46 protein-coding genes, 1 tRNA gene and 1 pseudogene are annotated in these 56867 nt (G+C 65.7%); 22 read left to right on the top strand and 26 right to left on the bottom strand.

Annotated elements, in window-relative coordinates; genetic code table 11:
• A partial coding sequence (locus RH90_RS10305; RefSeq protein ID WP_010185522.1) for a 50S ribosomal protein L11 methyltransferase occupies window positions 1-1128 on the bottom strand: 1128 nt, incomplete at its 3' end.
• Between the two features lie 49 nt (window positions 1129-1177).
• Here RH90_RS10305 and guaA point away from each other — a divergent pair.
• Window positions 1178-2734: a glutamine-hydrolyzing GMP synthase gene (guaA, locus tag RH90_RS10310; protein ID WP_010185524.1), complete on the top strand. Its 1557-nt coding sequence runs from the start codon at window positions 1178-1180 to the stop codon at window positions 2732-2734.
• Window positions 2735-3052: 318 nt separating this feature from the next.
• Window positions 3053-4309, top strand: coding sequence for a tyrosine-type recombinase/integrase (locus tag RH90_RS10315; protein WP_010185525.1), 1257 nt, complete (start codon window positions 3053-3055; stop codon window positions 4307-4309).
• On the opposite strand, the gene RH90_RS22595 is transcribed toward RH90_RS10315, so the two are convergent.
• Both RH90_RS22595 and RH90_RS10320 read right to left on the bottom strand, forming a co-directional pair.
• Complete coding sequence (locus RH90_RS22595) at window positions 4299-4568, bottom strand: helix-turn-helix transcriptional regulator (RefSeq protein ID WP_010185526.1); 270 nt, start codon at window positions 4566-4568, stop codon at window positions 4299-4301. The two genes, RH90_RS10315 and RH90_RS22595, sit on opposite strands and share 11 nt — an antisense overlap.
• A 239-nt stretch (window positions 4569-4807) precedes the next feature.
• Window positions 4808-5353, bottom strand: coding sequence for a TetR/AcrR family transcriptional regulator (locus tag RH90_RS10320; protein WP_010185527.1), 546 nt, complete (start codon window positions 5351-5353; stop codon window positions 4808-4810).
• A gap of 153 nt (window positions 5354-5506) precedes the next feature.
• Between RH90_RS10320 and RH90_RS10325 the strand changes: the two genes are divergently transcribed.
• The 6 genes from RH90_RS10325 (at window position 5507) to RH90_RS10350 (ending at window position 9418) form a co-directional block, all read left to right on the top strand.
• The gene (locus tag RH90_RS10325; protein ID WP_010185529.1) at window positions 5507-5878 is read left to right on the top strand and encodes a VOC family protein; all 372 of its coding nucleotides are present in this window, start codon (window positions 5507-5509) and stop codon (window positions 5876-5878) included.
• Between the two features lie 53 nt (window positions 5879-5931).
• Window positions 5932-6801 (top strand): haloalkane dehalogenase, encoded by an 870-nt coding sequence (locus RH90_RS10330; protein ID WP_010185530.1) that lies wholly within the window; start codon window positions 5932-5934, stop codon window positions 6799-6801.
• 45 nt (window positions 6802-6846) lie between these two features.
• Entirely contained in the window at window positions 6847-7725 is an 879-nt protein-coding gene (locus tag RH90_RS10335; protein WP_010185531.1) for an SDR family oxidoreductase, read from the top strand.
• A gap of 70 nt (window positions 7726-7795) precedes the next feature.
• Window positions 7796-8104, top strand: a complete 309-nt coding sequence (locus RH90_RS10340; RefSeq protein WP_010185533.1) for a hypothetical protein — start codon at window positions 7796-7798, stop codon at window positions 8102-8104.
• A 94-nt stretch (window positions 8105-8198) separates the two neighbouring features.
• A complete protein-coding gene (locus RH90_RS10345; RefSeq protein WP_010185534.1) occupies window positions 8199-9065 on the top strand; it encodes an NmrA/HSCARG family protein in 867 nt (288 codons plus the stop codon).
• 50 nt (window positions 9066-9115) lie between these two features.
• Window positions 9116-9418, top strand: a complete 303-nt coding sequence (locus RH90_RS10350) for a putative quinol monooxygenase (protein ID WP_010185535.1) — start codon at window positions 9116-9118, stop codon at window positions 9416-9418.
• Window positions 9419-9592: 174 nt separating this feature from the next.
• Here the strand turns inward: RH90_RS10350 and RH90_RS10355 are convergent.
• From RH90_RS10355 to RH90_RS10375, 4 genes and pseudogenes are all read right to left on the bottom strand, one after another.
• Window positions 9593-10951 (bottom strand): annotated as a pseudogene (locus RH90_RS10355) (conjugal transfer protein TrbE); the annotation flags it as partial.
• A 12-nt stretch (window positions 10952-10963) separates the two neighbouring features.
• Window positions 10964-11857 (bottom strand): Hachiman antiphage defense system protein HamA, encoded by an 894-nt coding sequence (locus RH90_RS24255; protein WP_269724298.1) that lies wholly within the window; start codon window positions 11855-11857, stop codon window positions 10964-10966.
• A 149-nt stretch (window positions 11858-12006) separates the two neighbouring features.
• Window positions 12007-13254 carry a type II toxin-antitoxin system HipA family toxin gene (locus RH90_RS10370; protein ID WP_010185538.1) on the bottom strand — a complete coding sequence of 416 codons (1248 nt, stop codon included), beginning with the start codon at window positions 13252-13254 and terminating at the stop codon, window positions 12007-12009.
• Window positions 13247-13582: a helix-turn-helix domain-containing protein gene (locus RH90_RS10375; RefSeq protein WP_010185539.1), complete on the bottom strand. Its 336-nt coding sequence runs from the start codon at window positions 13580-13582 to the stop codon at window positions 13247-13249. The genes RH90_RS10370 and RH90_RS10375 overlap by 8 nt, the downstream gene beginning before the upstream one ends.
• A 473-nt stretch (window positions 13583-14055) precedes the next feature.
• Between RH90_RS10375 and RH90_RS10380 the strand changes: the two genes are divergently transcribed.
• The 5 genes from RH90_RS10380 to RH90_RS10400 all read left to right on the top strand — a co-directional run bounded on the left by RH90_RS10380 (window position 14056) and on the right by RH90_RS10400 (window position 20843).
• Complete coding sequence (locus tag RH90_RS10380) at window positions 14056-14463, top strand: hypothetical protein (protein WP_010185540.1); 408 nt, start codon at window positions 14056-14058, stop codon at window positions 14461-14463.
• Between the two features lie 225 nt (window positions 14464-14688).
• On the top strand, window positions 14689-16986 hold the full coding sequence (locus RH90_RS10385; protein WP_010185541.1) for a TonB-dependent receptor: 2298 nt from the start codon (window positions 14689-14691) through the stop codon (window positions 16984-16986).
• Window positions 16986-18344 (top strand): PepSY-associated TM helix domain-containing protein, encoded by a 1359-nt coding sequence (locus RH90_RS10390; protein WP_010185542.1) that lies wholly within the window; start codon window positions 16986-16988, stop codon window positions 18342-18344. Before RH90_RS10385 ends, RH90_RS10390 begins: the two co-directional genes overlap by 1 nt.
• A gap of 77 nt (window positions 18345-18421) precedes the next feature.
• Complete coding sequence (locus tag RH90_RS10395) at window positions 18422-19834, top strand: amino acid permease (RefSeq protein WP_037492730.1); 1413 nt, start codon at window positions 18422-18424, stop codon at window positions 19832-19834.
• A gap of 58 nt (window positions 19835-19892) precedes the next feature.
• Window positions 19893-20843: a cation diffusion facilitator family transporter gene (locus RH90_RS10400; RefSeq protein WP_010185544.1), complete on the top strand. Its 951-nt coding sequence runs from the start codon at window positions 19893-19895 to the stop codon at window positions 20841-20843.
• Window positions 20844-20846: 3 nt separating this feature from the next.
• Here RH90_RS10400 and RH90_RS10405 read toward each other — a convergent pair whose 3' ends face one another.
• The 3 genes from RH90_RS10405 to RH90_RS10415 form a co-directional block, all read right to left on the bottom strand.
• Window positions 20847-21524 (bottom strand): DUF4893 domain-containing protein, encoded by a 678-nt coding sequence (locus RH90_RS10405; protein ID WP_029625222.1) that lies wholly within the window; start codon window positions 21522-21524, stop codon window positions 20847-20849.
• A 98-nt stretch (window positions 21525-21622) separates the two neighbouring features.
• Window positions 21623-22408, bottom strand: coding sequence for a 3-hydroxybutyrate dehydrogenase (locus RH90_RS10410; RefSeq protein WP_010185546.1), 786 nt, complete (start codon window positions 22406-22408; stop codon window positions 21623-21625).
• Between the two features lie 17 nt (window positions 22409-22425).
• Window positions 22426-23583: a patatin-like phospholipase family protein gene (locus RH90_RS10415; RefSeq protein WP_029625223.1), complete on the bottom strand. Its 1158-nt coding sequence runs from the start codon at window positions 23581-23583 to the stop codon at window positions 22426-22428.
• A 152-nt stretch (window positions 23584-23735) separates the two neighbouring features.
• Between RH90_RS10415 and ypfJ the strand changes: the two genes are divergently transcribed.
• Entirely contained in the window at window positions 23736-24665 is a 930-nt protein-coding gene (gene ypfJ / locus RH90_RS10420) for a KPN_02809 family neutral zinc metallopeptidase (protein WP_010185548.1), read from the top strand.
• Window positions 24666-24790: 125 nt separating this feature from the next.
• Here the strand turns inward: ypfJ and RH90_RS10425 are convergent, their stop codons facing one another.
• The gene (locus RH90_RS10425) at window positions 24791-25882 is read right to left on the bottom strand and encodes an SWFGD domain-containing protein (protein WP_010185549.1); all 1092 of its coding nucleotides are present in this window, start codon (window positions 25880-25882) and stop codon (window positions 24791-24793) included.
• A 233-nt stretch (window positions 25883-26115) separates the two neighbouring features.
• Between RH90_RS10425 and RH90_RS10430 the strand changes: the two genes are divergently transcribed.
• From RH90_RS10430 to RH90_RS10440, 3 genes are all read left to right on the top strand, one after another.
• Window positions 26116-26191, top strand: a tRNA-Ala gene (locus RH90_RS10430).
• Between the two features lie 81 nt (window positions 26192-26272).
• On the top strand, window positions 26273-27121 hold the full coding sequence (locus RH90_RS10435; protein WP_010185550.1) for an oxygenase MpaB family protein: 849 nt from the start codon (window positions 26273-26275) through the stop codon (window positions 27119-27121).
• Window positions 27118-27864 (top strand): NUDIX hydrolase, encoded by a 747-nt coding sequence (locus RH90_RS10440; RefSeq protein WP_010185551.1) that lies wholly within the window; start codon window positions 27118-27120, stop codon window positions 27862-27864. The genes RH90_RS10435 and RH90_RS10440 overlap by 4 nt, the downstream gene beginning before the upstream one ends.
• A gap of 10 nt (window positions 27865-27874) precedes the next feature.
• Here the strand turns inward: RH90_RS10440 and RH90_RS10445 are convergent, their stop codons facing one another.
• From RH90_RS10445 to RH90_RS10460, 4 genes are all read right to left on the bottom strand, one after another.
• Complete coding sequence (locus RH90_RS10445; RefSeq protein WP_010185553.1) at window positions 27875-28414, bottom strand: hypothetical protein; 540 nt, start codon at window positions 28412-28414, stop codon at window positions 27875-27877.
• A 220-nt stretch (window positions 28415-28634) separates the two neighbouring features.
• Window positions 28635-28934 carry a hypothetical protein gene (locus RH90_RS10450; RefSeq protein WP_010185554.1) on the bottom strand — a complete coding sequence of 100 codons (300 nt, stop codon included), beginning with the start codon at window positions 28932-28934 and terminating at the stop codon, window positions 28635-28637.
• A gap of 56 nt (window positions 28935-28990) precedes the next feature.
• Window positions 28991-29770 carry a transglutaminase-like domain-containing protein gene (locus RH90_RS10455; protein ID WP_010185555.1) on the bottom strand — a complete coding sequence of 260 codons (780 nt, stop codon included), beginning with the start codon at window positions 29768-29770 and terminating at the stop codon, window positions 28991-28993.
• Window positions 29771-29845: 75 nt separating this feature from the next.
• A complete protein-coding gene (locus RH90_RS10460) occupies window positions 29846-30580 on the bottom strand; it encodes a Bax inhibitor-1/YccA family protein (RefSeq protein ID WP_010185556.1) in 735 nt (244 codons plus the stop codon).
• Window positions 30581-30836: 256 nt separating this feature from the next.
• Between RH90_RS10460 and RH90_RS10465 the strand changes: the two genes are divergently transcribed.
• The gene (locus RH90_RS10465; RefSeq protein ID WP_010185558.1) at window positions 30837-32396 is read left to right on the top strand and encodes a spinster family MFS transporter; all 1560 of its coding nucleotides are present in this window, start codon (window positions 30837-30839) and stop codon (window positions 32394-32396) included.
• Window positions 32397-32453: 57 nt separating this feature from the next.
• Here the strand turns inward: RH90_RS10465 and RH90_RS10470 are convergent, their stop codons facing one another.
• From RH90_RS10470 to RH90_RS10500, 7 genes are all read right to left on the bottom strand, one after another.
• Window positions 32454-34679: a xanthine dehydrogenase family protein molybdopterin-binding subunit gene (locus tag RH90_RS10470; protein ID WP_010185559.1), complete on the bottom strand. Its 2226-nt coding sequence runs from the start codon at window positions 34677-34679 to the stop codon at window positions 32454-32456.
• On the bottom strand, window positions 34676-35650 hold the full coding sequence (locus RH90_RS10475) for an FAD binding domain-containing protein (protein WP_010185560.1): 975 nt from the start codon (window positions 35648-35650) through the stop codon (window positions 34676-34678). Before RH90_RS10475 ends, RH90_RS10470 begins: the two co-directional genes overlap by 4 nt.
• The gene (locus RH90_RS10480) at window positions 35647-36144 is read right to left on the bottom strand and encodes a 2Fe-2S iron-sulfur cluster-binding protein (protein ID WP_010185561.1); all 498 of its coding nucleotides are present in this window, start codon (window positions 36142-36144) and stop codon (window positions 35647-35649) included. Before RH90_RS10480 ends, RH90_RS10475 begins: the two co-directional genes overlap by 4 nt.
• A gap of 109 nt (window positions 36145-36253) precedes the next feature.
• Window positions 36254-37711 carry an efflux transporter outer membrane subunit gene (locus tag RH90_RS10485; RefSeq protein WP_010185562.1) on the bottom strand — a complete coding sequence of 486 codons (1458 nt, stop codon included), beginning with the start codon at window positions 37709-37711 and terminating at the stop codon, window positions 36254-36256.
• Window positions 37708-41034, bottom strand: coding sequence for an efflux RND transporter permease subunit (locus RH90_RS10490; RefSeq protein WP_010185563.1), 3327 nt, complete (start codon window positions 41032-41034; stop codon window positions 37708-37710). Before RH90_RS10490 ends, RH90_RS10485 begins: the two co-directional genes overlap by 4 nt.
• A 4-nt stretch (window positions 41035-41038) precedes the next feature.
• On the bottom strand, window positions 41039-44161 hold the full coding sequence (locus RH90_RS10495; RefSeq protein ID WP_010185564.1) for an efflux RND transporter permease subunit: 3123 nt from the start codon (window positions 44159-44161) through the stop codon (window positions 41039-41041).
• Window positions 44162-44172: 11 nt separating this feature from the next.
• On the bottom strand, window positions 44173-45492 hold the full coding sequence (locus RH90_RS10500) for an efflux RND transporter periplasmic adaptor subunit (RefSeq protein ID WP_010185567.1): 1320 nt from the start codon (window positions 45490-45492) through the stop codon (window positions 44173-44175).
• 487 nt (window positions 45493-45979) lie between these two features.
• On the opposite strand from RH90_RS10500, the gene RH90_RS10505 reads away from it, so the two are divergent.
• On the top strand, window positions 45980-47551 hold the full coding sequence (locus RH90_RS10505) for an alpha-L-arabinofuranosidase C-terminal domain-containing protein (RefSeq protein WP_037492732.1): 1572 nt from the start codon (window positions 45980-45982) through the stop codon (window positions 47549-47551).
• A gap of 271 nt (window positions 47552-47822) precedes the next feature.
• Here the strand turns inward: RH90_RS10505 and RH90_RS10510 are convergent, their stop codons facing one another.
• Together RH90_RS10510 and trmB are read right to left on the bottom strand one after the other, a co-directional pair.
• Entirely contained in the window at window positions 47823-50525 is a 2703-nt protein-coding gene (locus RH90_RS10510) for a glycoside hydrolase family 3 C-terminal domain-containing protein (protein WP_010185569.1), read from the bottom strand.
• A 433-nt stretch (window positions 50526-50958) separates the two neighbouring features.
• A complete protein-coding gene (gene trmB / locus RH90_RS10515) occupies window positions 50959-51639 on the bottom strand; it encodes a tRNA (guanine(46)-N(7))-methyltransferase TrmB (RefSeq protein WP_010185570.1) in 681 nt (226 codons plus the stop codon).
• Window positions 51640-51721: 82 nt separating this feature from the next.
• Between trmB and RH90_RS10520 the strand changes: the two genes are divergently transcribed.
• From RH90_RS10520 to RH90_RS10530, 3 genes are all read left to right on the top strand, one after another.
• Window positions 51722-52531, top strand: a complete 810-nt coding sequence (locus RH90_RS10520) for a formate/nitrite transporter family protein (RefSeq protein ID WP_010185571.1) — start codon at window positions 51722-51724, stop codon at window positions 52529-52531.
• Between the two features lie 59 nt (window positions 52532-52590).
• A complete protein-coding gene (locus tag RH90_RS10525; protein WP_010185572.1) occupies window positions 52591-53220 on the top strand; it encodes a phosphatase PAP2 family protein in 630 nt (209 codons plus the stop codon).
• Between the two features lie 94 nt (window positions 53221-53314).
• A complete protein-coding gene (locus RH90_RS10530; RefSeq protein WP_010185573.1) occupies window positions 53315-53944 on the top strand; it encodes a hypothetical protein in 630 nt (209 codons plus the stop codon).
• 42 nt (window positions 53945-53986) lie between these two features.
• On the opposite strand, the gene metK is transcribed toward RH90_RS10530, so the two are convergent.
• Window positions 53987-55207: a methionine adenosyltransferase gene (gene metK / locus RH90_RS10535; RefSeq protein ID WP_010185575.1), complete on the bottom strand. Its 1221-nt coding sequence runs from the start codon at window positions 55205-55207 to the stop codon at window positions 53987-53989.
• 73 nt (window positions 55208-55280) lie between these two features.
• Window positions 55281-56807 (bottom strand): apolipoprotein N-acyltransferase, encoded by a 1527-nt coding sequence (gene lnt, locus RH90_RS10540; RefSeq protein ID WP_010185576.1) that lies wholly within the window; start codon window positions 56805-56807, stop codon window positions 55281-55283.
• Window positions 56808-56867 lie beyond the last annotated feature (60 nt).

Genomic DNA, 56867 nt, shown 5'->3' on the forward strand with positions numbered 1-56867 from the left:
CCCCACCCCCAGCCCCTCCCCTGAAGGGGAGGGGAGCTGTGTCGCGTCCGCGTCTTCGCGCCACACCAGCAACTGGTGCCCGTCATGCACCCCTACGACGCGGACCTCGGTCCCCGCCGGCAGCTCGAGCGGTTCATCGAACGGATAATATTGCGCCCCCCAATGCGATTTCGCCTCCAGGCCGGGCCGGTTCTCATACGCCGTCACATCGTCGAGCTGCAGCCGGATCCACTGCACGATCCCGCCGATCGGGCTGCCATCGGCAATCAAAGTCACAACCGAACGATGCGGTTCACGCGCGGCCTTGCCGGTGAAGTCGAACGACAGCAGCGCCGCCGCGTCGCTGTGCAGGGTCAACGTCGCATCACCCACCATCACGTTGCGCGGGACCTGCGCCAGCGCGTTGAACCCGCTCAGGTCGAACCCCGCGATCATCCCCATGCGCGTATCTTCCGCCCCGCCCCACGAGCCGAGCGCGATCATCACGTCGCCGCCGGCGGGGATCATCTGCCCGCCGGGCGCCAGCAGCCGGGTCGCGGCATCGGCGAGCGTCTTGAGCACGCCTTCGGCCAACAGTTCGTTCGAGACGATCTCGGACACGATGACGTCGGCGCGGCCTTCGAGGTCCGCCTCGACGTCGAGGTCGCGCGAATTGCCGGTGACGACGCGGACGCGGTCGGCATAGCCGTTGGCCGCAACGATCCGCTCAGCGACGTCGGCGATCGCCGGATTCTCTTCGCACGCCACCACGCGGCCGGCGCCCGCGCGCGCCGCCATCATCGACAGCAGCCCGCTGCCCGCGCCGATGTCGAGCACGTGCGTCCCCGGCGTCACCGCCCGCCGGATCGCGGCGTCGAACGCGTCGTTGCGCGGCGTGTCGCCCAACATGTTGAAATGCCAGCGCGGGACGCTCTGGCCGATCAGCTGCTGCGTTCGCGCGGCGACCTCGACATCGTCGGGCTCGTGCGCGCGTGCTTCGAGCGCCAGCGGGTAGACGCGATTGCGCAGTCCGATCTTCGACGCCAGCCCGGCGAGCGCGGCGAGTTTGCGCCCGTCACGACCGGCGGCGGTCACCATCGGCTCGAAGCCGGCGCGCGCGATCGCCTTCATCTCATACTTGTCGGTCATTTCGCCCCCAAAGCTCTTCCCCCGCCGCGCGCTTCTGCTATCTGGCGGCATGACCCATCCGACAGACTCGATCCTCATCGTCGATTTCGGCAGCCAGGTAACGCAATTGATCGCGCGACGCGTGCGGGAAGCTGGCGTCTACAGCGAGATTGCTCCCTTCACCACCGCAGAAGCGGCGTTCGCGCGAATGGCGCCGAAGGGCGTGATCCTCTCGGGCAGCCCGGCCTCGGTGCTCGATGCGGGATCCCCGCGCATTCCGCAGGCGATCCTCGACAGCGGCGTGCCGATCATGGGCATCTGCTACGGCCAGCAAGTGCTGATGCAGCAGCTCGGCGGCAACGTCACGCTCGGCGAAAGCGGCGAGTTCGGCCACGCCGTGATCGAGGTGACCGACGACTGCGTGCTGTTCGACGGCGTGTGGCAGACGGGCGAGAAGCACACGGTGTGGATGAGCCATGGCGACAAGGTCAGCGCGCTTGCCCCCGGCTTCCGCCCGGTCGCGGTCAGCCCCGGCTCGCCGATCGCGGTCGTCGCCGACGACGCGCGCAAATATTACGCGACGCAGTTCCACATGGAGGTCGCGCATACCCCCGACGGCGCCAAGCTGATCGCGAATTTCGCGCGCCACGTCTGCGGGCTCAGCGGCGACTGGACGATGGCGGAATTCCGCGCGGCGAAGGTCGCCGAGATCCGCGCGCAGGTCGGCAGCGGCCGCGTCATCTGCGGCCTGTCGGGCGGCGTCGACAGCGCCGTTGCCGCGGTGCTGATCCATGAGGCGATCGGCGAGCAGTTGACCTGCGTGTTCGTCGACCATGGTCTGATGCGCACCGGCGAGGCCGAGCAAGTCGTCAGCCTGTTCCGCGAGCACTACAATATCCCGCTCGTCCATGTGAACGCCGAGGAGACCTTCCTCGCCGGGCTCGCCGGGCAAACCGACCCCGAGAAGAAGCGCAAGTTCATCGGCGGCGCCTTCATCGATCTGTTCGAGGAGGAGGCGCGCAGGGTCGGCGGAGCCGATTTCCTCGCGCAGGGCACGCTCTACCCCGACGTGATCGAAAGCGTCAGCTTCACCGGCGGCCCGTCGGTGACGATCAAGAGCCATCACAATGTCGGCGGCCTGCCCGAGCGGATGAACATGCAGCTCGTCGAGCCGCTGCGCGAACTGTTCAAGGACGAGGTCCGCCTGCTCGGCATCGAGCTCGGCCTGCCGCAGGCGTTCGTCGGCCGGCATCCCTTCCCGGGGCCGGGCCTCGCGATCCGCATCCCAGGTGAAGTGACCAAGGAACGCTGCGACATCCTGCGCAAGGCCGACGCGATCTATCTCGAGGAGATCCGCGCGGCGGGGCTGTACGACACGATCTGGCAGGCGTTCGCCGTGCTCCTCCCGGTGCGCAGCGTCGGCGTGATGGGCGATGGCCGCACCTACGACAACGTCCTCGCGCTGCGCGCCGTCACCTCGACCGACGGGATGACCGCCGAGGCATTCCAGTTCCCCGGCGACTTCCTGCCGCGCGTCGCCACGCGGATCGTCAACGAGGTCAAGGGCATCAACCGCGTGACCTACGATTACACGAGCAAGCCGCCCGGCACGATCGAGTGGGAATAATTTTTGCCCATCCGCCAGTATCCCTTTGTACGCTAGGGTCCGATATAAGACATTGATAGACAAGGATAATCCTAACTAGATCTATCGCCATCTATCGAGGGGTAGTGCTCCGATTTGACGGTATAGCGGACGGTATGGGGAATCTTGTTCGATCAGCGAATTCGCGATACCGTCAGGGCCAAGAGAGCTGCTGACGGTATTTTTTTCAGACATAACGGACTGATTTCAAAAAGGAATCATGCTTCCAGCATCGTCTGTTTTGGCCTGACGGTATAATTGGCGCTTCTCCCCGATTATGGGGCGATTTTGGAGGCCCCCATGCTTACTGACACGGCGATTAAGGCTCTGAAACCACAGCATAAATTGTATAAGGTGAGCGACCGTGACGGTATGTACGTCGTGGTGCAGCCGTCGGGTGCGATCGTGTTTCGGTACGACTACCGCCTCAACAGCCGTCGCGAGACGCTAACGCTCGGTCGGTATGGACCAGAAGGCCTTTCGCTGGCCCGCGCTCGGGAAAAGCTGATCGATGCCAAGCGTGCCATTTCAGAGGGGAGGTCTCCGGCCCAGGAGAAGCAGCACGACAAGCGGCGACTGAAGGAGGCGAAGAGGTTCGGCGAGTTCGGCGAGAAATGGTTCCAGGAGTCGCGCATGGCCGACAGCACGCGCGCCATGCGACGCTCGATCTACGAGCGCGACATCCTGCCAACGTTTCGAAATAAGCTTTTGACGGAGATCGCGCCTGACGATCTCCGCATGATGTGCGGAAAAGTGAAGGATCGCGGTGCTCCAGCTACGGCCGTCCATGTGCGGGATATCGTGAAGCTGATCTTTGCGTTCGCGATCTTGCATGGCGAGAAGGTCGCCAACCCTGCGGATGAAGTTGGGCCCGCGTCTATCGCAACATTTGTACCGAAGGATCGTTCGCTAACGCCGGCGGAGATCCGCGTCATGCTTGGTCAGCTCGACCATGTGCCGACCCTGCCGACTATAAGGCTGGGAATGAAGCTCTTCCTTCTGACGATGGTCAGGAAAAGCGAGCTGCAGGACGCGACATGGGATGAAGTCGATTTCGAGAACGCCGTCTGGTCGATCCCAAAAGAGCGAATGAAGCGATCGAAAGCACACAACGTCTACCTGTCGGAGCAGGCAGTGGACATCTTCATCGCGCTGAAAACTTGCGCGGGTAACTCGCGCTATGTGCTTCCATCGCGATACGACGCTGACGCACCGATGTCGCGGGCGACATTCAATCGGATAACGACAGCGGTCGTCGTCAGAGCGAAAAAAGAGGGTTTGCCGCTCGAACCGTTCACTGTCCATGACCTACGACGCACAGGTTCTACCCTGCTGAACGAGTTGGGCTTCAATAGCGACTGGATCGAGAAGTGCCTGGCGCATGAGGACGGAAGATCCTCGCGTGGCGTCTATAACAAGGCGGAGTATGAGCATCAACGCCGCCATATGATGCAGGAGTGGTCCAATATGTTGGACGCCTGGGTTTTGGGCCAGAAGTATCGTCCGACGCTGCTCCCGGCCACGATGGAGTTGCTTGAGTTGGAGCCTAGTGTTTGACGGGCCGCGAACGGCGCAGCCTCACGTCAGGGCTTGGAGCGCGTTTGATGGCATTTGCACGAGAGGCATGACGCCGAGCATCGAGCCAGGCTTCCACCTCCGCCAAGTCCCAGACGACGCAGCGCGAGGTGAGATAGAAGCGCTGGGGGAATTCTCCTCGCTGCTCCATGTCGTAGATCGTGCTGTCGGCAAGCGGCACGATCTCTCGTAGCTGCTGCCGGCGAATTGTTCTGCGGGCGACATGCGGGGTAGCGCTCATACCGTATCTCCACTCCTTTGCTCTCGTGGAGATAGAAGACGATAGATCCTCCGCTTTGAAGTCCGCGCGTGAACGTGTGCGGTAATATCGGGCTATAGCGCGTAAATCGGACGGGTGGTGCCAATGAGCATGTGTTGTCTGGGCGCGTCGGCCGATCTTTCGGTTCTTGTTGAAGCGCCGCTGCCGACATCCCCCAAGGCTACTCTCGCGGTCAACCACAAACCAAGATTAAGCAAGATCTAGCCATGACCGCTGCTATCCCAGCCAAGGGCCCTTTCTACAACGCCACGAACAAAGGCGTCATCAAGCTCTTGCCGTGAAAACCACCGGCGATAGAACAGTGGCCCGGCGATAGCCGCCGTAAGATCGGATGCATCAAAATTCGGGCCTAATTCACCGCGCGCTTGCGCCCGCGCAGCAATCGCGCCGAACCCCGACATCATGCCAGCATGAGTGCGCGACTGGAACTCGGCGACTTCCTTGTCGCGCTCGGCGGCGTCAATGATCGAGGGCATCGCGGACGACCACCGGCCTGTCTGCAAGCGTTCAGCGAAAGCTAGCGTCAGCGCGGTCAGATCGCCTCGAAAGCTGCCGGTGTTGGGCGTCGGGAGCCGAGGGGCGAATTGCATGACGGCATCGAAGAGAAGACCTGTGCGCGATGGCCAGTGCCGGTAGATCGTGGTCTTAGCGACGCCCGATCGCCGTGACACCTCGTCGACGCTGACGCCGCTCAGCCCAAACTCTGTGAGCAATTCGTAGGCTGCGGCCAGGCTGGCCAGCTTCACGGCTTCCTTGGATCGCCGAAGCGGCCCCGGTTCTTTCGCTGGCTCCGCCTCGCTGCGGGACTTTGTAGACACACCTTGACTCCCCATACCCAGCTACGATACTGTAGCGTAGCTTCAGACATAATGCACACCCTTATCGGAGGTGATCCTACCATGACTCTCAAGCAAACCCGACTGGTTACCAATGATGTAGCGAAGCTGACGCGCTTCTACGAGAGCGTCAGCCAGGCGAAGGCCGAGATACTGAGCAGTGGCTACGTTCAGTTCCATAACGAGCCCTGCGACGGACTGGCCATCGTGGAGCAGGCGTCGACGGAAGCATACGGCGCGGGCGTCGCGGAAGCAGGGGCCAATCGTTCGGTGATCCTCGATTTCGAAGTCACCGACATCGATGCTGAATACGAACGGTTGCAGGGCATCGTGAGCGATTGGGTGATGGCGCCGAAGCTTATGCCCTGGGGCGCCCGCGCTATCGTCTTTCGCGATCCGGACGGAAACCTCGTCAATATCTACGCCCATCCGTGACGCCCGTCCGCTTCCCTTGAAGATCACCGAAACCTTTTGACAGAGGGCAAAACATGACCGCCTCCGATCCACATCCTAGAAAGCGTGTCGCCGTCCTCGACACCGAGATGAGCTATGTCGATGTAGGCGAAGGCGATCCCATCGTCTTCCTGCACGGCAATCCGACGTCCTCGTACCTCTGGCGGAACATCATTCCGCACCTCAGCGACATCGGGCGGTGTCTTGCGCCCGACCTGATCGGCATGGGGCAATCGGGCAAATCGCCCACCTATTCCTACCGCTTCGTCGATCATGCCCGCTATCTCGACGCCTGGTTCGACGCCATGAACCTGAGCAGGGCTATCTTGGTCGTTCACGACTGGGGCTCGGCGCTTGGCTTTCACCGCGCCTACCGTCATCCGGACCAAATCGCGGCGATCGCGTACATGGAAGCTGTTGTCCGACCGTTTAGCTGGGACGATTTTGGCGCATCGGCCGGCGGGTTCCGCGCACTGCGATCGAGCGAAGGCGAGCACCTCGTTCTGGACGAGAATTTCTTCGTCGAAAAAATGCTCCCAGGGGCGATCATCCGGACCCTCAGCGAGGAGGAGATGGCCGTCTATCGCGCTCCTTACGCCCAGCGCGAAGCACGGCTGCCGACGTTGATCTGGCCGCGACAGGCCTCCGTCGATGGCGAGCCTGCGGACGTTACTGCGATCGTCCGGGCCTATTCTGAGTGGCTCAGCCAAAGCGACATGCCGAAGCTGTTCATCACTGGCGACCCCGGGGCGGTTATCTCGGAGGGCAGCGCAAACCAGCAGTTCTGCCGAACCTGGAAAAACCAGCGCGAGGTCACCGTGAAGGGCCGGCACTTCCTGCAGGAGGATTCGCCCGCCGAGATCGGTGCAGCCCTTCGGCAGTTCGTCATCGAAACACGCCGCTAGGCGCACGGCCAAGCCGGCTAATTCATAGCAACATTGGAGAAAATCATGACTGTTCTAGTAACGGGCGCCACAGGCAACGTCGGTTCGGTTGTTGTCGAGCAACTTGTCGCAGCGGGATTCGACGTTCGAGCGTTCACGCGCGATCCGGCAAAAGCGACGTTTGCGCCAGGTGTCACGCCGTTCAAGGGTGAGCTGCTCGATGTGGACGCGCTGCGCGCCGCGATGGACGGCGTCGAAGCCGTTTTCCTCCTCAGTCCGGTCGTGCCGGACGAGCTGAACGTCACGATTTCCGCGCTTAATCTTATTCGCGAGGCGAAGATCAGGGCAGTCGCTTACCTGTCGGTGTTTCGGGTCGATGAAACCGAAGACGTCCCCCATTTCGCATCGAAGTTTGCCGCTGAGCGCATGATCGCCAAACACAATATGCCGGTGACCATTTTGCGCCCGAACGCATACATGCAGAGCCCGGGCGTCAAGGACGCGCTTGGTCACGGCATGTTCCCGTTCCCGATCGGACAGAAGGGCGTCTCTTTCACCGACATCCGCGACATCGCGGAGGTCGCGGTGCTTGAAATCCAGCGCCGGCTCGCGTCCGACGAACCGCTCGGCCCGGAAGTCTACGAGGTCGTCGCTGAAGACGTCCTCACCGGGGAAAGCGGCGCGAAACTCTGGAGCGAGGCGCTTGGCCGCCCGATCAAATACATCGGCGACGATATCGACCAGTGGGTCCAGAGCTTGCGGGCCTTCGCGCCCAACTGGATGGCCTATGACTTCCAATACATGATGAAGCATTTTCAGGAGGACGGCCCGGTCTCGAGCGCCGCTGGACTGGAGCGCCTGCGCGAGCGTCTTGGCCGCAACCCGCGCTCCTACCACGACTTCGCCGTGGAGAGCGCCAAGCTGTGGAGCGAGTCTTCCACCTAATCAGGAAGAGACGCAGGCCGTGCAGATCTGCGTCTCGCTCGCCACCCAAGCTTAAATTGAGGACAGCCAAATGAGAATCACACGCCATCGATACACGGTGAAGCCGGAATACGTCGCGCAGAACAGGCAGAACCTTGATGAGTTCATTGCAGCGCTGACGGCGGCTGCGGTGCCTGGCCTTTCCTATCGCATATTCCTTGAGGAGGATGGGCAGACCTTTCTTCATCTGGTGACCTCTCAAGACGATCCGTCCGCAGTCATCACCGGCCTGACATCGTTCAAGAAGTTCCAATCGGAGTTGTTGGCGAGCGGCCCTGTCGCAAAGCCGGACCAAGTCGGCATGTCGCTCATCGCGACAAGTGGAGAATCGTTCAGGTAGATCGCCGGCCGGTCACGGTCTTCAGCCTTTTAATCCGAGGTTGTCGCAGTGTCCGACGCGCTTTCCCTAGAACAAGCAAGAAAGAATGAAACCTATGTCTAATGAAAAAGTGGTGCTTGTTACTGGCGGGACTGGCAGCCAGGGCGGTGCGACCGTCACGCATTTGTTGGCGGCGAAAAAGGTTCGCGTCAGGGTTCTGACCCGAAACCTTGAATCGCCGAAGGCGAAGAGTTTGGCCGCGCGTGGCGTGGAGCTGGTCAAGGGTGACTTCGACGACGTGGCATCGCTTAGGAAAGCGTTGGCAGGCGTCTCCGCTGCGTTTTCGGTGCAGCAATGGACGGAAAAGGGCGGCACCGAGGCGGAGGAGCTGCACGGTAAGAGGTTTGCCGATGCGGTCAAGGAGTCGGGCAGCCCTCATCTCGTCTACTCATCGGCGGAGGGGGCCGAGCGGAACAGCGGCCTTGCCCACTACGAGAGCAAATGGGCGATCGAGCAACACATTCATGAGTTAGGTCTGCCGGCGACGATCCTGCGTCCGGTCGGTTTCATGGATGCGTTTGGCGCCGCGGCGATTCCGCGCGGCATGTTCCTCGGAATTTTCAGAGCGAACTTTGGCCCATCCCTCCCGATCCAGTTCGTAGCCACCTACGACATCGGTTGGTTCGCTGCGCGCGCTCTCGAAGATCCGGAAAGCTACGCCGGGCGCGTCATCCCGCTCGCCGGGGATCAGTTGAGCATCAACGATATCGTCAGGACCTTCAAGACTGTCACCGGGAAGAAGCCTTGGGTGGCGCCAATTCCCGCCTTCCTGGCCAAGCGGGCGATGCCGAAGGAGTTCTTGGATATGTTCACCTGGATTCGCGAAAAGGGCTTCAAAGCTAACATTGCTGAAGCGCGGAAAGAAAATCCGCAGATGCTGACATTTGCCGGGTGGGTAAAGAAATATAGCGACGAACACTGACCAGAGATCATTTTGAGATCGGCTGCCAAGTAGAATCGAGGAAACATAATATGACTAAATTCGCAATTTTCATTCAACTGAAAGCGAAGGCAGGCAAGGAACAGGAAGCTGCTGCATTCCTTCAAAGCGCACAAGGGTTACTTCAGCACGAACCTTTGACTATCGCCTGGTTTGCGGTTCGTTTCGATCAATCGACATTCGGCATATTCGACGCCTTCGAGGAGGAAGAGGGTCGCCAAGCGCATCTTAACGGTTCGATCGCCGCCGCCCTCATGGCAAAATATGACGAACTATTCGAAGGGCCGCTTGAAATCAGGCAACCCGAGGTTCTGGCGGACCGCCTTTTGGCCTGAAGCAACATTCTCGGAGCGAGCGAAGTGCAGCCCGCTTCGAGAAGTTTTAGCCGGATCGCGCCTTTTGAAGGACTGGGGACTATGGACATCGACACAAGCGCGCTTTTCGCGCCGATCGTTATAAACGGCCACACGGTGAAGAACCGTCTATCCGTCGCGCCGATGACGCGGATTGCCGGCGCCCGTCGGCCCGACGATCAGCGTATGGCCGACGTCGCCGACATGGATAGAAAGCCGGAACGGGGTCGAGCCCTCGGTCTTGCCGAACAGCAGTGGGGGTGCTGCAAAATGCTCGTCCCGTTCCGGTCCCGCCCACACCGCCGAAAGCGGGATCGTGTGGGCGAGATTCAATGTGTTGATCGGGGGTTGGCGGACATTGGCGTAGACATGGCCGGGCAGCGAGCCGAGCCAGGCGTCCACGGCGTTGATCGTCTCGGGCATCGCGGTGAAGTCGCGGCCCTGGATGACTTTCTCGACCATCCGCAACTTCTCGGCGGCGATGCGCGGATCATCGTCCCAGACAGTGATCGTCGCGGTCACATAGGCCTGGCCGGCATAGTCGGCGCCCAGCTCCTGCAACGCCATGTCGGCGTCGGCGGCCTTGTTGGACGCGTCGGTGTCCACGAGGGCGGAGGCCTCGTTCGTCATCACCTCCTTCAAGATGGCGGCGATCGATTTGCGCTTGGCGAACCATTGCCGCCGGATCTTGGTCAGCAGCTTGGTCGCGTCGCTCTTGTCGAGCAGAACGGCGCGTGTCGACCAGCGATAGGGAAAGGCCAGCCGGTTCAGCTCGTCGAGGATGCCGGGCGTGGTCGCGGTCGGGAAGCCGACAATGGTGAGGATGCGGACATGCGCATCGCCCAGGCGCGGCTCCAGCCCGCCGGTCAGCGGCTGATCGGCGAGCAACGCGTCGAGATACATCGGCGTCTCGGGCACGCGGACGCGGTGCCGTTTCGTCGAGACGGTCGAATGCAGATAGGTCAGCGTTTCGCCGTCATCCAGCCATTCGCATTCCGGCATGAAGGCGTCGATGAGCTGGAGAATTCGATCGGTGCGGTCGGCGAAGCCGCGCACGATCTCGTGCGCGTCGACGCCGGCGTGATCGCGGCCCTCGTAGAGCCAGGTTTCGGCCCGCGCCGCGTCCTCGGCCGGCGGCAGATAGAGGAAAGTCAGGAAGTAGCTGGACTCGAAATGCGCGCCGGCTTCCTCGAAATCGGCCTTGCGTTCGGCGTCGACCAAGGCGGAGGCGCTGTCGGCGAACATGCTGGCCGGATAGGTCGCGGCGCCATGGCGCTGCGCCTCGACGAAGATCGCCCAGCCGGAACCCAGGCGACGGAAGGCGTTGTTGAGACGGCCTGCGACCGCGACCAGCTCGGCCGGTACGGCACTGTCAAGGTCGGGGCCGCGGAAGCGCGCGGTGCGCTGCAGGCTACCGTCCTTGTTCAGCACGATACCTTCGCCGACCAGAGCGACCCAGGGCAGGAAGTCCGCGAGCCGGGTGTTGCGATTGCGATATTCGGCAAGGTTCATCATCGGCGTCGCTCCTCAAACCGACAGGTGGCCAGGGATGCGCAGATGCTTGCGCACGACGTCGACGAACTGCGGATCGCGCTTGGCCGCCCAGACGGCCGCGAAATGGCCGATGGCCCAGAGGCCGAGCCCGACCAGCCAGAGGCGGAGGCCGAGACCGAGGGCGGCCGCCAGCGTGCCGTTGAGGATGGCGAGCGAGCGCGGAGCGCCGCCGAGCAGGATGTGCTCGGTTAGCGCCCGATGGACGGGAACGGAGAAACCCGGGAGCTCGTCGGGCTCTAATGATTTTGCGATCGATGTCGCGGCAGCCTTGATAGCCGCACCGACATCACCGTACATTTTCGACTCGCCCCAATAGAGGAAGAGTCGCGCGGTCTCCGGGCAGTAGCGAACGTGGACCCCATCCGCGCCGTGTACAGGCATCTGCGAATTAGTTTTTAAGGTCATCTTGGCGATGAACTGCGGTGCACCTAATATCCACTCGGTCAGCAGATAGAGCAGCAGTTCGCCAGCCTCGCCAGTTCGGTTCGTCGCTTTATGCGCCTTAATGAAAAGCTTGGCTGCCGTATCATTAAGCTGTGTGGTTTTGATTAGAAAATCTTCGAACGGCAGGGTCGACTGAAGCGCCTTTACTGCATCGATTTCCTTTCGCGTCAGCGCAAAAGGCGTCAGGTGAAGCCATGCCAACTCCACCAATTCATGGATGGTGGTCTTGCCTTGTCGAAAGGCGGGGAAATGCAGGCGAAGGGTGGCACCGGCACACTCGCACGTAACCTCGTGCTGTAGCTCCCTTATCCTCGGACCTAGCTTCGAATAATCGCGGTGAAGCGCTGCCAGGACTACGTCCAAGTCAGAGCTTTCGGCCTGATCTACATTCGGCTGACTCAACTCACCCCCGGTCAAATTCATCTCCCACAGGATTAGAGCTGAGAATTGCTAATGTAAGTAGATATCCGTCCTCTGCGACCCGGCTTAAAATAGCCGACCCCAATTTTCTAAAGCTGTATCGATCCCTCTCGGCCAGCTCGCGAAGTGTGTCGGCGATCTTGTTGCTGCCTTCATAGCACCAGCGCCCGCTTGAGATCATCGTGCTCGAAGGCGCTGGCCATCCGTGTAATTTCTGCAGAGCGGGCGCCGGCCGCCTTGGCGGTTTCACGCCACGTCGCGGTCACGGTCGCGACCTCTTTGATGATTGCGCGGGCCTGCTGCAGTGTGAGGCCAAAGAACTCCGAAGCCGCCTCAAGCAGGTCGAGCGAGCAGGTGCCCTCGTCCAGGTCGATGTTCGTCGTCAGCACACGCGCTTTGAGGTCGGTGGGCACAGGGTTGAGGTCGTAGGCGGGAGAGAGGGACCATCCCGCCTTGCCGAGCCAAAGGAAGCCATGGTTGCGCAGGTGGTCATCGACATTGGAAATCAGCACGTTGAAGACGACCCGCCGATAGAGGGCATGAGCGTCGGTCTTCCCCTGCGCGCCATGTTGCGTAAGAGCGTCGACGATCTCTGGGTAGCTGCCGCGCTCACCGTCCTTGGCGCCCATCATCGCCATCGCTGACAGGAAAGGAATGCGGATCGAGCCGGAGCGATCGAAGCGTCGCGACAGCATCACCGCCTTGCCGGCGACCTCGATCAGCTCATGGTGCGGCGTGGTAATACCGGACTGCTCGGCCAGCCGCAGCGCGATCTCCTCCCATGTCTCCATGCTGTAGTCGTCGGTTTCCTTCGGAAACTTGGCGATGGAGAGATGTCCGTGCTGGTCGATGACCGATGCTTTCGGCCGGGCACCGCCGAGGGAAGAGCCGGGGGCGAAGATGAGTTGAAGGTCCTCGTCCGTTTCCTCGTCCCGGAGGATCCGTTCAGTGATCTGGAGCAGCCGCCCGAGTTCGATCAGGGCGGGGACGCCGGCGCGGATAGGCGCCTGGAACGTCTCTTCGCCTGCCCAGCGGAATCTGAGGGCACCCAGACGGGTCTCGTCGGCGACGCCGAGCAGGTAATCGCTTTCCGCAAGGGTGCGAACGGCGCGGCCTTCACGTTCGGAAAGACGGCGCTCGGCCCGTTGCATAAGACGGCGCCCCCATGTGTCGGGCGCTGAATCTCCTATGGAGCCGAAAGTCGTCAGTCCTGCAGGGGGGGCGAAGGCACCGCGGGTCAGGGCAAGGGCAGGCTCAAGCGAGAACCGGTCTGGATCGGCGAGCCACGCGGCATCATATTCGAAAAGGATAGTCTCCGTGCCTCGAACGCGATTGCTCCTCGCCAGGCCGATAGGGCGCGTGCGGCCGTCCAGGTCGATATGTACCTCGAAGTCAGCCATCGCGAGATGATCCGACTGTTCGCTTGAGATGGACGTGCTTGGGCAGTTCCGCGCTGGCCAGGGCTTGTCCAACCGGGTCGTTGCCGATGTCGGCGATCTGGCCCAGACCGTCGAGCAGGCCGAGCGCCTGAAGGACACCGGCATAAATGCCGATGCTGACGTTGGTGTCCCCAGCCTCGACCTTTTGCAGGGTCGAGCGGGACGTGAAGGCGCGCTCTGCGACGACAGCCATCGGCAGCCGCCGACGCCGACGGGCATCGTGGATGTCTGCACCGAGCTTGCGCAGGACGCGCCGCACAGCGGCGGGAGGGTTATGTGGTGTAGGCATTTGGAACCTTCGCACTACAGATTGTCCAGATATGTAGCACGAAGATTACAATTTTTCTAGCCCTCGCGCGATGATCATCCCGTTGAGGGAGGGGATGGCGGACCGGGCCCGTGACGGTATAATTCCGGGAGGTTGAATCGTGGCCGGCGTAGTCTGGCGTAAAGGCGGCGGTGCGGGCTCAGGTGACTTTCGGGGTGATGTCGCCGCCGCGCCTGCCGATAGATGGCGGAACCACAATTTTCGCGATCTGCCAGAAAAAGCCAATGATTTCAAAGGCCGGTACTTTTGACGGTCTATATGACGGTATACGGAAATCGATAAAATATTTTGCGCAATGAATTCAGATGCTTAATATGTCAGTTGATAATCGAGTGGGAATGATTCGCGCCCTGTTGCTGCAAAGCTATCGTATGCCGCACGCGGACAGCGTATCTCCCGAAGACAGCGACCTAAAACTGCTATAGTCGGACAGCGTGGCTAATTGGCGCGCCTTTCTGTTGCGACACGCTCGGCTGGCGCTCGCGCTGGTCGTGATCGCCTTGGTGACGAAAGCGGTGATCCCCGCCGGTTTCATGCTGATGCCGCGCGATGGGGCGATCGCGATCGTGGCCTGTTCGGGACAGGGGCCCGAGATGGTCGGCATGGCAATGGCCAAGCCCGGCGATTTGCAAAAACAGCACCCCGGCGAGGGCAAGGCGCCCGATCACCCCTGCGCCTTTTCCAGCCTTGCGATGGCGGCCGTTACGGGGGCCGATATCGCCTTGCTCGCGCTCGCGCTCGTTTATGTGCTGGCGCTCGGCATCCTGCCCGTCGTTTGCCGCCCGTGGCGCTGGCCAACGCGCTTGCGTCCGCCGCTCCGCGCACCCCCACTGAGCGCCTGACCCGAGTCCCGCCCCCGCTTTGCGATCGGCGCGGACCGACGGCGCCTGCTCCCCACCACAGTTCGATCTAGGCTGATTCGCCAGCGATCGACTGATCGCCATGTGCCGCGCAGCGCAGGCGGCGTGCCGCACGCATGCAGGCAGGGGCGGGAGTCCGATCGGCGTGGCGAATGACGGCGTGACCGCGGGAATGCGCGCGCTGCAGACCAATTCAGGGAGATACAGGTGCGCAACCGTGCCATCATCGTGCCTGTCGCATCGCTGCTGGCGATCGCGGCGAGCGCTGCCGCGCCGGCCGCGGCGCAGGACCATGCCGCCACCGCCGCGCCCGACGATATTCTCGTCACTGCGCAACGCCGCTCGGCGACGATAGAGAATGCCCCGGCATCCAAAGCATCGGTCGACGCTGCGACGATCGCGACGACGATCAACGCGCGCAACGTCGAGGATACGCTCAAATATCTGCCGAGCCTCGTCGTGCGCAAACGCCATATCGGCGACAGCCAGGCGCCGCTCGCGACGCGCACCTCGGGGCTCGGCGCGAGCGCGCGCAGCCTGATCTATGCCGATGGCGCGATCCTGTCGGCGCTGGTCGGCAACAACAACACGTCGGCGAGCCCGCGCTGGAACCTCGTCTCGACCGAGGAGATCGCGCGGATCGACGTGCTTTACGGGCCGTTCTCGGCGGCCTATCCGGGCAATGCGATCGGCGCCGTGGTCAATATCACGACGCGGTTGCCCGACCGGTTCGAGGGGACTTTGGTCGCGGGCACGACGGTCCAGCAGTTCGACCTGTACGGCACGCATCGCACGCTTCCAGCGTATCAGCTCGGCGGCACGCTCGGCGATCGGTTCGGCCCGCTCGCGCTGTTCGCCAGCGCCGATCATGTCGACAGTCGCAGCCAGCCGATCGGTTTCGCCAGCGCGACCGCCACGAGGGGCGCGACCGGCTCGGCGACCAGCGGCGGCTATGACGATCTAAACCGTACCGGCGGCGCGATCCGCGTGGTCGGCGCGACCGCGTTCGAGCATCAGGTACAGGACCGCTTCAGGCTCAAGGCCGCGCTCGATCTCTCCGCGGCGCTGCGCCTGACCTATGTCGGCAGCCTGTTCCGAAACACGACCGACGCTACCGTCGAGAGCTATCTCACCAACAGCGCAACCGGCCTGCCCTTCTATTCGGGCACGACGATCAATGCCGGCCAGACCTACACGCTGGCGGCGAGCGCGTTTGCGGGCAGCGTCTATCACACCGAGCAACGGCAATGGTCGCACAGCCTCTCGCTCAACGGCAGCGGGAGCCGTTTCGACTGGCAGGTGATCGGCACGCTCTACGACGTCGACAAGGACCAGCAGCGCATCGCCAATACCGCGCTGCCCGCCGGGCAGGCGGGCGGGGCGGGCTTCATCACCGATCTCGGCGGGACGGGCTGGAAGACGCTCGACGCCAAGGGCGCGTGGCGGTCCGACGCGGCGGCGACGCATACGGTCAGTTTCGGCGCGCATGCCGATTGGTATGAACTCGACAGCAACCGCTTCAATACGAACGACTGGGTGCGCGGATCGGAGGGGACGCTCAACCTGCAGGGCAGCGGCAAGACGCGGACTTATGCGGTTTGGGCGCAGGATGCCTGGCGCCTGACGTCGCCGCTGACGCTGACGCTCGGCGGGCGCTACGAATGGTGGCGCGCGTATGACGGGGTCAACTTTTCGCAGGCGCCGGTGGTCGGCCCGGTCAATCAGCCGCGGCTGAGCAGCGACAAATTCTCCCCCAAGGCGGCGCTGGCCTATGCGATCGATCCGCATGTCACCGCGCGGCTGTCGTTCGGCCAGGCGTGGCGCTTCCCGACCGTCGGCGAGCTGTATCAGATCGTCACCACGCCGGTCGCCTCGGTGCCGAACCCCAATCTGCGACCCGAACGCGCGCGGTCGCTCGAACTGGCGCTCGAGCAGCATGACGCGCGCGGCACCCTTCGCGTGTCGTTGTTCAACGAAGTCATCAAGGACGCGCTGATCTCGCAGACCGGACCGCTCGCGGTGACCCCGGTGCAAGTCGGGACCTATGTCCAGAATGTCGACGAAACGCGCGCACGCGGCGTCGAGCTGGCGGTGACGCGCAGCGACCTCGTCCACCGCGTCGATGTCTCGGGCAGTGTCACCTATGCCGATGCGATCACCAGCAAGGATGCGGTCTTCCCAGCGGCGATCGGCAAGCTGCTGCCGAGCGTGCCGCATTGGAAGGCGACCGCGGTGGCGACGTGGCGCCCGGTCGATGCCGTCGCGCTGACTGCGGCGGCACGCTACTCCAGCCGCAATTACGGGTCGCTCGATAATAGCGATGTGGTCGGCAACACCTACCAGGGCTTCTATAAATATTTCGTGGTCGACCTGCGCGCGCAGGTGCGCGTCGCTGCGCATATGGAGTTCGGCATCGGGGTCGATAACGTCAACAACGACAAGTACTTCCTCTTCCACCCGTTCCCGCAGCGCAGCGTCGCCGCTGACGTCAAGGTGACCTTCTGATGATGTCCGCCAATGCGACGCGATCTGCGACCACGCAAGGGGCGGTGCCTTCGCTCTATCTCTGGGTCTGGCGGTGGCATTTCTATGCCGGGCTGTTCGTGCTGCCCTTCATCCTGATCCTGTCGGTCACCGGATCGATCTATCTCTTCAAGCCGCAAGTCGAGCGTTGGGAGGAGCGGGCGTTTCTCGATCTGGGAACGCGCGACGCGGTGTCGCCCGAACGGCAGGTCGCCGCCGCGCTCGCCGCCAAACCGGGGATGCGCTTCAACCACTATCGCCTGCCGCGCGCGGCCGGGGATGCGGCGATGGTTCAGGTGCTGCGCGGCGACGGCAAGCAGCGCGAAGTCTATGTCTCGCCGCAGGGCGCCGTGCTTGGCAGCCTCGACCCCGAAGCGCGGATCGAGGCGGTCGTGTCGCGAATCCACGGATCGCTGCTGATCGGCACGATCGGCGACCGGCTGGTCGAGCTTGCGGCAAGCTGGACGATCGTGCTGATCCTCTCGGGCCTGTATCTGTGGTGGCCACGCCCGTTCGCGCTCGCCGGAACGGTCTGGCCGCGGCTCCGGCTGCGCGGGCGGGCGTTGCTCAAGGACCTTCACCGCGTCACCGGTTTCTGGATCGCGGGGCTCGTGCTGGTGATGCTCGCGAGCGGCCTGCCCTGGGCGGGGGCATGGGGCGGGGCGTTCAAATGGGTGCGTGCCGAACTCGGGTTGGTCAAAGGCCGGCAGGATTGGAAGATCGGCGCCGATGGCGGCCATGCCGGTCATCATGGCGCGATGGCGGGCATGGCGATGGCGCCGGCGGAGGTGCCCGCCGGTCTGCCGCTCTCGGTGTTCGTGGCGAAGGCCGCGGCGGAGCATATGGCGTTTCCCGTGCTGGTGCTGCCGCCGCATGCGCAACAGAAATTCGGGGGGGCGACCGCGGGGGTGTGGACCGTCAAGTCCGAGGCGCAGAACCGCTGGCTCGACCGGCGGGTGACCTATGATCCGGCAACAGGCGCCGAAACCGGGCGTTCGGGCTTTGCCGACCAGCATGTGCTCGACCGGATCGTCAATACCGGGGTCGCCTGGCACGAGGGGCAATTGTTCGGCCTGGCGAACCAGCTGATCGGCGTCGCGACCGCGGCGGGGTTGGTCGCGATCAGCGTGCTCGGCGTGCTGATGTGGCTCAAGCGGCGGCCGCGCGGGACGTTCGGCGCGCCTGCGGCGGTCCCGCGGAAAGCCTCGCGCGGGCTGATCGTGCTGCTCGCCGTGCTCGCGCTGCTGCTGCCGCTCTTCGGGCTCTCGCTGATCGTGATCACGATCGTCGATCGGCTCCTGACCGCATGGCGGCCCGCGGGCAGGGTGCGGATCGCGTGACGAACCGGCTTACCGCGGCGTTTGCTCCACGCTAAGGCTGAGCTTCAAGAGCGCGGTGACGCTTCAGGGGATGAGATTTGGCCAGTTTGTTTCGCAAGAAGATCATCCTCCACGGCGACGACCAGCCGGTCGAGCAGCGCATGGCGCGCACCTTGTCGTGGCCACATCTGGTTGCACTGGGCGTCGGTGCGATCGTCGGAACGGGCATCCTCACGCTGATCGGCGTCGGGGCGGATCGCGCAGGTCCCGCGGTGTTGCTGAGCTTCGCGATCGCGGGCGCGATCTGCGCATGCGCCGCGCTCTGCTATGCCGAGATGGCGACGATGATCCCCGCCTCGGGCAGCGCCTATACCTATAGCTATGCCGTGCTCGGCGAGGTGATCGCTTGGGTCGTCGGGTGGAGCTTGATCCTCGAATATTCGCTCGTCGTGTCGACCGTCGCGGTCGGCTGGTCGGGCTATGCGGTCGGTTTCCTGCACGGGCTCGGGATCGATCTGCCCGGTTGGGCGACGCACGGCCCGAGCATCGGCGGCGCGTTCGGGATCAACCTGCCCGCGGTGTTCATCATCGCGGTCGTCGCGGGGCTGCTGACGCTCGGCACGCGCGAGAGCGCGCGGATCAATACGCTGCTCGTATTGGTCAAGATCGTCACGCTCGCTTTGTTCGTTGCGGTGGCGCTGCCGCATTTCGATCCGGCAAACCTCCACCCGTTCGCGCCCTATGGCTATGGCAGCGTCGCGGGTGATGGCGGGGTGAAATACGGCGTGATGGGCGCGGCCGCGATCATCTTCTTCGCGTTTTATGGCTTCGACGCGATCTCGACCGCGGCGGAGGAAACGCGCAACCCCGAGCGTGATCTGGCGATCGGCATCATCGGGTCGATGGTCGCGTGCACCGCGATCTACATGATCGTCGCCGCGGTCGCGGTCGGGGCGGTGCATTTCTCGGTGTTCAGCAAAAGCAGCGAGCCGCTAGCGCTGATCCTGCGCCAGGTCGGGCAGGGGGGCGTCGCGACGATCGTCGCTGCAGCCGCCGCGATCGCGCTGCCGACCGTGCTGCTCGGTTTCCTCTACGGGCAAAGCCGGATCTTCCTGGTGATGGCGCGCGACGGTTTCCTGCCGCCCGCGCTCGCCCGCCTTTCGACGCGCGGTACGCCCGCGCGGATCACGCTGGTGACGGCGGTGTTCGTCAGCGTGATCGCCGCGCTGACCCCGCTCGACGTGATCGCGAGCCTCGCCAATGCGGGCACGCTGTGCGCGTTCGTCGCGGTCGCGGCATGCGTGCTGGTGCTGCGGCGGCGCGATCCCGCTGCACGACGGCCATTCCGCACGCCGCTCGCATGGCTTGTCGCGCCGCTAGCGATCCTCGGCTGCGTGTATCTGTTCACGAGCCTGCAGGTCGTGACGCAGGCATCGTTCCTGGTGTGGAACGGGGTCGGGCTGGCGGTGTATTTCGCTTATGGCCGCGCGCGGGCGACGGTCGCGCAGTAACGCGCACTGGTCAGCGCCGCATCGCGCGCATATGCCGCCACCAAAGGGAGCGTCCAATATGTCCGCGAGCAAGCAAGGCGGCTCGAACTTCGTCATTTTCGCAGCACTCGCCGCCAATCTCGGGATTGCGGTCGCGAAGTTCGTCGCAGCCGCGATCTCGGGATCGTCGTCGATGCTGACCGAGGGCTTCCACTCGGTGGTCGATAGTTTCAACCAGGTGCTGCTGCTCTATGGCCAGCATCGCGGCAAGCGCCCGCCCGACGAGGCGCATCCGTTCGGCTATGGCCGTGAGCTGTATTTTTGGAGCTTCGTCGTCGCGATCCTGATCTTCGGAGTCGGCGCGGGCGTGTCGATCTATGAAGGCTGGGAGCATTTCAAGCATCCCGAGCCGCTACGCGACCCGTTGATCAACTACATCGTGCTCGGCGTGTCGTTCGCGCTCGAGGGCGGATCATGGTTCTTCGCGATCCGCGAATTCGCCGCGGCGAACCGCGGTACGAACTGGTGGAAGGCGGTGCGCCAGTCGAAGGACCCGGCGGGTTTCATCGTGCTGTTCGAGGATTCGGCAGCGCTCGGCGGTCTGATCGTCGCGGCGGTCGGCGTATTTGCGAGCCAATGGTATGGCGATCCGCGGATCGACGGGATCGCGTCGATCGTCATCGGCGTGATCCTCGGCGTGGTCGCGGCGTTGCTCGCGCGCGAGGCGAAGGGGCTGCTGATCGGCGAGGGCGCCGATCCCGAAATCGTCGCCAAGGTGCACGCGATCATCGATCGCCGTCCCGATATCACCGCGGTCAACCATGTCCGCTCGATCCACACCGCGCCCGAGAGCATCTTCCTCGCGATCAGCGCCGACTTCCGCGATTCGCTCTCGATGGGCGAGGCCGAATTGCTGGTCGAGGAGATCGAGACCGAGCTGAAGGCGGCCGAACCCAAATTGTCGTCGATCTATATCCGGCCCGAGCGCAAGGAAGACGCCGCGCGCCTGCCGCCCGCATCGGCGCGCTGAGGCTCAGCGCGGCGCGGGGACGATCTCGACTACGTCGAGCAGCGATTCGAAGCGCGGGCGCGGCAGCACCAGCCGCCAGCGTTTGTCGCCGATCCGCTCGACATAGCCGGCGAGATCGCGATTGGCGTCCTGTCCGTAATTGAGCGGGCGCGTCTCGTCGCCGATCACCATCGTCCCGAGGAACACCGCGCGCGACGCCGATTCGGGGAAGAGGATGCCGATCGGGCGCTGCGGCCCCGACACCTTGTACATCGTCGAAACCGCGCCTTCGCGCGTGACGCGGCAAGCGACCTCGGGATAGGTCGTGACGTTGCGCATCGCGGTGCCGTTGGCGCCGAGCTTGATGACGCGGCAGAGATACGTGCCGGGCGGCGGAGTCGCCGTCGCCAAGGCACGGTCGGGGTCGAACAGCAACGGGTCGGCAGCGACTGTCGCGGCACCGGGGCTCGCCGAAACCTTGGCGAGCGCGTCCATCCACGCCTGCCGCCATCCGCGCAGCCGGTCGCGATCGGCCGGCGTCGCGACACGCCGCCAATCGGTGGTGTCGCTCGACACGCCGATCAGCGAGCGCGGCTCGATCCGCACCTCGACCGTCCTGTGCGCCTCGGCACCACATCGGCCGAACAGCGCGAACGGGATTGTACACAGCGTCGATCCCAGAACCCGGGTAAATCTTTTCAAAACGATGTGACTTTCGTTGCGACCAGGACTTCCATCACAACTAACTAACCACGGCGGCGCCAGGTTGCCAACCTCGCGCCGCTGGGGCGAAAACGTCCTCAGGCGGCGGTCCAGCCGCCATCGACCGAAAGATTGGCGCCGGTGATCGACTTTGCCTCGTCGCGGCACAGGAACAAAGCGAGCGCGGCGACCTGGTCGACGGTCACGAATGCCTTGGTCGGCTGCGCCTCGAGCAGGACGTCGTTCATCACCTGCTCTTTGGTCATGCCGCGCGCCTTCATCGTGTCGGGGATCTGCGCCTCGACCAGCGGCGTCCAGACATAGCCGGGCGAGATGCAGTTGACGGTGATGCCGTCGGTCGCGGTTTCGAGCGCGATCGTCTTGGTCAGGCCGGCGAGGCCGTGCTTGGCCATCACGTAAGCCGATTTGTTGGGGCTCGCGACGAGGCTGTGCGCCGACGCGGTCGAGATGATGCGGCCCCATTTCTTGGCTTTCATCAGCGGGACCGCGGCCTGCATCATGTACCACGCCGAGTTGAGGTTGATCTTGATGATCGCCTCGAACTTGTCGGCGGGGAAGTCCTCGATTTTAGCGACGTGCTGGATGCCGGCATTGTTGACGATGATGTCGGGGCCGCCGAGCTCGGCATGGCAGCGCGCGACCATCGCGGCGATCTTTTCGGGCTTGGTCATGTCGGCGGCGTCGTACAGCGCCTTGGCGCCGCTCGCCGCCTCGAGCTTGGCGCGCTCGGTCTCGATCACGGCGGCGTCGCCGAAGCCGTTGATGACGACGCTCGCGCCCTCGGCGGCGAACAGTCTGGCATATTCGAGCCCGATGCCCGAGGTCGAGCCGGTGACGATGGCGGTCTTGCCCTTGAGGAACATGTGGATCTCCGTGTCGGTCAGGGGAATGGCGTGCGGTGGACGGTCAGATCGAACGCGGCGCTCTTGCCGGTCTCGATATTTTCGGCGACGAGCTGGGCGTGCGCCATCGTCTCGGCGACGGCTTCCTGCCCTGCTTCCCAATGCTCGCGCATCGTCCGCGCGGAAAATTCGAAGTCGCGGCTGCCGCCTTCCCACGCATTGGCGCGGTAGATCAGATGGACGAGATTGACCGGGTCCTCGTTCGACCGGTTGCGCAGCGCGATCACATCGGGGTCGTCGGCGAGCTCGGGCGGAAGCTTGGCGAGCACTTTGCGCGCGAGCTCGCGGTCCTTGCGGATCTTCATCACCTGGTCGGACACTTGCCGCGTCCGGCTCGAGAAGCGGATCTCCTTCTCGCGCGCCATCACGTCCATGATCGTGCGCGGGCGTTCGGTCGCGGCGGAGAAGAGATCGACCTGGAAGGCGAGCAATGCGCCGTCCTGATGGTCGAGCACGTGCGTCAGCGGCGTGTTCGAGACGAGGCCGCCGTCCCACCACAACCGCCCGTCGATCTCGACCGGCGGCAGGCCCGGCGGGAGCGCACCCGACGCCATGATGTGGCGCGCGTCGATCTCGGTTTCGGTCGTGTCGAAATAGCTGAAATTGCCGCTTTCGACATCGACCGCGCCGACCGAGAGGCGGACGGGGCCGTGGTTGAGCAGCTTCCAGTCGACCAATGCGTCGAGCAGGCCCTTGAGCGGCGCGGTGTCGTAGAAGCTCATCGCGCCGGGCGTGCCGGGCACCGCGAACATCGGCGAGACAACACGCGGCTTGAAGAAGCCAGGAACGCCCGTGGCGAGGACGAAACCCGCGGACCATTCGTGGACGAATTCGCGAATCCGGTCGTCGGGGAAGATCGGGAAGCTCGGCAGCGCCGAGGTCACCGTGTCCCAGAAGATGTTGAGCCGCTCGACGCGCCGCTCGGGCGGATTGCCCGCGACGATCGCGGCGTTGATCGCGCCGATCGAGATCCCCGCGACCCAGTCGATCTCGATCCCGCTCGCCGCGAGGCCCTCGATCACCCCTGCCTGATAGCTGCCCAGCGCGCCGCCGCCCTGCAGCACGAGCGCGACGCAATCGGGGAGGGGGAGCGCCTTGGCGCGACGTTTCGGCCGGGTCGGAGCTGCATCTGCCATGTGCGCGACATGCATGTCTTGCCGAAGCGGATCAACGACAGTTTGATGAAACCCGCGTCATCTCGCGATGGAGCGGATTGCAGCAGCGGCTTGCAACATGCGGGCGCGCGAAGCATTCAGCACGGAGCGGCAACGACCCCGGGACTGATCCAATGCGCCTCGACGATTTCGACCCCAACATCAACGTCGAGGACCAGCGCGGTCAAGGCGGCAGCGGTTTCGGCGGGTTTGGCGGCGGGGGTGGCGGGGGCGGTCTGTTGCTCGGCCTGCTGCCGATGGTGTTCAGTCGCTTCGGCTGCGGCGGCGTCGCGATCCTGCTTGCGGTGCTGTTCTTCTTCGGCGGCGGGATGGGCATGCTTGGCGGCGGCGGCGGTACGAGCCAGCGTTCGGCGCCGACCGAGCAGGTCGGCCAGCCGAGTTCGGGAAAGGGCGCGGCCGCGAGCTGCACCGTGGACGCGGCGAGCAAGGTCGCGTGCAACGCCTTCAGCTCGGCCGACAAGACCTGGGCGTCGCTGTTCCAGCGCGAGGGCAAGACCTTCCAGCAGCCCAAGCTCGTCTTCTACGGCGGCAGCGGCCGTTCGGGCTGCGGCGCGGCGCAGAGCGCGATGGGGCCCTTCTATTGCCCGCGCGACCAGGGCGTCTATCTCGACACCAGCTTCTTCGACGAACTCGCCAACCGCTTCGGCGCGAAGGGCGATTTCGCGCAGGACTATGTCGTCGCGCACGAATTCGGCCATCACATCCAGAATCTACTCGGCACGTCGGACAAGGTTGCGTCGATCCAGCAGCGCGGCAGCGAAGTCGAGGGCAACCAGGCTTCGGTCAAGCTCGAGTTGCAGGCCGATTGCTATGCCGGCGTGTGGGCGGCGCAGAACAAGGATCGGCTCGATCCGGGCGATCTCGAGGAGGGCATGACCGCGGCCAAGGCGATCGGCGACGATACGCTCCAGCAGCAGTCGCAAGGCCGCGTCGTGCCCGACAGCTTCACGCACGGCACCTCGGCGCAGCGCATGGCGTGGCTGCGCAAGGGCATGGACAGCGGCGATCCCGCGCAGTGCGATACCTTCTCGGGCGCGCTGTAAAGCTCCGGACAGTAAAAAGCCCCTCTCCCGGCGGGAGAGGGGCTGAGGTTCGCGATCGGGGAGGGGGCTTCCGCATCGCGTAGCGAATCATCCGCCCCGCTCCGTCAGGAGCGGGGCGCGTCGCCTCAGTAGCTCCGCGCCGTCTTGTCGAGACCCGCTGTGCCGCCGAGGGTGCCGGTCTGCGCGGTCCCCTGCGTGCCGGTGGTCTTGTCATCCTTGTGCGAGCCGTCCTCGTTGAAGAACGCCTGGTTGCGCTCTTCGTCGCGCCAATGCGCCTTGGCGTCGTCGGCGGTCTTCGAGATCGTCACCTTGTCGTCGACCGACTGGAGCCAGCGCGACGGGATCGAGTGATGCCGGCCGCCCGCATCGGCGTCGTTCTTGGTCAGGATGATGCGATCGCCGCGCACCTTGTCGACCGTGCCGACATGCGCGCCGTCCGATCCGACGACCTCCATATGCTCGGTGACCTTCGACAGCGAACCGCGCTGGGTCTGCCGCTCGGTGCGCCACGAGCCGAATTCGCTGTCGAACTTGCTACGGTTTTCCTGGCGATATTCGTGATAGTCGCGGTCGAGCGCATCGATCTGCGAGCGGCGCCAGTCGCTGTAATGGTCGTCGCTCGGGTGGCCGTAGCGCTGCTCGTCATAGCGTGCGTCGAGATCGCGGCGGCGATTGGCTTCGTCGTCGCCGAACCACGAGCGGACCTCGTCCCCGGCGCGATCGAAAAAGCCGCGCTCGTCATAGTCATAGCCCTGCGGCTGGCGGCCATAGCCCTGCTGGCCGCGATCCTGCTGGTTGCGGTCCTGCTGTCCCCGGCCCGGCTGGAAGCGGTCGTTATTGCCGCCACGGTACATGTCGGGGCGTCCGTAATCGCGCGCACCGTAGCGGTCGCTCTGCCCGCCGCTTTGGCCATAGCCGGACTGGCCGTAGTTGCCTTGGCCATAGCTGCTCTGGCGATATCCTTGGCCCTGATAGCCGTCCTGATCGCCATACCCGCGATCCGAGCGCGATCCGCGGTCCCGCTGATTGTCCTCGGCATAGCGATCGCGTTGGCCGAATTCGTCATAGGCGCCCCACGGCTGCGCATCGCGGCCGCCGGAGCCGCTCCGGTCCGAGCCGTAGGAAGTGCGGTTGCCGGACTCGCGGCCATATCCTTCGCGCTGGTCGCGGTCGTCATATCCACCCGAGGTGCTGCGGGGATAGCGTTCATAAGCCATGATATCGTCCTCCTGAGACGGTGACGCCGCGCCACATGATGTGCTCGTGTCGACGGGGCTGGGGGTAAAAGCGCAGGAGATCGCCAACCGTTCCTGCCGCGAATCACACGCCGTCGCAGCGCGCAAGCGCTTCGTCGCAAGGAAATTTTCGGATCGCGGGAGCGGGCGGTTGCATCGCCCGGAAACCGTCGCTAAGGCGGCAGTCCGCCCAGACGATGGGCCGGGCGTGGTGCGGGGCTGTAGCTCAGATGGGAGAGCGCTGCAATCGCACTGCAGAGGCCAGCGGTTCGATTCCGCTCAGCTCCACCACGCCTCATGCGCGATCCGTCGCTGCATGTACGATCCTGCGGACCCTATCGGCATCCCATCCATTCAGGCACGATGCGTGCCATGTCCCCCGCCGATCGCCTGACCCGCCCGCTCAAGGGCCTGATCATCGGGCAAGTGCGTGCCTTGTTCAACGACTCCGCGCGTGGCGAGAAGCCCGTCCAGCGCAGCGCTGACGCCCTGTTCCCGCCGGATTCGGTCGCATGGCGCGTGCACGGCGACGTGACGACGATGCTCGTCGGCGGGATCGCCGCGCTGCTGCTGCAGATGCTCCATCCCAAGGTGCTCGCCGGGGTATGGGACCATTCGGGCTTCCGCGACGACATGCAGGGCCGACTGCGCCGCACGGCGCGTTTCATCGCGGTCACCACCTTCGGCGACCCGGACGCCGCGCGCGCGATGATCGCGCGCGTCCGCCAGATCCACGATCATATCGGCGGGACGCTGCCCGATGGCACGCCGTATCGCGCGGGCGACCCGGCACTGCTCGCCTGGGTCCATGTCTGCGAAGTGCTGAGCTTTCTCGACGGCTGGATCCGTTATGGCGAACCGGCCATGTCGCGCGCCGATCAGGACCGTTACGTCGCCGAGATGGCGCGGATCGCCGAGCCGCTCGGGGTCGATCCGGTGCCGCACAGCCGCGCCGAGGCCGAGGCGATGATGGCGGCGATGCGGCCCGAACTCGTCGTCGATGCGCGGACCCGCGACGTCGCCAGCGTGCTGCTCGACCAGCCGGCGCCATCGCTCGCGGCGGGACCGTTCGCAACGATCACCCTGCAGGCGGGGGTCGACCTGCTCCCCGGCTGGGCGCGGACGATGCATGGGCTCACGCAACCGACCCTCGGGCTCCCGTTGTTGCGGGCGGGTACCTTCGGGGTCGCGAGCACGCTGCGCTGGGCGTTCCGCGCATGAGTGTGCCGATCCCGGCGGCCACGCTGGTGCTGTTCCGCGAAACCGGCGGCGCCGCGCCCGAATTGCTGTTCGTCGAGCGATCGCGCGCGATGGTGTTCGCCGGTGGGGCGCTGGTCTTTCCCGGCGGGCGGGTCGATCCGGGTGATCGCGCGCTCGCGCTCGAGTTCGTAGGCGATCCCGACGATCTCGCGGCGCGGATCGCCGCGATCCGCGAGACGGTCGAGGAAGTCGGCATCGCGGTCGGGCTTTCCGCGATGCCGGCGGAGACGCTGCAGCGGCTGCGAGCGGCGCTGCACGATGGCGTCGCGTTCGGGGCCGCGTTGCGCGACCTGTCGCTGACGCTCGATCCCGCGGCACTGGTCGCGTTCGCGCGGTGGCTGCCGGCGCATGCGGCGAGCCGGATCTTCGATACGCGCTTCTATCTCGCGCGGTTGCCAGCGGATTCGGCTGCGGCGGTGGTCGATGCGACCGAGAATGTCCGAACCTTCTGGGCGACCGCGCAGTCGGTGCTCGACGACGCCGATGCCGGCCGCGCGACGATCATCTTCCCGACCCGGCGCAATCTCGAGCGGCTAGCGCAGTTTGCGGATTTCGACGCGGCGGTGACCGATGCCAACGCGCGTCCGATCCGTACCGTGACGCCGTGGACCGAAACCCGCGACGGGCGCGAGCACCTCTGCATTCCCGACGATCTCGGCTATCCCGTCACCGCCGAGCCGATGAGCGCGGCGGTACGGGGATAGTACGGCAGGGTCAGTTCGGCAGCGCGGTCGTCTCGACCTTCTCGACCCATTTCGGGTAGAATGCCGGCTGGCGGTTCGACCAGCCCGACGCGGTCGCCGCCGCCTCGCTGATCGACTGGAGCAATTTGCGCCGCAGATCGGGGTGGAGATGCGGCAGCGCGGCGGCCGAGCAGAAGGCGGCGGGAAGCCACGGCCGCACCTCGGCGCCAATCAGCCGCTCATACAGAAAGCGATAGGCCGCGAAGGTGGTAAGACGGCCCTGTCCGAGGTCGAACGCCGTCATCGTCGTCAGCGGGGTGAGGAACGGTTCGATCGCATCGAGTCCCGTATCGTCGGGAATGGTCGAGCGGATCGCAGGGAGGCGGGTGTAGAGCCTGGCCTGCGCACGAATGCTCGCGGTTTCGACGCCATCGCGCGACCAGCGACCGATTGCGTCGTCACGGTCGAGCCCGATATCGAGCGAGCGTCGGACATAGCGCTGCGTCGCAGAGGCGAAGGTGGCGAACTCCTTCATCTCCGAAAGAGTCATCGCGCCATTGGCTTGTTTCATTCGAGAGCCCATTCCGTCACCCCACTATCCAGTGCAGTCCGGCGATGGTGCGCCTCCAGGCCTTTCGCCATGGTTAACGCCGCACCGCCCGCGATCACCAAGCGACCACGTTTCTTGATGCAACGCAACATAGCGGATGACGGAATTTTCCAGAACGACCGATAATTCCGGCGACTGCGGCGATCGCGCAACATCTGCGCGTTCGCCGCCGTCACGCGCGTCACGGCTTGGGACGCGCCGCCTCGGCTTCGGGATCGTATCCCGACGAGCGCGGCGGCTCGTCATTTCCACCCGGCTGCGTGTTCGATGGCGGGTCCGATGCATCCATCGATTCGTCGAGCGCGTTGTCGAGCGCGGCATCGGGGCTCGCCGGATCGCGCTCGAGCCGTTTCGCGATCGACTCATCCTGTCCGGCATTCTGCCGCGGATGATGAATCTGTTCGTTTTCCTCGGGGCTGCCGGGGGCGACCGACAGACTGTCGAGCGCTTTTTGATCAACCAGCTTGGTATCTTCGGTCATCGTCGCTCTCCTGAATAACAGAAAGGCTCAACACCCGAGGACGTTATGCTGTTCCGTCAGGGAAGTTTCGTGACCGCAACATTTTGCCAGTTGAGCGTCGCGGTGCCGAACACCGTCATGAAGGCGATGTCGGTCGCGTCGCGTCCGACCGCGACGCGCGCCAGGTCGCCGCACGACGCCATCCCGGTCGGATCGATCAGATGCCAGCCGCCGCCGATCCACAGTTCGGCGACCGCATGGAAGTCGGGCGGATCAACCCCGGGCGCATAGGCCGAGACGCAGCGCGCGGGTATTCCGCCCGCGCGGGCGAGCGCCACCAGCAAATGCGCATAATCGCGACACACGCCGCGGCGCTCGGCGAAGGTCATCATCGCGGTGGTCGTACCGGTCGACGTTCCCCACGCATAGGTCAGATGGTCGCCGACCCATTGCGTGAGTGCGACCGCCAACGCGCCCGCGGTCAATCCCGGAAATTCCTGGTGGACGAAGCCTTCGAGGCGGTCGGATTCGCAATAGCGGCTGGGCAAGAGATAGGGGATCGTTTCGGGCGGCATCCGCCGGATCGGCGTGTCGCGCAGAGCGGCGAGATCGACCGGGGTGCGCATGATCTCGACGATCGCGCGATATTCGGCGCGGAACGGGCCGACACAATGGACCCAGCAGCGCTGCCCGATCGCGTCCTCGCCGGGAACCGCGCGTAGCGGAAAATCGGAATAAACGCGCAGGTCCTGCAGTTCGAGCCGCTGGTCGGCCATCTTCGCCGCCTCGATCAGCAGCAGCACGTCGGCCGCGCCATCGATCGTATAATCGAGCGTCACATCGATCCCGAGCCGCATGCTGGTCTTTCGCGCAAAAGAAAGGGCCCGGCGGAGCGGTCCGCCGGGCCCTGGAAGATGGGATTCCTGATACGCTTAGTTGCGGTTGCCGAACAAGCGCAGGATGAACAGGAACATGTTGATGAAGTCGAGATACAGGCTGAGCGCCGACATGATCGTCACGCGCTGCTCGTCCTGCGTTCCCGCCACCGCGGCATAGAGGCTTTTGGTGCGCTGCGTGTCATAGGCGGTGAGGCCAGCGAACAGCAGCACGCCGACCAGGCTGATGACGAAGCCGAGCGGCCCCGAGTGCAGGAACAGGTTGAGCAGGCTCGCGACGAACAGGCCGACCACACCCATGATGAGGAAGGTGCCAAAGGCCGAGAGATCACGCTTGGTGGTGTAGCCGTACAGGCTCAGCGCGGCGAACGACGCGGCGGTCGCGAAGAACGCCTGGGCGATCGCGACGGGCGAATAGACCAGGAAGATCGTCGACAGCGACAGGCCCATCGCCACCGCGAAGCCCCAGAACATCGCCTGCAGCGTCGCGTTCGACATCCGCGCCTGGCCGAAGCTCATGCCGAAGACGAAGGCGAGCGGGGCGAACGAAATCACCCATTTGAGCATGCCCGGACCCGTGAACACCTGCGCGGCGGCGCCGCTGGCGACGAAGCCGAGCGCGACGATGCCCGTCAGCAGCACCGCCGAGGCCATGTAATTGTACACCGATAGCATATAGCGCCGCAGACCCGCGTCGTACGCGTCGGTGCGCGTGGTCCCGGCCGTCTGGAATGCCGAGGCATTCGAACGGGGATCAGACCAGTTTGCCATTGCGAAAAGCTCCTAATGACCGGCCAAGTGCCGGATAGCTGCAATATCGGCCTTAGTCGGGGGCATTTCAAGCGAATCCACCGAACGCGCCGACAGGACGCATGGCCTAGCAGCACTTTGTTACAAACGCCGCTCCCGCCTGTGCGCGTACGGCTCGGCGCGAGACGCCCACGAACCCGGCGAAAATCGCTTTCGTATTTCGGGTATGGTCTGCTAGGCCGGTTGGCAGAGCAGAAACTGCCGAGAGGAATGAGTGATGGCGACCCTTCCAGGCTCCGCGCCGACGCGCGCGCCGGCCTATGCCTGGTACGTGCTCGGCATCCTGTTCCTCGTCTATGTCCTCAATTTTGTCGACCGGCAGATCATTTCGATCCTCGCCGAGGACATCAAACGCGACCTGCATTTGAAGGATGAGGATCTCGGTTTTCTGTACGGCACCGCCTTTGGCGTATTCTATTCGCTGTTCGGGATTCCGCTCGGGCGGCTCGCGGACAATTGGCACCGCGTCCGCTTGATGACGCTGGGGCTCGCTTTATGGTCGGCGATGACCGCGTTTTCGGGGATGGCGCGCAGCGGCGGGATGCTGGCGACCGCGCGGATCGGCGTCGGCGTCGGCGAGGCGACGGCGAGTCCCTCGGCTTATTCGCTGATCTCGGACTATTTCCCCAAGCGGCTCCGGGCGACCGCACTGGCGATCTATTCGTCGGGTCTCTACGTCGGCGGCGGGCTGTCGCTCGGCATCGGCGGGCTGATCGTCCAGCGCTGGAACCATGCCTATCCGGATGGCGGTCCGTTCGGACTGCACGGCTGGCAGGCCGCGTTCATGCTCGTCGGCGTGCCGGGGCTGGTGCTCGCGCTGGTGATCGCAACGCTGCGCGAACCGATCCGCGGCGCCGTCGAGAATTTGCCAGAGCCCGCGGCGCATCCCGCGCCGTTCAAGGAATTCCTCGCCGAACTCGTCACGATCCTGCCGCCGCTGACGCTGATCGGTGCTGCGATGGGCGGGGGCAGGGCGCTGCTCGTCAACCTGCTCGGGCTCGGCGCGGTGGTCGGCTGCGTCACGATCCTGCTGGCGTTCGGCGAGCCTTGGCCGCAATGGGTCGCGATCGGGATCGGCGCCTATGCGGTGTTTTCCTGGGCGTGCGCATTGAAACGCCGCGATCCGCCGACCTTCCGCCTGATCGTCGGCAATCCGGCTTTTCTCTGCGTGGTGGTGGCCTATGGGCTCAACGCGTTCGTGAGCTATGCGGTGAGCTTCTGGGCGTCGCCCTATGTATTGCGCACGCTCCACGAAGCGCCGGCGATGGCCGGGCTGCTCGTCGGTTCGAGCGGCGCGCTCGGCGGTTTTCTCGGGGTCACGCTCGGCGGGATCGCGGCCGACCGGCTGCGGCGGCGCAATCCGGCGGGGCGGATGCTGGTCGTGCTGTTTGGCGCGACGGTGCCGCTGCCGTTCGTGATCCTGGCGTTCACAGCGACTTCGACGCTGGTCTTCTACCCCGCGGTGTTCCTGGCGGGGATTTGCGCGAGCACGGCGCTCGGCGCGGCGGGGGCGACGATGCAGGATCTGGTGCTGCCGCGAATGCGCGGTACGGCGACGGGGACCTTCTTTATCGGCACGACGCTGCTCGGGCTGGCGATGGGGCCGTATCTCGCCGGGCGGATTTCGACGCTGTCGGGGAGCCTGTCGACCGGTGTGCTGTCGCTGCTGCTGACCGCGCCGATCACGATCGCGGCGGGGATCGCGGCCTACAAGCTCGTCCCGCGCGCCGAGGCCAATCGCGAGATCTGGGCGCGCGAGGCCGGCGAACCGATCTGATCGAAGCCCGCGCGATCGGGACACCCCAGGCCGGGCCTGCGGTGTCCCGGAGACGGGTTACACCGGCGGCAGGTGCTCGATCAGCTTGTCGACCGTGATCGGATAGTCGCGCACGCGGATGCCCGTCGCGTTGAACACCGCATTGCCGATCGCTGCGCCGCAGCCCGAAATGCCGAGCTCGCCGATCCCCTTGGCGTGGATCGGATTGGCGAACTGGTCGCGCTCCTCGAGGAAATGGACCTCGATCTGCGGCACGTCGGCGTTCACCGGCACGTGATATTCGCCGAGGTCGTGGTTCACCACCTTGCCGTTGCGCGGATCGTGGACGAGGTCTTCGGTCAACGCGGCGCCGATCCCGAAGGTCATCCCGCCGAGGCATTGCGAGCGCGCCGTCTTGGCGTTGAGGATGCGCCCTGCCGAGAACACGCCGAGCATGCGGCGAAGACGCACTTCGCCGGTCGTGGCATTGACGCCGACCTCGACGAAATGCGCGCCATAGCTCGCCTGCTTGCGCTCCTTCTCCATCTTGCCCGGCGCGATCGAGCCGATCGCCTCGATCCCGTCACCGACCAGCGAGCCGAGCGATACCTGGCGGTTGTCCGCGATCGCCTGACCGTCCTTCAACGTCGGCGCCTCGGGGTCGCAGCCCATCGCCTTGGCAAGCTTCTCGCGCAGCATCTCGCATGCGAGGTACACCGCCGATCCGCTCGACCCCGCGCCCCACGAACCGCCCGAGCCTGCCGCATCGGGCAGATCGGTATCGCCGAGCTCGACCTTGACCTGATCGAGCGGAAGCCCGAGCAGCTCGCCCGCGATCTGACCGAGGATCGTGTAGCTGCCGGTGCCGATGTCGGTCATCGCCGAGCTCACCGTCGCGCGGCCCTGCGGGTCGATCGAGACCTTGGCCGACGATTCCATCAGCATGTTGGTGCGCACCGCGGCAGCGACGCCCATGCCGATCATCCATTCGCCGTCGCGCTGTTGCGCCGGCGTGGCATTGCGCTTCGACCAGCCGAAGCGTTCGGCGCCTTCCTCCATGCAGCGCACGAGCTGGCGCGTCGAGAAGGGCACGTCTTCCTGCGGGTCCTGCTCCGGGTCGTTCCTCTTCCAGAAATCGACCGGGTCGACCCCCATTTTGTGGCACAGTTCGTCGAGCGCGGCCTCGGTCGCCATCATGCCGACCGCTTCGCCCGGCGCGCGCATCGAGCCCGACAGCAGCCAGTCGAGTTCGACCAGATCGTGATTGATCAGCCGGTTTTCGCCCGGATAGGCGAAGTGCGTCCCGATCCCGGTCGGCTCGAAAAAGCCTTCGCCCGGCAGGTTGCTCGTCAGCGTTTCGTGGCCGACGCCGGTCAGCAGGCCGTCGGCATTGGCCGAGAAGCGCACGCGCTGTTCGGTGTTCGAACGCCGCACGGTCGTCTCGAACACTTGCGGGCGCGTCATCACGGCCTTCACCGGGCGACCGAGCTGCTTGGCGGCGACCGCGGCGGCGACCGATTCGGGCGCGATGCCGAGCTTCGAGCCGAACCCGCCGCCGATGTAAGGCGCGATGATCCGAACCTTCTTCTCGCTGACGCCGAGCGACTTGGCGAGCTGGGTCTTGTCCGAGGTCGGCATCTGGTACGAGCCGTAGAGCGTCAGCGCGCCATCCTCGTCCCACACCGCGATCGAGGCATGCGGCTCCATCGCCGAGCTGTTCTGGCTCGGCGTGGTGTAGGTAACATCGACCGATGTGGCGGCGTCGTCCATCGCCTGCTCGAAATCGCCCTTCTTGAAATAGGCGGGGATGTTGTTGAACGGCGGCTTCTTGGTTTCGTCCTTGTGCGCATCGAAGTCGAAGCGGCCTTCGGCCTCTTCATACTCGACCTCGACGCGAAGCCCGGCGTCGCGCGCGGCCTCATAGCTTTCGGCGAGCACGATCGCGACGATCTCACCGAAATAGTGGACGTCCTGGACGCCCTGCGTCGGGGCGCTGGTTTCGCCGCCCTGCTGCGCGTTCTGCAGGAAGGTCTTGAAGTCGGTGACGACGTCGATCACGCCGGGGATCGCGCGGACGCTGTCGGCATCGACCTTGGTGACCTTGCCGCGTCCGAACTTGGTGCCGACGAGATAGCCGTAAGCGAGGTTGGGGATCTGGTACTCGGCCGAATAGGTCGCCTGGCCAGTGACCTTGAGCGGACCTTCCTTGCGATCGAGCGGGCGGCCGATGATTCCCTGCGTTCCCGAGTCGAGCAGGCTGGCGGGGACGGGCTTGTCCATCTTGAGGCTGTTGGTGTTGCTCATGCGGTCAACTCACGCAGGCACGCGATCAGCGTGCGTTTCATCAGCGGGATCTTGAAGTCGTTCGACCCGAAGCCCTGTGCATCGGCGAGCAGCACGTCTGCTGCCGCCGCGAAATTCTCGTCGGTCGGCGCCTTGCCGACCAGCGCTTCCTCGACGCGGCTATCGCGCCACGGCATTGGCCCGAGCCCGCCGAAAGCAAGCTGCGCCGTGGCGATCGTGCCGTTCTCGACCGAGAGGAGCCCGGCGACCGAGACCAAAGCGAAGGCATAGGACGCGCGGTCGCGGACTTTGCGATAAAGCTGCTTGCCGGCGACGGGGGCGGGCAGCTCGACATGCGTGATCAGCTCGCCGGGTTCGAGTACGGTCTCGATCTCGGGCGTATCGCCGGGGAGGCGATAGAAATCGTGGATGCTGATCCGGCGCCGGTCGCCACCTGGGGTGAGGGTGATGATCGTCGCGTCGAGCGCGCGCATCGCGACGGGCATGTCGCCGGGGTGCGTGGCGATGCACGACTCGCTCGTGCCGAGGATCGCGAGGATGCGATTATACCCGCCGATCGCCGAGCAGCCGCTGCCGGGTGCGCGCTTGTTGCACGCCATCGCGGGGTCGTAGAAATAATAGCAGCGCGTCCGCTGGAGCAGATTGCCGCCGGTCGTCGCCTTGTTGCGGAGCTGGCCCGAGGCGCCTGCGAGCAGCGCGCGGCTGAGCACTTCGTACTTCTCGCGCACGCGGCTGTCGGCGGCGAGATCGCTGTTCGGCACCAGCGCGCCGATCAACAGGCCGCCGGCCTCGGTGTCCTCGATCTCGGCAAGATCAAGCCGGCTGATATCGACCAGCTTGTCGGGCGTTTCGACTTGCAGCTTCATCAGATCGAGCAAATTGGTACCACCCGCGATGAAGCGCGTGCCCGGGCTCACCGCGCCGACAGCTTCCTCGAGGCTCGTTGGCTTTTCGTACAGGAAGGTCTTCATGCCTCGGCCTCCGCCACGTCGCGGATCGCATCGACGATGTTGGGATAGGCGGCGCAGCGGCAGATGTTGCCGCTCATCCGCTCGGAAATCTCGCCGTCGTTGAACTCGACATCGCCGAGCGTCTCGCTGACATGGCTCGGCCAGCCCTTCTTGACCTCGTCGAGCATGCCGACCGCCGAGCAGATCTGCCCCGGCGTGCAATAGCCGCACTGATAGCCGTCATGCTTGACGAATGCCGCCTGGAGCGGATGGAGATCCTCGGGCGTGCCGAGACCCTCGATCGTGGTGATCTCGTCGTCCTGGTGCATCACCGCGAGCGACAGGCAGCTGTTGATGCGGCGGCCGTTGACGAGCACGGTGCACGCGCCGCACTGGCCGTGGTCGCAGCCCTTTTTCGAGCCGGTCAGCCCGACATGCTCGCGGAGCAGGTCGAGCAAGGACGTGCGGATGTCGGGATCGACGTCGTAATGCGTCCCGTTGATGGTGAAGTTCATATCAGACCCCTGCGGTTCGCAAGGCTCAACGCATGCCCGGAAGATGGTTTCCCGGGGCTGTCAGATATTCGCCGACGCCGCCCGAAACCGCGACGAGCGGCGCGCTCGTTTACGGTCGGCGCGGCGCGCCCGGCACGCTATAGGCGCCGTCCCATCCGCCTCCCAGCGCCTGGACCAACGCGGCGGCGGTGGTCTGGCGGTCGGCGCGGATCTGGATCAGCGCGCGGCGCGCGGCGAGCGCGGTGGCCTGCGCGGTGACGACGTCGGAATAGACGACGATCCCCGACTGGTACTGGAAGCGCACCGACGCCTCGCTGCGATCGGCCGCGACCGAGGCGGTGGTGAGCAGCGCCTCCTGCCGCGCGAGGATCGCGGTGGCGGCGAGATTGTCCTGCACTGCCTGGAACGCGCTGAGCGTCACCTGGCGATAATTGGCGACCGCGGCATCATACGCCGCGCGATCGGCGGCCACCCGCGCACGCCGCGCACCGGCATCGAAGATCGTCTGCGCGAGCGATGCGCCGACCGACCAGAGCGAGGAGGCCGAGCTGAACAGGCTGGAGAGGGTATTGCTGTTGAATCCACCGTTGCCGGTGAGGCTTAGCGACGGGAAGAAGGCGGCGCGATCGACCCCGATCTGCGCGTTCGCGGCGGCGACGAGGCGCTCGGCCGAGGCGATGTCGGGGCGGCGCTCGAGCAGCGTCGAGGGGAGGGCGACGGGCACGGTCGGCATCACCGGCGTCCAATCGCTGACGGGCGGCAGGCTGTAGGCAGCGGCATTCTCGCCGATCAGCGTGGCGATCGCATCCTCGAACTGCGCGCGCGTGCGCTTTTCGCCTTCGAGGTCGGATTGCGCCGAGGCGAGCTGCGACTGCCCCTGGAACACGTCGCTGTGCGCGGCGATACCTGCGTTGTAGCGGTTGGTCGCGATCGTCAGCGAACGTTGATACGCGGCAACGGTCGCGGCGAGGCTGGCGATCTGCGCATCCGATGCGCGAAGGCCGAGATAGTCGGTGACCAGTTCGCCATCGAGCGCGAGTTGCGCCGAGACGAGGTCGGCACCGCGCGACTGTTCGGTGAAGCGCTGGGTGGCAACGGTGTTGCGGATCTGGCCGAACAGGTCGGGCGTCCAGCTTGCCGAGAGGCCGGCATTGTAACTGGTCGAGGCACGCGACCCCGCCGCGGAGGTGACGCCGTTGGTGACGATCGTACGCGATCCGCCCGACGCCGAATGCGTCACCGATCCGTTCGCCGATACCGTCGGGAACAGGCTCGCGCGCGCCTCGCGGGTGAACGCTTGCGCCTGGCGATAAGTCGCCTCGGCCTGGGCGAGCGTCTGGTTGTGCGCATGCGCACGCACGATCAGATCGTCGAGCGTGGCGTCGCCAAAGTCCTTCCACCAGTCGCCGCGCGGGGTGCCGTCGGCGGGGGCGGCGGGTTGCCACCCTTCGACCGTCTTCCACTGCGTCGCATCGGGGCTCGTCGGCCGCGCATAGGGTGGCGCGAGCGAGCAGCCGGCGAGCGCAACGCTGGCGAGAAGGGCGGACCAGGGGCGGATCGGTTTCATGCGGGAAGCTCGCGAAGGGTGCCGCCACGGACGGCACGGGGGGCGCGCCGGCGGCGGCGATTGGCCAGGCCGTCGAGGCAGACATAGATGACCGGGGTCGTGATCAGCGTGAGCACCTGGCTCGCGATCAGCCCGCCGATGATGACGATGCCGAGCGGCTGGCGCAGCTCCGCCCCCTCGCCGAAACCGATCGCGAGCGGCAGCGCGCCGAGCGCGGCGGCGATCGTCGTCATCAGGATCGGGCGGAAGCGCAGGATGCTCGCTTCGCGCGCCGCCGCCTCGGCACTGACGCCTTGCGTGCGCTGGAGATGGATCGCGAAGTCGATGATCAGGATCGCGTTCTTCTTGACGATGCCGAGCAGCAGGAAGACGCCGATCAGCGCGATGATCGAGAAATCGAGCTTGAACAGCATCAGCGCGAGCACCGCGCCCACGCCAGCAGCGGGGAGGGTGGACAGCACGGTGAGCGGATGGATCAGGCTCTCGTAGAGGATGCCGAGCACGATGTAGATCGTCACCAGCGCGGCGAGGATCAGCAGCAGCTGACCGCTCTGCGTATCCTGGAAGGTCGCCGCCGAGCCCGAGAATTTGCCGTGGACGCTGGTCGGCATGCCGATCTGCGCCTCGGCATCGCTGATCGCCGCCTGCGCGTCGGACAGCGCGACGCCGGGGGCGAGATCGAACGAGATGGTGGTCGAGACTTCGGTGCCGTCATGGTTGACGCTCGCCGCGGTCGCTGCCTGCCCCATCGACGAGATCGCCTCGAGCGGGACCATCGTGCGCGGCGTGTTGCTCAGCGCGGCGCCGGTCGAGGGGCTGCGCAGCGCGGGATTGGTCGCGACCGCTGCGGTCGCGGTCGCGGCGGTCTTGCCCGCGGTGCCGGTACCGGTAGCGGCGACCCCGGTTGCGCTGGTGGTGGCGATGGTGGCGGTGGTCGTGCCGTTGAGCGCGGTGGCGTTGGGCCCGGTCGCGATCACCGCATCGGCCTTGGCGGGGACGCGCACGTCGGTCAGCGCCTGCGGGCCCGTCGTCATCTCCTGCGGCCAGCCGAGGATCACGCTATATTGGTTCACATCCTCGTAGATGTTGGCGACGCTGCGCTGTCCGAAGGCGTCGTACAGCGCATTGTCGACATCGAGCGAGCTGATCCCGAGCCGTGCGGCTGAGTCGCGGTCGACCGTGAGGAAGCTCTCGACGCCATTCTCGCTATAGTCGCTGTCGACATTCTTGAGCTTCTTGTTGGCTTGGAGCGCGTCGTTGAGCTTCTTGGACCAGGTTTTCAGCGCGGCGGTGCTGTCCGCGACGAGCGTGTATTGATAGGTCGAATTGCCCTGCCGCGCGCCGATCCGCAGATCCTGGACGGGCGAGAGGAACAGGCGGATCCCGGCGATCGGCTGGAGCTTGCGCTGCAGCCGGGCGATGATGTCGGGCTCGGCAACGCCGTGGCGCTGACCGACGGGCTTGAGCCCCACCATCATGAACGCGCTGCCTGCGCGATTGCCCCCGGTGAAGCCGATCACCGACTGGACCGCACGGTCCTTGTGGATGATGTCGACGACTTGGTTGAGCTTGATCTGCATGTCCTGGAACGACACGCTCTGGTCGGCACGCACGCCCGCGAAGATCAGCGGCGACTGCTGCTGCGGGAAGAAGCCCTTGGGTACGACGACATAGAGATAGGCGGTCAGCGCGAGCACGCCGACGAACAACACCAGCACCAGCGGCTTCATCGCCAGCGCCCAGTCGAGCGCCTTTTCGTAGACACGCTCGACGCGCTGATAGCCGCGCTCGAGCCCGCGCGCGACGCGGCCGGGCTGCTTCACCGCCTCGCCCTCGCGCGGCCGGGGCTTGAGGAACCAGGCGCACAGCATCGGCGTGGTGGTGAGCGACAGCACGAGACTGATCAGCACCGCCGCCGACAGCGTCACGGCGAATTCGCGGAACAGCCGCCCGACGATCCCGCCCATGAACAGCAAGGGGATGAACACCGCGACGAGACTGATACTGATCGACAGCACGGTGAAACCGACTTCGGCCGCGCCGCGCAAGGCGGCATCGATCCGCCCCATCCCCTCCTCGAGATGCCGCGTGGTATTCTCGAGCACGACGATCGCATCATCGACGACGAACCCGGTCGCCACCGTGATCGCCATCAGCGACAGGTTGTTGAGCGAGAAGCCGAGGAAGTACATCACCCCGAAGGTGCCGAGCAGAGAGACGATCGTCGCCACCGCCGGGATCATCGTCGAGCGGACGTCGCGTAAGAAAGCGAAGACGACGACGATCACCAGCATCAGCGCGATCAGCACGGTGATCTCGATCTCGCGCAGCGAGGCGCGGATCGAATTGGTGCGGTCCATCGCCACGTCGAGCTTGATGTCGGGCGGCAATTGCGCGCGCAAAGCGGGCAGCTCGGCGTTGATCCTGTCGACCATCTGGATGAGGTTGGCGCCAGGTTGCTGGGTGATATTGACGATGATCGCGCGCTTGCCGTTGTAGAGCCCGAGCGTGCGCGTATCGGCGACGCTGTCGCTGACCGTGGCGATGTCGCCCAGCCGCACCGCCGAGCTGCCGCGCCATGCGACGACCAGCGGGCGATAGTCGGCGGCGGTCTTGCCCGCGGCATTGGTGTAGATCTGCCACGAGCGGCCGTCCTTGCCCGAGATCAGCCCCTTGGGTCGGTTGGCGTTCGACGCCTCGATCGCGGCGCGGACGTCCTCCATCGAGATGCCGTAGGAGTTGAGCTCGAGCGGATTGACCGCGACGCGCACCGCCGGCAGCGACCCGCCGCCCAGTTCGACATCGCCGACGCCCGGGATTTGCGCCATGCGCTGCTGGATGATGTTCGACACCGCATCGTAGATCTGCCCGGCGGTGCGCGTGTCCGAGGTGAGCGCGAGCGTCACCACCGGCTGGCTCGCCGGGTTGACCTTGCGATAGGTCGGGTTCTGCCGCAGCGTCGCGGGCAGATCGACGCGCGACGCGCTGATCGCCGCCTGGACCTCGCGCGCGGCGGTGTCGATGTTCTTCGACAGGTCGAACTGCAGCGTGATCCGCGTCGAGCCGAGCGAGCTTTGCGAGGTCATCTCGTTGACCCCGGCGATCGTCGACAGCCGCCGTTCGAGCGGCGTCGCGATGCTCTGCGCCATCACGTCGGGGCTCGCGCCGGCAAGGCTCGCCGAGACGCTGATCACCGGGAAATCGACCTGCGGCAGCGGTGCCACCGGCAGCGAGAAGAACGCAGCGATCCCTGCGAGCGCGAGCCCGATCGTCAGCAGGATCGTCGCGATCGGCCGCCGGATGAAGGGCGCGGAGAGGTTCACGCCGTCACCGTAAGGGGTGCGCTTCGGCTTCGGGGCCGACGTCGGGGGATTTGTGGGCTCCCCAGCCACGCTTGGCGAAGGCCTGCTGCGCGCGATCGAAATAGAGATAGATCACGGGGGTGGTGAACACCGTCAGCAACTGGCTGACGAGCAGCCCGCCGAAGATCGCGATGCCGAGCGGCCGGCGCAGCTCCGCGCCCTCGCCGCTGCCGAGCATCAGCGGCACCGCCGAGAACAGCGCGGCGAGCGTCGTCATCAGGATCGGGCGGAAGCGCAGGATCGCCGCCTGGCGGATCGCGTCGAACGGCGCGAGCCCCTCGTCGCGCTCGGCGGCGATCGCGAAGTCGATCATCATGATCGCGTTCTTCTTGACGATACCGATCAGCAGCACGATCCCGATGATCCCGATCACGTCGAGATCATGCCCCGTGATCCATAGCGCGAACAGCGCGCCGACCGCCGCCGAGGGCAGCGTCGACAGGATCGTCAGCGGATGGATGAAGCTCTCATACAGCACGCCGAGCACGATATAGACGCACACGATCGCCGCGAGGATCAGATACAATTGGTTCGACAGCGACGAAGAGAAGGCCCCCGCCGCGCCGAGGAAGCTGGTCGAGATGCCGGTCTTGAGGTGCAAGTCGGCGATCTTCGCCTGCACCGCGTTCACCGCGGTGCCGAGCGATACGCCCGGCGCGGTGTCGAAGCCGATCGTCGCCGCGGGGAATTGCGCGACGTGATTGACCTGCAGCGGCGAAGTCCCCGCCTTGATCGTCGCGATCGCGCTGAGCGGCGTGGCGCCGCCGGAGGCTTGCACATGGAGCAGCCCGAGCGAGGCGGGGTCGGTCAGCAGCCCCGGCGCCGCCTCGAGGATCACGCGATATTGCGTCGTCTCGGTGAAGATCGTCGAGACGATCCGCTGCCCGAACGCCGAATAGAGCGCATCGTCGACGCTCGACGCGGTGATATTGAGCCGCGCCGCCGAATCGCGATCGATGTTGATATACGCCGCCTGCCCCTGCGCGCCCGCGTCGGTGGTGACGTTGCGCACCTTCGACACCGATTGCAGGGCGGCGGCGATGCGCTTGGCCTCGGCAGTGACGTCGGCGGTGTTCGATCCCTCGACCGAGAAGCGGAACTGCGTCGGCCCGCTCTCGGCGTCGATCGTCAGATCCTGCGTCGGCTGGAGATAGAGCGTGACGCCCGGAATGCGATCCACCGCGTCCTTGAGCCGCTGCATGACGTCGGCCTGCGCGCCGTGGCTCTCCTTGAGGTTGATGAACATGCTGCCCGAATTGAGCGTGGCATTGTCCGACCCGTCGACCCCGACGAACGACGACAGCGAGGCGACCGATCCGTCTTGCAGGATCGCCTTGGCCGCCTGCGCCTGGAGCGAGGCCATCTTGTCGTACGACACGCTGGTCGAGGCGATCAGCCGCGCCTGGAGCTGGCCGGTATCCTGTGTCGGGAACAGCCCCTTGGGGATGACGAGATAGAGCATTACGGTCAGCGCGAAGGTCGCGATCGCGACCATCAGCGTAGCGAAGCGGCGGTCGAGCACATAGCCGAGCCCGCGCTCGTAATGATGCTCGACCCAGCCGAACGCGGCGGCCGAGCGCTCAGCGATGCGGCTCCTCTTCTCGTCCGCCGGGCGCTTCAGCCAGCGTGCCGACAGCATCGGCGTCAGCGTCAGCGACACCACCGCCGAGATCAGGATCGTGATCGCCAGCGTCACCGCGAATTCGCGGAACAGCCGGCCGACGATGTCGCCCATGAACAGCAGCGGGATCAGCACCGCGATCAGCGAAACGGTGAGCGAGATGATCGTGAAGCCGATCTCCGACGCGCCCTGCAACGCCGCCTCGAACGGCGCCATGCCTTCCTCGATATGGCGCTGGATATTCTCGATCATCACGATCGCATCGTCGACGACGAAGCCGGTCGCGATCGTCAGCGCCATCAGCGACAGGTTATCGAGGCTGTAGTGCAGCAGGTACATCACCCCGCACGTGCCGATCAGCGAGATCGGCACCGCGAGCCCGGCGACGAGCGTCGCGCGCGCCGAATGCAGGAAGAAGAAGATCACCAGCACGACGAGCACGACCGCGAGCACCAGCTCGAACTCGACATCGCTGACCGAGGCGCGGATCCCCGTCGTGCGGTCGGCGAGCGTCGTCGCCTTGAGGCCCGCAGGCAGGCTCTTGAGCAGCACGGGGAGCTGCGCCTTGATCGCGTCGGTCGTCTGGATCACGTTCGCGCCGGGCTGGCGCTGGACGTTGAGGATGATCGCGGGCGTCGTGTTGGCGAGCGCGCCGAGCCGCGCGTTCTCGGCGCCTTGCGTCACTTGCGCGACGCTCGACAGCCGGACGGGCGCGTTGGCCGAGTAGCTGACGATCAAATTCTTGTAATCGTCGACCGTCTCGAGCTGGTCGTTGGCGTTGATCTGGTACGAGCGGTTGGGCCCGTCGAAACTGCCCTTGGCGCTGTTGGCATTGGCATTGTCGATCGCGGTGCGCAGCTGCGACAGCGACAGGCCGTAGCTCGCCAGCGCCTGCGTATCGGCGCGGATCCGCATCGCGGGCTTCTGGCCGCCGGCGAGCGAGACGAGCCCGACGCCGCTGATCTGGCTGATCTTTTGCGCGAGCCGCGTGTCGACGATCGACTGGACCTGCGTCAGCGGCATCGTGTCCGAGCTGATCGCGATCGTCAGGATCGGCGCGTCGGCCGGGTTGACCTTGGCATAGACCGGCGGCGCGGGGAGATCGGCCGGGAGCAGCGCTGACGACGCGTTGATCGCCGCCTGGACTTCCTGCTCGGCGACGTCGAGCCCCTCCGAAAGCCCGAACTGCAGCGTGATGACCGAGGCGCCCGCGGTGCTGGTCGAGGCCATCCGCGACAGGCCCGGCATCTCGCCGAACTGGCGCTCGAGCGGGGCGGTGACGGTCTGGCTCATCACCTCGGGGCTGCCGCCGGGATAGAGCGTCGTCACCTCGATAGTCGGATAATCGACCTCGGGCAAAGCCGAGAGCGACAGCATGCGGAAGCCGACAAAGCCCGCCAGCACGATGCCGATCATCAGCAGCGCGGTCGCGACGGGGCGCAGGATGAAGATGCGGGACGGGCTCATCGCGCTGCCGCTCAGCCGCCCTGTCCGCCGCGCCTGCGCCGCCCGCCGCCGGCGCCGCGCGCGGCGGGCTTGTCGCCGGGCAGCGCGACCTTGGCGCCTTCGCTGAGCCGGTCGCCGCCGTCGGTGACGACGGTGTCGCCGAGCTTGAGGCCGGTGAGGATCTGGACCTTGTCGGCGCTCGTGACACCAGTGGTGACCTTGCGCTGCGTGACGGTGCGGTCGCTCTTGAGCAGCCAGACGAACGCGCTGTCCTGCCCCGAGCGGACCGCCGCGGGCGGGATCGTGATGGCGTTGGCGGCGGTGTCGACCGTCAACCGCACGTTGACGAACTGGCTCGGATAGAGCTGGTTGCCGGCATTCGCGAAGCGCGCCTTGCCCTTGATCGTGCCGGTCGTCGTGTCGACCTGATTGTCGAGCGTCGAGAAGCGGCCCTGGTCGAGCGTCTGCGTCCGGGTGCGATCGAGCGCGATCGCCGGGATCTGTGCGCCCTGGTTGATCCGCTTCGCGATCACCGGCGCCTGGTCCTGCGGCACGGCGAATTCGACGTCGATCGGCTGGAGCGTCGTCACCACCGCGATGCCGTTGGTATCGCCAGCACCAATGTAATTGCCGACATCGACCACCTTCAGGCCGACGCGCCCCGACACCGGCGATAGGATCCGCGTATAGCCGAGGTTGATCTGCGCCTGCTGCACCGCGCCGCGGTCGATCGCGATCGTTCCCTGAAGCTGTTTCGCGGTCGCCGCCTGCGTATCGACGTCCTGTCGTGCGATCGAATCCTGGCCGAGCAGCGTATTGTAGCGGCTGAGCTGGACGCGCGCATTGGCGAGCTGCGCCTGGTCGCGCACCAGCGCGCCCTGCGCCTGCAGCAGCGCCGCCTGATACGGCCGCGGGTCGATGATCGCGAGCGCCTGGCCCTTCTTGACGAGCTGCCCCTCGGTATAGAGCAATTTGGTGATCGTTCCCGAGACCTGCGGGCGGATCGTCACCGTTGCTGCCGGGGTGACGGTGCCGAGCGCCTCGACCACTACCGGTAGATCGGCCGCGATCGCCTTGACGCTCGCGACCGTCGTCGGCTGACCGCCGCCGCCCGGGCCACCCGGGCCACCCGAGCCGCCACGACCGCCGCCGCCACGCCGGCCGCCGCCGCCGTTGCCGCCGCCCGGCCCGGTCCCCGAACTCGCATGCGACAGCCACACCGCAAACAGCACGAGCAGGAGCAAGCCGGCGATCCCGGCGATCCAACTGATCGTCCGGCCGCGCGTGCCGATCCGACGCGGCGCGCTTGGGATAGGGCCGTCGGGCGTGGTCTTCGTCTCGAACTCGGGCATAGGGGGCTTCCGCAGCAATCTGGAACCGCATCCGCATCGCCGGGCCGGTCGTGTCAATCAATCAATTGTCGCAAATCTTGCCAGGCGGGTAGGACAATTGGGGCGGTCGGGGTTGGGAGCAGGGCAACGGACCACCCGGTGACGACACGGGAGGCCGGGGCGGCGCGCTCGTCTCGGCGCCGGTCGGGCCGACAGGTTGCCGGAGCGCCTGCCTCGCGAAGCCGTGTCGCACCGCGTCTTGGCAGTCGATCGGCCGGCCTGCACCGTCCGTTGACGCCTCGGCATGCGGCTTTATAGTCCGACAAGAACAGCGGGCGCGTAAAGGGCGCTCCATCGTTCGGGGAGATGACGGGATGACTGCATTGATCGCGCTGCGTCCGGACGCCCGTCATTCTGCATCCCGCTCCGGTCACCCAGCGCTGGCCGTTCGACTGCCAGGCGCCGCTTCGCCCCGCTTCCGTAACTCGACCGCTCGCAAGGAAATACCATGACCCGTCGCGCCGTATTGAAGGCTTGTCTCTTGGCGACGATGGTCGCGCCCGCCTTTGCCGCCGCGCAGGAGCGGCGCGCCGACGATTCCGCCGCCACCGCCACGCTCCATGCCGACCGTCCCGGCCCGGTGATGCAGCGCCAGGTGTTCGGCCAGTTCGCCGAGCATCTCGGCCACGGCATCTATGGCGGCATCTGGGTCGGGGAGGGCTCGAAGATCCCCAACGATCACGGCTATCGCCGCGACGTGATCGAGGCGCTGCGCGCGATCAAGGTGCCGACGGTACGCTGGCCCGGCGGCTGCTTCGCCGACGAATACCATTGGCGCGACGGCGTCGGCCCGCGCGCGAAGCGTCCCGTCAAGATCAACACCAATTGGGGTGGGGTCAACGAAGACAATGCCTTCGGCACCACCGAATATATGGGCTTCATCGAACGCCTCGGCGCCGAGGCCTATGTCTCGGCCAACGTCGGCAGCGCCCCCCCGAGCGAGACTGCGCAGTGGGTCGAATACATGACCTCGCCGAACGGCTCGACGCTCGCCAAGGAGCGTGCCGCCAACGGCCATCCCGCACCGTTCAAGGTCGCCTATCTCGGCATCGGCAACGAGCTGTGGGGCTGCGGCGGCAACATGCGCGCCGAATACGCCGCCGATCTCACCAACCGTTATGCGGCCTTCGCCAAATCGGGTTCGGGCAAGATGCTCAAGATCGCCAGCGGCCCGAGCGACTCGAACTACGAATGGACCGACACGCTGATGCGGCTGTCGGGCAAGAACATCGACGGCCTGTCGCTGCATTATTACACGCGTCCGCGCGACCAGAAATGGGTGGACAAGGGCGCCGCGCTCGGCTTCCCCGAGAGCGAATGGGCGAGCACCATGGCGCACACGCTGCAGATGGACGAGTTCGTCACCAAGCATGCGGCGATCATGGACAAATACGATCCCGCCAAGAAGGTGTGGCTGGTCGTCGACGAATGGGGCACGTGGTACGATCCGGCACCGGGCAGCAACCCGGGCTTCCTCGTCCAGCAGAACAGCGTGCGCGACGCGGTGGTCGCCGGGCTCAACCTCAACATCTTCGCGCACCATGCCGATCGCGTGAAGATGGCGGCGATCGCGCAGATGGTGAACGTGCTCCAGGCGATGCTGCTCACCGACGGCGCGAAGATGGTCAAGACGCCGACCTATTGGGTGTTCGATCTCTATCTGCCGTGGATGGACGCGACGACCTTGCCGATCGAGGTCAAGTCGCCCTGGTATCACAAGGATGCGGTGGCGGTGCCGGCGATCAGCGTCTCGGCGGTGCGCGACACGGCGGGGCAAGTGCATGTCGCCCTGGTCAATCTCGACCCCAATCGGTCGATCCCGCTGTCGGTCGCACTCGCCGGGGTGAGCGCGACCAGCGTTTCGGGGCGGATCGTCACCGGCGCGACGATGGACGCGCATAACAGCTTCGAACAGCCCGATGTGGTGAAACCCGTGGCGTTCACGGCGGCACAGGTCGCCGGCGGCACGCTGACCGCGACGATCCCAGCCAAGTCGGTGGTGGTGCTCGACTTGCGCTGATTCCGCTTGCGACCACCTGAAAAAGCGCTTCCCCGGCGGAGGCCGGGGTCCAGTCGGAATGGCCGTGGTAAGAGGGCGCAGCGCCCCACCTGACTGGCCCACGACTGGACCCCGGCCTTCGCCGGGGAAGCGCGTTTTAGGTCAGGTCGAAATCCTCTACCCATCCCCCGCTCGCCCTCAGCGTGTCGAAGGGCGCCTCTCCACGCGAGCGATCGCGCGGAAGATAGGTGCCCTTCGACAAGGCGAACGGGAGCGGGAAGCCGCGCGCGCTTTACAGCGGTACCGACGCCGCACGCACCGTCGTGAACTGCGCTGACTGCACGGGCACGCCGGTCCCCGGCTGCCCCGAACCGACGCTGACCCGGTACTGGCCCGCCATCACCTGCCGCTTCCCATCGATCCCGACCGCGCTGAGATCGCGTGGTGACAGATCGAAGGTCACGGCGCGATGCTCGCCCGGCTTGAGCGTAACGCGCCGATAGCCGCGCAGCGCGACGCGCGGCACGCCGGGCTGGTCGGGGAAGTTGAGATAGAGCTGCACCACCTCGTCGCCCACCCGCTGGCCGGTGTTGCTGACCTCGGTCGTCACGCGCAGCCCGGTTTCGGCGCCACCTGCGGCAGGCGTCACCGTCAACGGCGCATACGCGAAGCTGGTGAAGCTCAGGCCATAGCCGAACGGATAGACCGGCGTGCCCGTGAAATAGCGATAGGTGCGCCCGGTCATCGCATAATCGTCGAACGGCGGCAGGTCGGCGACGCTGCGGTAGAAGGTGAGCGGCAGGCGCCCGCCGGGATCGGCCTTGCCGGTCAGCACGTTGGCGACGGCGAGCCCGCCCGCCTGACCCGGATACCATGCCTCGACGATCGCGGCGGCATTGTCCTTCGCCCAGGCGAGGTTGATCGGGCTGCCGTTCATCGCGATCACGATCAGCGGCTTGCCGGTCGCGTGCGCGCGTTCGAGCAGCGCCTGCTGCTCGGCGGGGAGATCGAGCGTGGTCTTGTCGCCGCCCTTGAAGCCGGGAACATCGACGCCGGTCTCCTCGGCCTCGAGGTCGGAGGTGAGCCCGACGACCGCGACGAGCACGTCGGCCTTTGCCGCCGCCGCCGCAAGGTCGGCGTCGGGCTGCGGCGAGACGAGCTTCCACACCAGGTCGGTATTGCCGAAGCCGCGCGCGGTCGAGACGACGCGAAGCCGATAGCGATGGCCCTGTTGCAACGGGACCGTCTTGAGCGTCGCGAGCGGTCCGTGGTGCGCGCCATCGACATCGAGGAAGGTCTGCCCGTCGAGTTCGAGCAGCCCGCTGCCGCCGAGACCGAGCCGGTAGCTGCCGGTGACCGGCGGCACAAGGAAGCCGGTCCATTCGGTCCGATGATAGTCGTTGACCTTGGGCAGATCGAGCGCGCGCGCGGCGACGTCGGATTCGTGCCGGGTGACGACCGGGCTGCTCTGGTAGGTCAGCGCCGCCATGGCCGCGCGGTCGGTGCCCGGCGCGAAGGGCAGCGGCGGCGGCGTCACCGGGTTGAAGTAGCGGGCGAGCAGACCGGGCTTGCCGTCGGGTGCGCGCAGCGCGCTGCCGGGGACGCGGTCGCCATCGGTGATCGATTCGCCGAACGGCACCAGCGTCACCGCGCTTGCGCCCGCCGCGCGGCGCAGGCCTTCGACCACCGACACGGGCGGCGCCGACTGGGTCGAGGAATAATTGCCGCGCAGCACGCGCGTCGCGTCGCCGAGCGGACCGATCACCGCGATCCGCGCGCCCGGGCGCAGCGGCAGCACGCCGTCGTTCTTGAGCATCACGAGGCTCTTCTGCGCCGCCTCGAGCGCGAGCGCGGCATGATCGGGCGTGAGGATTGCGCCGACCGGCACGACCGCGGGCGCCGCGGCGATGCCGGGCAGGTCGCCGTTGCGGATCCGCGCCGAGAACAGCCGCACCAGCGTACGGTCGACATCGCCCTCTGAGATCAGATTGCGCTTGAGCGCCTCGCCGAAGCGATCGGGCAGGCCGCCGATATCGCCGATCGTCTGCGTGTTGCATTCATTATCGACTCCGGCCTTCAGCGCAGCGGCGACTGCGGTCGCCTGGTCGGGCGCATATTTGTGGTTGTCGGCGATATCCTTCACCGCGTCGCAATCCGACACGACATAGCCGTTGAAGCCCCAGGCACCGCGCAGATGGTCTTTGAGCAGCAGGTCGTTGGCGCAGGCCGGCTGGCCGTCGATCCGGTTGTAGGCACACATGATCGAACCGGCGCGGCCCTCGACGATCGCGGCGCGGAACGCGGGGAGGTAGGTGTCTTCCAGGTCGTGCGGCGAGACATAGACGTTGGCGGCGTGGCGCGTCGATTCGGGGCCGCTGTGCACCGCGAAATGCTTCGGTGTCGCGATGACCTCGGGCAGGTCCGGGTTGGGGCCCTGCATCCCGGTGACGAAGGCGACGCCCTGGTGCGCGGTGAGATAGGGGTCTTCGCCATAGGTTTCCTGGCCGCGTCCCCAGCGCGGATCGCGGAAGATGTTGATGTTGGGCGACCAGGTATCGAGCCCGGTGCCGATCCGGCCGAGCTTGCCCGTCTCGCGGGCGAGCGTGTGCAGCGCGCGCACCTCGGTGCTGATCGCGCCGGCGACGCGGTGGACGAGCGGTGCGTCGAAACTCGCAGCGAGGCCGATCGGTTCGGGGAAGTTGGTGGTCGGCACGGTGCCGATCGCGCCGTGCAGCGATTCGGTCCACCAATTATAGGCTGGGATGTTCAGCCGCGGGATGGCGGGGGCGACGTTGAGCAACTGCGGCAGCTTTTCCGCCGGCGTCATTCGCGCGACGATCGCGCGCGCCAGGCGATCGGCGTCGGCCCGCACCGCGCTCGGCTGCGCGAGCACGGTCGGTTGAGGGGGCGCGTCCTGCGCCTGGCTCGCGATCGCGGCCATACCGCTCCCGAGCAGCAGAACGGTTCGCGACAGGACGGAGAAGGTCGAAGCCATGATGCACCTCAGATAAGGACGGAAAAGTCGGAGCGTCGGCGGCGAACCGGGCGACCCGCGGCAGCGTGGAAGCCGACGGGTTTGATCGATTTTCGCGAGTTTTGGAGGACTTTGTCGTGCCGCAGGAAGGGAACGCATCCGGCCGCGGAGCAGCCGGACGGCGCGCCACGACGATGAACCCGAGGTCCGATCCCAGTCATCCTTCCCCCGCTGCTCGCCGGTCTCAGCCGACGCTTGTGGCACGCGCCAAAGTCCTGTTAGCGCTACCGATATGGGAAGCTAGGCGTTTGACTGGTAACGCGTCAATAGTCGGACAACCTGAATTCGCGTGTATCGGGAGGTTAGCGCAGCTCGCGTGGTCTGTCGGCGGTCGACAGCGGTGCGGTTCGCTCCTGCGGTCCGCGCAAGGTCGCGAGCGAAACGGCGATTCGCCTTAGACGCGGAGGAACCGGAAGTACCACACTTCGCGCCCTTGCCGACGCGCCTTGCGTTCGTAGCGCGTCTCGGGCCAGTCGTCGGGTCGGGTGAGGAAGTCGGCGGCGTCTTGCGCGCGCCACACGAAGTCGCGGCGTTGGCCGAGCACCATCATCGCCCAGCGGCAATAGGTCGGATCGTCGGTGCCGAGCCGGAATTCGGCGCCGAGCTTGAGCTTCGCCGCGATCAGATCGAGCGGGCCGTGATTGACCATCCGCCGCTTGGCGTGGCGCGCTTTGCGCCACGGATCGGGGTGGAGCAGATAGACGCGCGAGAGCGACGCGTCGGGCAGCCGCTCGAGCACGTCGAGCGCGTCGCCCATGTGGAGGCGGACATTGTCGAGGCTCTCGTCGCGGACATGGTTGAGCGCGCCGACGACGCCGTTGAGGAACGGCTCGCAGCCGATAAAGCCCGTCTCGCGTCGCGCCATCGCCTGGCCGGCGAGATGCTCGCCCGCGCCGAAGCCGATCTCGACCTCGAGCGGGCAGTCCTTCGCGAACAGCGTGACCGCGTCGAGCGGCCCTTCTTCTGGAACGCTGATGTCCGGGAGCAGGCGCTCGACCAGATCGGCCTGGCCCAGACGGAGCTTGTGCCCCTGGCGGCGGCCATAGAGGCGGCGGGTCGTCATTGGATCGGTCATCCGCGCAGCCTCTAGCGGGCGTGGGCGACGGAGCAAAGTCCCGTCGCGGTCGTTACACGGCTTCAACGACACGGCGGGCATCATGGCGGACAGCGACGAAGATCAAACCGACAGCGGCGATGTCGAGGAACTCAAGGCTGCCAATGCGCGCGAGTTGCACCGCGCGGTGCGCGAGGAGGGGCAGGAAGAGCTCGAGCGTCCGACCGGATCGTTGTTCTGGTCGGCGGTGGCGGGCGGTCTTGCGATCACCGCGTCGCTGATTGCCGAAGCGGCGATCGCGGCGCACAGCGCGCCGTCGGCGGCGCGGCCGCTACTGATCGCGATCGGCTATCCGATCGGCTTCCTGATGGTGATCCTCGGGCGCATGCAATTGTTCACCGAGAGCACGGTCACCGCGATGCTGCCGCTCGTCAGCGAGCCGTCGTGGCTCGCGCTCGGGCGGACGCTGCGCTTGTGGAGCGTCGTGCTCGGCGGCAATCTGATCGGGACCGCGCTCGTCGCGCTGGCCTTCGCGACGCTCGACCTTGGCGACCCGGCGATGCGCGCGGCGATGCTCGAAGTGTCGATGAAGATCACCGAGCATGATGTGCTCGGGACTTTCCTCAATGCGGTGCCGGCGGGTTTCCTGATCGCAATCGTCGCCTGGACCTTGCCCAATGCGCGCGAACAGGCGTTCTTCGTGGTCTTCGGAATCGTCTATGTCGTCGCAATCGGCGGGTTCAGCCATTCGGTTGTCGGGTCGAGCGAGGCATTCCTGCTGCTCTTTTCGGGCAAGATCGGCGTGGCGAAGGCGCTCGGTTTCCTCGTGCCGGCGGTGCTTGGAAATCTGTTCGGCGGTGCGGGCCTGTTCGCGGTGCTCGCGCATGCGCAGGTGCGCGAGGAAGCGGCATAGCGGAGCGGAGCCAATCGGCCGCGCCCGGCGTTAGGGTCGCGAGCAACGGGACACAGCAGATGAGCAAGATCGTCAACGCCGCGCGCACGCTATCGCGCGCCGATCGCAAGGCCACGCACCGCGCGGCGGCGCATCGCGACGATCCCGCGGTCAAACTCGCTGGGACGCTGAGCGAGGCGGCTGACCAACCGCCGCTCGTCATGCTCGGGATCGGTACGATTGTCGTCGGTGCGGTGCTGCGCCGCCCGACCTTGCTCCGTAACGGCATCCGCATCCTGGCGAGCGAAGTGATCGCCACCGCGATCAAATCCGCGATCAAACGCTCGGTCGATCGGACTCGGCCTGCGAAGGCGATCGAGTCGGGCAAACACCGCTTTGCGCCCGGCAGCAGCGACGATCATGCACAGACCTCGTTTCCGTCGGGGCACACGGCAGGCGCGGTCGCGGTCGCGGGGGCGATCGCGCAAGACGTGCCGGCGGCGATCGGGCCCGCCTACGCCGTGGCAGCGGGCGTGGCGGCGGTGCAGATGCCGCGCGGCAAGCATTATATCCTCGATACGGTCGCCGGGGCGGCGATCGGCTTCGTCGCGCAGAAGGCGACGAGCGCGATCATCCGAATAGCCGAACCCGCAGTCCTTCGCGTGCTCAACGCACGCGCAGAGCGAAGCAAGGAGACAACCCTTTCATGATGCCTAACGGGATCTTCATCGCGTTCTCTAAGCTGCGGTAAAATCAAGCGTATTAAAAAGGTGCCTCAATCCGCGATCAAACGGGGGCATTCTGATGAAGCTGGGTTTCTGGGCAAACGTCGCGCTTGCCGGATGCATTCCGTCGATCGCGGCGGCGCAATATAGCGTGCATTGGGCCGCGCCGGCGCCGGCGGGCGCGGCGTCGTCCTATTTCCCGATGGGGATGCCGCTGCAGCTGACGACGCGCACCGAACTCAATACCAAGGAAGCGCGCTCGGGCGACCGCTTCTATCTCGAGGTGGCCCAGCCGCTGGTCTATCACGGCGAGATCGTCGTCCCGGTCGGATCGATCGCGGTCGGCGAAGTGATGCGCTCGGAACGGAACGGCAATTTCGGCAAGCGCGGTGAGATCGAGGTTCGGCTCGATTATGTCGAGACGCCGTCGGGCCCGGTGCGGATCTCGGGGCGTTCGGCGCGACAGGGTCTGGATCAGGGCGTGCTGGCGATCGGTGGCGCGCTGTTCATATCGTGGCCGATGATGTTTATTCACGGCACCAGCGGACGGCTTCCCGCCGATACGCCGATCACCGCCTATCTGGCCGACGATCTGCACTTCACCGCCCATCCGGCCGCCGCGCACGCCGCCTTCGATGGTGCGCCGTCGGCGCCGCGCGTGCTGCCGGCGCGGTTCGATCCGTCAGTCTTCTCGGCTAACCAGCCGTAATAAGCGAACCGAGCGCGGCGCAAGGCCGCGCTCGGTGCCGGATCAGGCGGCGACGGCCTGCTTGAGCGCGTCGACCAGATCGGTCTTTTCCCAGGTGAAGCCATCGGCATCGGGTTCGCGCCCGAAGTGACCGTATGCTGCCGTCCGCTTGTAGATCGGCGCATTGAGCTTGAGATGCTCGCGGATGCCCTTGGGCGTCAGGCGGACGAGCTTCGGCAGCACTTCCTCGATCTTGGCTTCGGGCACGGTGCCCGTCCCATGCAGGTCGACATAGAGCGACAGCGGCTCGGCGATGCCGATCGCATACGACAGCTGGATCGTGCAGCGTCGCGCGAGGCCGGCGGCGACGACGTTCTTCGCCATGTAGCGCGCGACATAGGCGGCCGAGCGATCGACCTTCGTCGGATCCTTGCCCGAGAAGGCGCCACCGCCGTGCGGCGACGCGCCGCCGTAGGTGTCGACGATGATCTTGCGCCCGGTGACGCCCGCGTCGCCATCGGGGCCGCCGATTTCGAACGCGCCCGTCGGGTTGATGTAGATCGCGGTCTTGTCGCTGATGAAGCCGTCGGGAAGGACGTCGTGCATCACGCCGCTGACATAGGCGCGCAGCTCTTCGTAAAGCTTCGGATCGGCATTGTCGCCCTGCAGGCAATAACCGGCCTTGTGCTGCGTCGAGACGACGAGCGCGGTCGCGCGAACGGGAACCTCGTTCTCATATTCGAGCGTAACCTGGCTTTTCGCGTCGGGCTCGAGGAATGCCGCGGCGCCCGAGTGGCGATCGGCGGCGAGGCGCTCGAGGATCTTATGGCTGTAATAGAGCGTCGCCGGCATCAAGCCCGGCGTCTCGTCGGTGGCGTAACCGAACATGATGCCCTGGTCGCCGGCGCCTTCGTCCTTGTTGGCGCCTTCATCGACGCCCATCGCGATCTCCGCCGACTGGCCGTGGAGGTTGTTGTGGAACGCGAAGGTCTCCCAGTGGAAGCCCGATTGCTCGTAGCCGATTTCCTTGACGGTGCCCCGGACGGCCGCCTCGATCTCGGCGAGCGCGCCATCGGCCCACTGGCCATTCTCGTACACGCCCTTGCAGCGGATTTCGCCCGCGAGGACGACGAGATTGGTGGTGGTCAGCGTCTCGCACGCGATGCGCGCATAGGGGTCCTTGCCGAGGAACAGATCGACGATCGTGTCGCTGATCTGGTCGGCGACCTTGTCGGGATGGCCTTCCGAAACCGACTCGGAGGTAAAGAGAAAATTGGAACGCATGTGTGAGATCCTCGTGTTGAGGAGAGCTTCGGCCGTTGCCATGCCTGATATAAAGCTTTCCTTATATGCCGCCCTATCGTGCCCGACGGCGCAATGCAAACCCCGAAAGCCCGAGGATGATTGCGATCAAGAGCGCCATCAGATTGCCGGTCCGCGCGAACAGCGTGGGCGGTTCGGCGCGGGGGATCGGCAGTTCGATCGCGCCCGCTATGTCGGCGGGAATCGATGCGAGAATCCGGCCCTGCGCGTCGATGATCGCCGAAATGCCGGTCGGCGTCGCGCGGATCACCGGCAGACCTTCCTCGATCGCACGCATGCGGGCCTGGGCGAGATGCTCGGCCTGGCCCCAATAGCCGTACCAGCTGTCGTTCGACGGCTGGAACAAGAGCACGGGGCGGTGGCCTGGCTGAACCACCTCACCCGAGAAGATGATCTCGTAGCACAATTGAAAGCCGATGCGGCCGAAGGCGGGCAGGTCGAGTCCGTCGGGACCTTTGCCCGGCGCGAAATCGAAATCGCCGGGGACGAGTCGTGACAGGCCAATCGCGGACATTAATGGGCGCGCGGGGAGATATTCGCCCCACGGCACGAGATGCGCCTTGTCGTAGCGGCCGAGGATGCGCGCGGTGGCGTCGATCGCGAAGATCGAGTTGGTCGCACTGGTGACGGCGCCCGCGGCATCGAAGTTGAGCGCGTTGCCGCCGGTCAGCACGACGTCACGCGGGCCGAGCGCGGCGGCGATGCGACGGCGGACGGTTCCGGGGGTCTCGGCATAATATTGGAACGGATAGCCGCTTTCGGGGAGATAGCGCAGCGCTCCCTCGGGCCAGACGATCATCCGTGGAGCAGGGCCGGCCTTGCCGCTGAGCCTCACCAGAGCCTGCAGATTGGTCTCGGCATAATCGTCGCGCGGGCGCTGTTCGTCTGCGGCATTGGGCTGGACGACGCGGATGCGTGGGGCGTTGGGTGCGCTGGGGGCGATCGCCGGGGCGAGCGAGCCGAGCGTCAGGATCGCCAGCAGGGCCGCGACCGCGGCGGGCAGGCGCCAGTTACGGCGCAGTGCCAGTAGCAGCGCGCCCGCGACGAGAATCGTCACGCCCGACAGCGCATAGGTGCCGATCCACTGCGCGCTGCGTGCGACACCGATCAGCGGGAGCCAGATCTCCGACAGCGGGTTCCACGGATAGCCGCTCAGCAGCGTACCGCGCAAATATTCGGTCGCGATCCAGGCGGTCGCGAAGATCAGCACATAGCTTGCGTCTAGCACCGGGCGGCGCAGCTTCCACGCCACGGTCGCGGCGAGCATCGGGAAGATCGCGAGGTAAAGCGCGAGCAACGCCGGTGCGATCGACCCGAGCGCATGCGGCATCGCGTCCTGAAAGCTGAACGCCTTGGCGATCCAGTTATTGCCGATCGCGAAATGCGCGAAACCGAACAGCCAGCCGCGCCACAGCGCCGCCTTGCGGGTCGGCGCCTGATGGACGAGCAGCATCCACGCGGCGAGGCAGCCGAGCGTGACGGGCCACCACCCGAGCGGCGCGAAGCCGACCGCGGCGATTCCGCCGAGCAGGAACGAGAAGAGCGCGGGACGTTGGGTCATCGCGTGCGGCTATCGCGGGATCGGCGGAGCAACGCAACGCCAGCCTTCATTCCTCCCTCG

Origin of the sequence: Sphingomonas sp. PAMC 26605 (assembly GCF_000241485.1) — a bacterium.
In the GTDB taxonomy this organism is placed as follows: Bacteria; Pseudomonadota; Alphaproteobacteria; order Sphingomonadales; family Sphingomonadaceae; genus Sphingomonas.

What these genes read in the sequence shown, in the direction of transcription:
- guaA (WP_010185524.1), top strand. Translation starts at nt 1,178, where the DNA reads ATGACCCATCCGACAGACTCGATCCTCATCGTCGATTTCGGCAGCCAG.
- RH90_RS10315 (WP_010185525.1), top strand. Translation starts at nt 3,053, where the DNA reads ATGCTTACTGACACGGCGATTAAGGCTCTGAAACCACAGCATAAATTG.
- RH90_RS22595 (WP_010185526.1), bottom strand. Translation starts at nt 4,568, where the DNA reads ATGAGCGCTACCCCGCATGTCGCCCGCAGAACAATTCGCCGGCAGCAG.
- RH90_RS10325 (WP_010185529.1), top strand. Translation starts at nt 5,507, where the DNA reads ATGACTCTCAAGCAAACCCGACTGGTTACCAATGATGTAGCGAAGCTG.
- RH90_RS10330 (WP_010185530.1), top strand. Translation starts at nt 5,932, where the DNA reads ATGACCGCCTCCGATCCACATCCTAGAAAGCGTGTCGCCGTCCTCGAC.
- RH90_RS10335 (WP_010185531.1), top strand. Translation starts at nt 6,847, where the DNA reads ATGACTGTTCTAGTAACGGGCGCCACAGGCAACGTCGGTTCGGTTGTT.
- RH90_RS10340 (WP_010185533.1), top strand. Translation starts at nt 7,796, where the DNA reads ATGAGAATCACACGCCATCGATACACGGTGAAGCCGGAATACGTCGCG.
- RH90_RS10345 (WP_010185534.1), top strand. Translation starts at nt 8,199, where the DNA reads ATGTCTAATGAAAAAGTGGTGCTTGTTACTGGCGGGACTGGCAGCCAG.
- RH90_RS10350 (WP_010185535.1), top strand. Translation starts at nt 9,116, where the DNA reads ATGACTAAATTCGCAATTTTCATTCAACTGAAAGCGAAGGCAGGCAAG.
- RH90_RS24255 (WP_269724298.1), bottom strand. Translation starts at nt 11,857, where the DNA reads ATGAATTTGACCGGGGGTGAGTTGAGTCAGCCGAATGTAGATCAGGCC.
- RH90_RS10370 (WP_010185538.1), bottom strand. Translation starts at nt 13,254, where the DNA reads ATGGCTGACTTCGAGGTACATATCGACCTGGACGGCCGCACGCGCCCT.
- RH90_RS10375 (WP_010185539.1), bottom strand. Translation starts at nt 13,582, where the DNA reads ATGCCTACACCACATAACCCTCCCGCCGCTGTGCGGCGCGTCCTGCGC.
- RH90_RS10390 (WP_010185542.1), top strand. Translation starts at nt 16,986, where the DNA reads ATGATGTCCGCCAATGCGACGCGATCTGCGACCACGCAAGGGGCGGTG.
- RH90_RS10400 (WP_010185544.1), top strand. Translation starts at nt 19,893, where the DNA reads ATGTCCGCGAGCAAGCAAGGCGGCTCGAACTTCGTCATTTTCGCAGCA.
- RH90_RS10410 (WP_010185546.1), bottom strand. Translation starts at nt 22,408, where the DNA reads ATGTTCCTCAAGGGCAAGACCGCCATCGTCACCGGCTCGACCTCGGGC.
- RH90_RS10415 (WP_029625223.1), bottom strand. Translation starts at nt 23,583, where the DNA reads ATGGCAGATGCAGCTCCGACCCGGCCGAAACGTCGCGCCAAGGCGCTC.
- ypfJ (WP_010185548.1), top strand. Translation starts at nt 23,736, where the DNA reads ATGCGCCTCGACGATTTCGACCCCAACATCAACGTCGAGGACCAGCGC.
- RH90_RS10425 (WP_010185549.1), bottom strand. Translation starts at nt 25,882, where the DNA reads ATGGCTTATGAACGCTATCCCCGCAGCACCTCGGGTGGATATGACGAC.
- RH90_RS10435 (WP_010185550.1), top strand. Translation starts at nt 26,273, where the DNA reads ATGTCCCCCGCCGATCGCCTGACCCGCCCGCTCAAGGGCCTGATCATC.
- RH90_RS10440 (WP_010185551.1), top strand. Translation starts at nt 27,118, where the DNA reads ATGAGTGTGCCGATCCCGGCGGCCACGCTGGTGCTGTTCCGCGAAACC.
- RH90_RS10445 (WP_010185553.1), bottom strand. Translation starts at nt 28,414, where the DNA reads ATGAAACAAGCCAATGGCGCGATGACTCTTTCGGAGATGAAGGAGTTC.
- RH90_RS10450 (WP_010185554.1), bottom strand. Translation starts at nt 28,934, where the DNA reads ATGACCGAAGATACCAAGCTGGTTGATCAAAAAGCGCTCGACAGTCTG.
- RH90_RS10455 (WP_010185555.1), bottom strand. Translation starts at nt 29,770, where the DNA reads ATGCGGCTCGGGATCGATGTGACGCTCGATTATACGATCGATGGCGCG.
- RH90_RS10460 (WP_010185556.1), bottom strand. Translation starts at nt 30,580, where the DNA reads ATGGCAAACTGGTCTGATCCCCGTTCGAATGCCTCGGCATTCCAGACG.
- RH90_RS10465 (WP_010185558.1), top strand. Translation starts at nt 30,837, where the DNA reads ATGGCGACCCTTCCAGGCTCCGCGCCGACGCGCGCGCCGGCCTATGCC.
- RH90_RS10470 (WP_010185559.1), bottom strand. Translation starts at nt 34,679, where the DNA reads ATGAGCAACACCAACAGCCTCAAGATGGACAAGCCCGTCCCCGCCAGC.
- RH90_RS10475 (WP_010185560.1), bottom strand. Translation starts at nt 35,650, where the DNA reads ATGAAGACCTTCCTGTACGAAAAGCCAACGAGCCTCGAGGAAGCTGTC.
- RH90_RS10480 (WP_010185561.1), bottom strand. Translation starts at nt 36,144, where the DNA reads ATGAACTTCACCATCAACGGGACGCATTACGACGTCGATCCCGACATC.
- RH90_RS10485 (WP_010185562.1), bottom strand. Translation starts at nt 37,711, where the DNA reads ATGAAACCGATCCGCCCCTGGTCCGCCCTTCTCGCCAGCGTTGCGCTC.
- RH90_RS10495 (WP_010185564.1), bottom strand. Translation starts at nt 44,161, where the DNA reads ATGAGCCCGTCCCGCATCTTCATCCTGCGCCCCGTCGCGACCGCGCTG.
- RH90_RS10500 (WP_010185567.1), bottom strand. Translation starts at nt 45,492, where the DNA reads ATGCCCGAGTTCGAGACGAAGACCACGCCCGACGGCCCTATCCCAAGC.
- RH90_RS10505 (WP_037492732.1), top strand. Translation starts at nt 45,980, where the DNA reads ATGACCCGTCGCGCCGTATTGAAGGCTTGTCTCTTGGCGACGATGGTC.
- RH90_RS10510 (WP_010185569.1), bottom strand. Translation starts at nt 50,525, where the DNA reads ATGGCTTCGACCTTCTCCGTCCTGTCGCGAACCGTTCTGCTGCTCGGG.
- trmB (WP_010185570.1), bottom strand. Translation starts at nt 51,639, where the DNA reads ATGACCGATCCAATGACGACCCGCCGCCTCTATGGCCGCCGCCAGGGG.
- RH90_RS10520 (WP_010185571.1), top strand. Translation starts at nt 51,722, where the DNA reads ATGGCGGACAGCGACGAAGATCAAACCGACAGCGGCGATGTCGAGGAA.
- RH90_RS10525 (WP_010185572.1), top strand. Translation starts at nt 52,591, where the DNA reads ATGAGCAAGATCGTCAACGCCGCGCGCACGCTATCGCGCGCCGATCGC.
- RH90_RS10530 (WP_010185573.1), top strand. Translation starts at nt 53,315, where the DNA reads ATGAAGCTGGGTTTCTGGGCAAACGTCGCGCTTGCCGGATGCATTCCG.
- metK (WP_010185575.1), bottom strand. Translation starts at nt 55,207, where the DNA reads ATGCGTTCCAATTTTCTCTTTACCTCCGAGTCGGTTTCGGAAGGCCAT.
- lnt (WP_010185576.1), bottom strand. Translation starts at nt 56,807, where the DNA reads ATGACCCAACGTCCCGCGCTCTTCTCGTTCCTGCTCGGCGGAATCGCC.